At 55.2% G+C, this 57,671-nt stretch carries 37 protein-coding genes and 3 pseudogenes (2 of these 40 only partly in view); 11 read left to right on the forward strand and 29 right to left on the reverse strand.

The features are described from left to right. The 6 genes in view from SCARR_RS25185 to SCARR_RS25210 are tightly spaced (at most 37 nt apart) and all read right to left on the reverse strand, a layout consistent with a single transcriptional unit that may run on beyond the window. Positions 1-481, reverse strand: the beginning of a protein-coding gene (locus SCARR_RS25185) for an SDR family NAD(P)-dependent oxidoreductase (protein ID WP_136065049.1). 593 nt of this gene lie to the left of the window's left edge; 481 of the gene's 1,074 nt are visible here — the first part of the coding sequence; it begins with the start codon at positions 479-481; the stop codon falls past the left edge of the window. Further along, positions 478-1,776, reverse strand: coding sequence for a PHP domain-containing protein (locus SCARR_RS25190; RefSeq protein WP_136065051.1), 1,299 nt, complete (start codon positions 1,774-1,776; stop codon positions 478-480). Before SCARR_RS25190 ends, SCARR_RS25185 begins: the two co-directional genes overlap by 4 nt. A gap of 37 nt (positions 1,777-1,813) precedes the next feature. Beyond that, positions 1,814-4,267, reverse strand: coding sequence for an alpha-ketoacid dehydrogenase subunit alpha/beta (locus tag SCARR_RS25195; protein WP_136065053.1), 2,454 nt, complete (start codon positions 4,265-4,267; stop codon positions 1,814-1,816). A gap of 23 nt (positions 4,268-4,290) precedes the next feature. Then, positions 4,291-6,006: a dihydrolipoyl dehydrogenase gene (gene lpdA, locus SCARR_RS25200; protein ID WP_222846457.1), complete on the reverse strand. Its 1,716-nt coding sequence runs from the start codon at positions 6,004-6,006 to the stop codon at positions 4,291-4,293. 11 nt (positions 6,007-6,017) lie between these two features. Beyond that, complete coding sequence (locus SCARR_RS25205) at positions 6,018-7,352, reverse strand: dihydrolipoamide acetyltransferase family protein (RefSeq protein ID WP_136065055.1); 1,335 nt, start codon at positions 7,350-7,352, stop codon at positions 6,018-6,020. Between the two features lie 19 nt (positions 7,353-7,371). Further along, positions 7,372-8,127: a DeoR/GlpR family DNA-binding transcription regulator gene (locus SCARR_RS25210; protein WP_136065057.1), complete on the reverse strand. Its 756-nt coding sequence runs from the start codon at positions 8,125-8,127 to the stop codon at positions 7,372-7,374. A 118-nt stretch (positions 8,128-8,245) separates the two neighbouring features. Between SCARR_RS25210 and SCARR_RS25215 the strand changes: the two genes are divergently transcribed. Together SCARR_RS25215 and SCARR_RS25220 are read left to right on the forward strand one after the other, a co-directional pair. Next, a complete protein-coding gene (locus tag SCARR_RS25215; protein WP_168433610.1) occupies positions 8,246-8,950 on the forward strand; it encodes an SDR family oxidoreductase in 705 nt (234 codons plus the stop codon). A 36-nt stretch (positions 8,951-8,986) separates the two neighbouring features. Further along, positions 8,987-9,652: a transaldolase family protein gene (locus SCARR_RS25220; protein ID WP_136065060.1), complete on the forward strand. Its 666-nt coding sequence runs from the start codon at positions 8,987-8,989 to the stop codon at positions 9,650-9,652. 17 nt (positions 9,653-9,669) lie between these two features. On the opposite strand, the gene SCARR_RS25225 is transcribed toward SCARR_RS25220, so the two are convergent. The 4 genes and pseudogenes from SCARR_RS25225 to SCARR_RS25240 all read right to left on the reverse strand — a co-directional run bounded on the left by SCARR_RS25225 (position 9,670) and on the right by SCARR_RS25240 (position 15,179). Next, complete coding sequence (locus SCARR_RS25225; RefSeq protein ID WP_168433611.1) at positions 9,670-10,845, reverse strand: SpoIIE family protein phosphatase; 1,176 nt, start codon at positions 10,843-10,845, stop codon at positions 9,670-9,672. A gap of 71 nt (positions 10,846-10,916) precedes the next feature. Next, positions 10,917-11,342, reverse strand: coding sequence for a hypothetical protein (locus SCARR_RS25230; RefSeq protein ID WP_136065064.1), 426 nt, complete (start codon positions 11,340-11,342; stop codon positions 10,917-10,919). A gap of 1,430 nt (positions 11,343-12,772) precedes the next feature. Then, a pseudogene (locus tag SCARR_RS29410) lies at positions 12,773-13,288 on the reverse strand (MFS transporter); the annotation flags it as partial. Positions 13,289-13,379: 91 nt separating this feature from the next. Beyond that, positions 13,380-15,179, reverse strand: coding sequence for an L-fucose isomerase (locus tag SCARR_RS25240; RefSeq protein ID WP_136065066.1), 1,800 nt, complete (start codon positions 15,177-15,179; stop codon positions 13,380-13,382). Positions 15,180-15,287: 108 nt separating this feature from the next. Here SCARR_RS25240 and SCARR_RS25245 point away from each other — a divergent pair, with 108 nt between their 5' ends. The 6 genes from SCARR_RS25245 to SCARR_RS25270 all read left to right on the forward strand — a co-directional run bounded on the left by SCARR_RS25245 (position 15,288) and on the right by SCARR_RS25270 (position 21,614). Continuing rightward, a complete protein-coding gene (locus SCARR_RS25245; protein ID WP_136065068.1) occupies positions 15,288-16,220 on the forward strand; it encodes an AraC family transcriptional regulator in 933 nt (310 codons plus the stop codon). A gap of 131 nt (positions 16,221-16,351) precedes the next feature. After that, positions 16,352-17,017: a prepilin-type N-terminal cleavage/methylation domain-containing protein gene (locus SCARR_RS25250; protein WP_136065070.1), complete on the forward strand. Its 666-nt coding sequence runs from the start codon at positions 16,352-16,354 to the stop codon at positions 17,015-17,017. Beyond that, positions 17,017-17,463 (forward strand): type II secretion system protein, encoded by a 447-nt coding sequence (locus tag SCARR_RS25255; protein WP_136065072.1) that lies wholly within the window; start codon positions 17,017-17,019, stop codon positions 17,461-17,463. Before SCARR_RS25250 ends, SCARR_RS25255 begins: the two co-directional genes overlap by 1 nt. Continuing rightward, a complete protein-coding gene (locus SCARR_RS25260) occupies positions 17,463-18,380 on the forward strand; it encodes a PulJ/GspJ family protein (protein ID WP_168433612.1) in 918 nt (305 codons plus the stop codon). Before SCARR_RS25255 ends, SCARR_RS25260 begins: the two co-directional genes overlap by 1 nt. Then, positions 18,377-20,659 (forward strand): hypothetical protein, encoded by a 2,283-nt coding sequence (locus SCARR_RS25265; RefSeq protein WP_136065076.1) that lies wholly within the window; start codon positions 18,377-18,379, stop codon positions 20,657-20,659. Before SCARR_RS25260 ends, SCARR_RS25265 begins: the two co-directional genes overlap by 4 nt. Positions 20,660-20,747: 88 nt before the next feature. Beyond that, the gene (locus SCARR_RS25270) at positions 20,748-21,614 is read left to right on the forward strand and encodes a polyprenyl synthetase family protein (protein ID WP_136065078.1); all 867 of its coding nucleotides are present in this window, start codon (positions 20,748-20,750) and stop codon (positions 21,612-21,614) included. A 239-nt stretch (positions 21,615-21,853) separates the two neighbouring features. Here SCARR_RS25270 and SCARR_RS25275 read toward each other — a convergent pair whose 3' ends face one another. Both SCARR_RS25275 and SCARR_RS25280 read right to left on the reverse strand, forming a co-directional pair. Continuing rightward, positions 21,854-22,255 (reverse strand): tetratricopeptide repeat protein, encoded by a 402-nt coding sequence (locus tag SCARR_RS25275; protein ID WP_136065080.1) that lies wholly within the window; start codon positions 22,253-22,255, stop codon positions 21,854-21,856. 15 nt (positions 22,256-22,270) lie between these two features. Next, entirely contained in the window at positions 22,271-23,563 is a 1,293-nt protein-coding gene (locus SCARR_RS25280; protein ID WP_187356390.1) for a citrate synthase, read from the reverse strand. 213 nt (positions 23,564-23,776) lie between these two features. On the opposite strand from SCARR_RS25280, the gene rpsN reads away from it, so the two are divergent. Beyond that, on the forward strand, positions 23,777-24,082 hold the full coding sequence (gene rpsN / locus SCARR_RS25285; RefSeq protein ID WP_136065082.1) for a 30S ribosomal protein S14: 306 nt from the start codon (positions 23,777-23,779) through the stop codon (positions 24,080-24,082). A 313-nt stretch (positions 24,083-24,395) separates the two neighbouring features. On the opposite strand, the pseudogene tkt reads toward rpsN, so the two are convergent. The 8 genes and pseudogenes from tkt to SCARR_RS25325 form a co-directional block, all read right to left on the reverse strand. After that, positions 24,396-26,367, reverse strand: a pseudogene (gene tkt, locus SCARR_RS25290) (transketolase). Between the two features lie 217 nt (positions 26,368-26,584). Continuing rightward, positions 26,585-27,093: pseudogene (locus SCARR_RS25295) on the reverse strand (flavin reductase family protein). Then, entirely contained in the window at positions 27,090-27,788 is a 699-nt protein-coding gene (locus tag SCARR_RS25300; RefSeq protein WP_136065084.1) for a hypothetical protein, read from the reverse strand. Before SCARR_RS25300 ends, SCARR_RS25295 begins: the two are co-directional and overlap by 4 nt. An 82-nt stretch (positions 27,789-27,870) precedes the next feature. Beyond that, positions 27,871-28,269, reverse strand: coding sequence for an NUDIX hydrolase (locus SCARR_RS25305; RefSeq protein ID WP_136065086.1), 399 nt, complete (start codon positions 28,267-28,269; stop codon positions 27,871-27,873). Between the two features lie 15 nt (positions 28,270-28,284). After that, complete coding sequence (locus SCARR_RS25310; protein WP_136065088.1) at positions 28,285-29,025, reverse strand: ParA family protein; 741 nt, start codon at positions 29,023-29,025, stop codon at positions 28,285-28,287. Next, entirely contained in the window at positions 29,022-30,467 is a 1,446-nt protein-coding gene (locus SCARR_RS25315; RefSeq protein WP_168433613.1) for a CHAD domain-containing protein, read from the reverse strand. The genes SCARR_RS25310 and SCARR_RS25315 overlap by 4 nt, the downstream gene beginning before the upstream one ends. Positions 30,468-30,932: 465 nt before the next feature. Then, positions 30,933-32,090 (reverse strand): glycoside hydrolase family protein, encoded by a 1,158-nt coding sequence (locus SCARR_RS25320; RefSeq protein WP_136065092.1) that lies wholly within the window; start codon positions 32,088-32,090, stop codon positions 30,933-30,935. After that, positions 32,090-33,673, reverse strand: a complete 1,584-nt coding sequence (locus SCARR_RS25325) for a sulfatase (protein ID WP_168433614.1) — start codon at positions 33,671-33,673, stop codon at positions 32,090-32,092. The genes SCARR_RS25320 and SCARR_RS25325 overlap by 1 nt, the downstream gene beginning before the upstream one ends. A 240-nt stretch (positions 33,674-33,913) precedes the next feature. Between SCARR_RS25325 and SCARR_RS25330 the strand changes: the two genes are divergently transcribed. Next, a complete protein-coding gene (locus tag SCARR_RS25330; RefSeq protein ID WP_136065096.1) occupies positions 33,914-34,696 on the forward strand; it encodes an SGNH/GDSL hydrolase family protein in 783 nt (260 codons plus the stop codon). A gap of 29 nt (positions 34,697-34,725) precedes the next feature. Here SCARR_RS25330 and SCARR_RS25335 read toward each other — a convergent pair whose 3' ends face one another. The 7 genes from SCARR_RS25335 to SCARR_RS25365 form a co-directional block, all read right to left on the reverse strand. Beyond that, positions 34,726-35,742 carry a hypothetical protein gene (locus tag SCARR_RS25335; RefSeq protein ID WP_222846460.1) on the reverse strand — a complete coding sequence of 339 codons (1,017 nt, stop codon included), beginning with the start codon at positions 35,740-35,742 and terminating at the stop codon, positions 34,726-34,728. Positions 35,743-35,978: 236 nt separating this feature from the next. After that, the gene (locus SCARR_RS25340; protein ID WP_136065098.1) at positions 35,979-37,274 is read right to left on the reverse strand and encodes an ATP-binding protein; all 1,296 of its coding nucleotides are present in this window, start codon (positions 37,272-37,274) and stop codon (positions 35,979-35,981) included. A gap of 118 nt (positions 37,275-37,392) precedes the next feature. After that, positions 37,393-39,474, reverse strand: a complete 2,082-nt coding sequence (locus tag SCARR_RS25345) for an SEC-C metal-binding domain-containing protein (RefSeq protein WP_222846461.1) — start codon at positions 39,472-39,474, stop codon at positions 37,393-37,395. An 826-nt stretch (positions 39,475-40,300) separates the two neighbouring features. After that, entirely contained in the window at positions 40,301-43,222 is a 2,922-nt protein-coding gene (locus SCARR_RS25350) for a hypothetical protein (protein WP_136065100.1), read from the reverse strand. Between the two features lie 14 nt (positions 43,223-43,236). Beyond that, positions 43,237-47,112 (reverse strand): hypothetical protein, encoded by a 3,876-nt coding sequence (locus tag SCARR_RS25355; protein ID WP_136065102.1) that lies wholly within the window; start codon positions 47,110-47,112, stop codon positions 43,237-43,239. A 73-nt stretch (positions 47,113-47,185) separates the two neighbouring features. After that, positions 47,186-51,007 carry a hypothetical protein gene (locus SCARR_RS25360; RefSeq protein ID WP_136065104.1) on the reverse strand — a complete coding sequence of 1,274 codons (3,822 nt, stop codon included), beginning with the start codon at positions 51,005-51,007 and terminating at the stop codon, positions 47,186-47,188. A 156-nt stretch (positions 51,008-51,163) separates the two neighbouring features. Further along, positions 51,164-51,490, reverse strand: a complete 327-nt coding sequence (locus SCARR_RS25365; RefSeq protein WP_136065106.1) for a hypothetical protein — start codon at positions 51,488-51,490, stop codon at positions 51,164-51,166. A 187-nt stretch (positions 51,491-51,677) separates the two neighbouring features. Here SCARR_RS25365 and SCARR_RS25370 point away from each other — a divergent pair, with 187 nt between their 5' ends. Continuing rightward, the gene (locus SCARR_RS25370; protein WP_136065108.1) at positions 51,678-53,150 is read left to right on the forward strand and encodes a DDE-type integrase/transposase/recombinase; all 1,473 of its coding nucleotides are present in this window, start codon (positions 51,678-51,680) and stop codon (positions 53,148-53,150) included. A 292-nt stretch (positions 53,151-53,442) separates the two neighbouring features. Here the strand turns inward: SCARR_RS25370 and SCARR_RS25375 are convergent, their stop codons facing one another. Together SCARR_RS25375 and SCARR_RS25380 are read right to left on the reverse strand one after the other, a co-directional pair. Further along, positions 53,443-56,421, reverse strand: a complete 2,979-nt coding sequence (locus tag SCARR_RS25375; protein WP_136065110.1) for a hypothetical protein — start codon at positions 56,419-56,421, stop codon at positions 53,443-53,445. A 43-nt stretch (positions 56,422-56,464) separates the two neighbouring features. Continuing rightward, positions 56,465-57,671, reverse strand: the 3' end of a protein-coding gene (locus SCARR_RS25380; RefSeq protein WP_136065112.1) for a sulfatase-like hydrolase/transferase. The gene runs 1,730 nt beyond the window's last position; 1,207 of the gene's 2,937 nt are visible here — the last part of the coding sequence; the start codon falls outside the window, past its right edge — the gene reads right to left on this strand; its stop codon occupies positions 56,465-56,467.

A 57,671-nucleotide genomic window follows, 5' to 3' on the forward strand; every position in this document is an offset into this window, starting at 1 on the left:
TTTCATTCACCATGGCCTCAACCGAAATCTCATCCGTCACATTAACGGAAACGCCAAAGGCAACGGTCCGCCCTTCCTGCTCGTTGAGCTGTTGGGCCAGCGCTTTTGCGCCATCGACATTCATGTCGGCAATAAAGACGAGCGCTCCGTCCTTGATCAGCGCACGGACAATGCCTTCGCCAAAGCCCTGCGCGCCGCCGGTCACCACACAAACCTTGTTGTTGACCACGCCTGCTCGGCCAGCAACTTTTTCCGGGTTCGCAGTGCCTTTAGCGGCCGCGTCGTAATCTTCGCCCAGCAGAAATCCGCCAACGCCATCAACGTTGACCGAGCGCATGCCGGCTTTAAATTTGGAAGACAGGTCGTCGGCAGAACAGGTCAGTTCCGCCTCGGCCAGCATTTCTTTGGAGACCACAATGTCTCCCTTCTCTCCATCAAAAGAGAGGCCTCTGAGCAGAGGTGCAATTTCCAGTGTTTTCATAATAGTTCAATCGCCTTTTCGGGTTGTGAATGATCCATCCGTTTTCCAACGTCGGCATACTTCGCAATGCGCTCTTCCAAGGATTGGGAAGCCAGCGGGTTTTCAGGATTAAACAGCGCCAACTTCGGATCGGCCGCTGCCAGTTTTTCGTGTGCAATCAAAGCCCACGCCGCATCCGCCAAATGAGCAAACATGGGCTCCAGCAAAATCGGGCAGTTGAACGACTGGCGCGAGCTGTTAATGTCCACGCCGCTGATTTCCATCAGCCCGTTCGCTTTGCAAAGCTGCTGCAAACGCGCCATCTGTTCCTTGGTGTTGCGCGGCGGCATGTAGGTGATCGCCTTGAAGCCGATGGTCGCCAGTTCGGCAACCAACTCATCGAGAAAATCGTCCTCAAACTTTTCGGCCTTCTTGTCGCCCGTCGGCGATTCGCCGACATCACCCAAATAGGCGTAGGCCGGGATCGCGCCGATCTCGTTGGCAAACTTGACCGCATCGTACACCGAGACGCATTCGTCATATTCGGAGACGATGAAAAACTCGGGAACGAGCGATGCTTTGAACGCACCGAGCAGGTCGTAGGCATAATGCGGGTTGTCCACATCCAGCAAGAGGTCGCGCAGCGGCCCTGCCATTGGCACCTGCAAAGGCCCTTCAACAAAATCGACCAGAGGCCGCCCCTTTCCATGGGCCTCAATCAGCTTGAGCGACAGCGCATAAAGGATGTGCCGTTCCGTGATCGATCCGCCGTTGGCCGCTTCCGAAATCGCCAGCACATCGGCATCAAAGTCGAGCGTCGGTGCGCCGCGTTCGGCCAGCACGGCGTTCAGCTTGTCCACTTCCTTGCGGTCGCGGGCAATACGGGTTTCGTGCACCGGCTTAAGGAAATCCTCCAATGCCTGGAACTGCGTGGCCGGAATGCCGTGCAGTGCAATGTAGGTGATGTTCGGCTCGTCGGGGTTGTTGGTCTTGCGCCCTTCCATCGACGTGCCGTTCATATTCACGCGCATCTCAAAGCCGGCGGTCCCGGCAATGTTCACCGCCTTGCAGGCTTCGAGAAACTCGGCGCAGCCGGACACGGAATCGTGATCCATGATGCCCACCGTCCGCAGTCCGGCCTCCGCCGCTTTCACCGCAATCATCGTCGGCGAATACGGGCTGAACGAATAGATCGAGTGAACGTGGTTGTTCACCTCTTCGGTCTGCACCACGCCCTGCTTGCAGTCTTCGCCGAGGGCGCGAACGGCAGCGAGGCGTTCTTCAACCGACGCGGCATTTAGATTTTCATAGCTCATAGATTTTTCTCCCGTACGGGCGACATGCAGGTCGCCCTTACACGCCCAGACGCGCAATGCGCTGCATTTCGCCGTTGGTGTAGTTCTGCGTCACCACGTGGCCCGGCAGCGGAACGATGCGCTCGTGCACGGCATCGATGATCCAGCTGGCCTGCGGGAAGTAATCTGTTTCCATTTCAGCCGCAGGCGAGATCCAGTTTTTGGCACCGATAACCACCGGCGGTGCATCGAGGTAATCGAAGCAGAGGGTCGTCAGGTTGGCCGCAATGTTGTGCATTGCGGAACCGCGTTCGACGGAGTCGGAAGCCAGGACAACACGTCCGGTCTTCTTGATGGACTCGACCAGCTTGTCGTAGTTGAGCGGATTGACGAAACGCAGGTCGATCAGCTCGACTTCCATTCCATACTTTTCCTTCATCTCTTCCACCACTTTCATACCGCTGTAGAGCACCGGGCCGAGGGTGATCAACGTCAGATCTTTACCCTGTGTGCGCACAGCCGGTTCGCCTTCTTCGGTTTCGAAGTAGCCTTCCGGAACGCCGCCCTTTTCGAACAGCTCGCCCACACCGTAGGTCTTCTGCGATTCCAGGAAAATCACCGGATCCGTACCGGCCAGCGCCAGGTTCAGCATGCCCTTGGCATCATTGGTCGTTGCCGGATAGAAAACTTTCAGTCCAGGAATATGGTTAACCATCGCGGTCCAGTCCTGCGAATGCTGCGCACCGTATTTATTACCAACGGATACACGAAGAACCAGCGGCATTCTCAGGATTCCAGCCGACATGGACTGCCATTTTGAAATCTGGTTGAAGATTTCATCCCCGGCGCGCCCCATAAAGTCGCAGTACATCAGCTCAACACAAACGCGGCCGCCGCTGAGGGCATAGCCGCAGGCCGTACCGACAATCGCGCCTTCGGAGATCGGCGAGTTGAACAGGCGGTGATAGGGAAGCAATTCCGTCAGCCCGTTGTAGCAAGCAAACGCCCCGCCCCAGTCACGGTTTTCTTCACCGTAGGCAATCATGGTCGGGTCAACCGAGAACCGATGCGCCATGGCTTCGAAGATACCATCGCGGAAAGTGTAGAGCTGGTTGGCTTTGTAGGGCTGTCCGTTTTCATCGAATGCGTAACGCTGTTTGCGCTTCAGTTTCTTAACGCGGTCGTTGTCTTCGAGCTTCTGCAGCATTTCGGGTTCACGGTCGTCGAACTTTTCAACCTTGCCGTTGGAGTACATCACCTTCTCGATCAGGTTGATGTCGGAATACGGCGAAACCACCGGATCGATCGCCAGCTTCATCGCTTTGGAAACTTTACCCACGATCTTCGCTTTCATCGCTTCCGCATCGGCTTCGGTGATTGCACCGTTGCTGATGAGGTATTCACCGAACGCACGTACGCAATCGGCTTCTTCCCAAAGTTCCATTTCTTCTTTTGAACGGTAGGACGATGCATCAGACGGCGAGTGACCGGACATACGGTAGGTCACGATGTCCAGCAGAACCGGGCCTTTACCGTCGACAAGGATTTTCTTTTTACGCTCAGTCGCGTCAGCCACGGCCAACGGATTATACCCGTCAACCCGTTCCGCATGCATCTGATCCGGATTGACTCCGGCACCGATACGCGCAGCGAACTTGTAGCTCATGGTTTCACCCACCGTCTGGCCACCCATGCCATACTGGTTGTTCATGATGTTGATCAGGACCGGCGGATGTCCGAACTCTTTATCCCACAGCTCGACATACTGGTCCATCGCCGCCATCCAGATGCCTTCATACACCGGGCCGCAGCCCATAGAAGCATCACCGATATTGGCAATTACGATGCCCGGCTTGCGGTTGATCAGCTTGTTCATGGCCGATCCAACGGAGATATCGGCCGAGCCGCCAACCAACGCGTTGTTGGGCATGGAGCCGAACGGAATGAAGAAGGCATGCATGGAGCCGCCGAGGCCCTTGTTGATGCCGGTTTCGCGAGCAAAGATTTCCGCGAGAGTTCCATAGAGGATGAAATCTTCCGCAAGATCTTTCACATTTTCCTGCGAGCCGTCTTTGACAACGTTCAGCGTGGCACCGTCGAAAAAGTCTTCCATAATCGTGGAGAGCTTATCATCGTCCAACTTGCTGATGGCCGAAAGGCACTTAGCCATGATTTCACCGTGCGAGCGATGCGAGCCAAAGATGTAGTCGTCGGTATCGAGGTGCACGGATTGTCCTACCGCAGCGGCTTCCTGTCCGATGGACAAGTGAGCGGGGCCGGGGTGATTGTATTCCATGCCCTGATAGGTTCCCTGAACCTTGATCTGGTTCAGCATGGTTTCGAATTCACGGATTACGAGCATGTCGTAATACATTTTGACCAGACGGTCTTTTCCGTATTTTTTCTCTTCCTTCTTGTAGTCCGATTTATACTGGTTGACCGGAATCGGCTTGAATGTAACCTCACCGGACTTGAAGGTTTCCTTTGGGCATATCACTTGATCTTTAGGCATTGGTTTTCTCCTGAATTAATTGATTAAAACTGAAACATGGTTGAGCGGATCACTTCACCGACGGTCGGGTGCGGGAAGACGATTTCTTGAATGTCCTGCACACGAAGCTCGGCTTCGATCATCGCGGCGGCGCCCCAAATCATTTCGGAGCAGAGGCCGCCAAACATATGGACGCCCAGCAGGGCCTTCGTATCGGCATCCACCACTACCTTGACCGAACCGGCGCCTTTCTTGCCGTTCTCGGCGAGGAAGCGACCGCTCATGATCAGCGGCAGCGACGCGGTTTCGACGTTGTGACCGGCCTCCTTGGCCTGGTCTTCCGTCATGCCGCACCCGGCGATTTCGGGCATGGAATAAACCGCCCATGGAATTGCGTTCGTGCGGAACCGGTCCTTTTTTCCGAGAATGGTATTCAGCGCCACCTCGCCCATGCGAGTGGCAGAGTGCGCGAGCTGCGACTTGCCGGTCACATCGCCAATTGCGAATACGTTCGGCAGGTTGGTGCGCTGCTGGTCGTCGGTCTTGATGCCGCGGCGATCAAAGTCGAGTCCGGCTTCTTCAAGGCCCATTCCAGACAGGTTCGGCGCGCGGCCAACGGACATCAGTACGATATCGGCATTGATCGATTTTTCTTCGCCGGCCTTCGTCGTGTATTTTACGTCATGGCCATCGATTGCGGTAACGCGGCAACCAAGGTTGAAATCAACCTTGCCCTTGAGCGCCTTGCGGAAAGCGACCGCCTGGCCGTTGTCCATAAAGGGGATAATTTCGTCGAGCATTTCAATCACGTCGACTTTAACACCGAGACTGCTGAAGAAACTGGCGAACTCGACGCCAATTACGCCGCCGCCAATTACGACGAGCGACTTCGGCATGGTTTCCACACTCAGGATTTCCTTGCTGGTCATCACGTGCGGCTGGTCAGCACCGGGAATCGGCGGAACAAACGGCGAACCGCCAGTGGCGATGACGACGTTGTCGGCTTCGTAGACCGTGCCGGCCACTTCGACCTTGCGGGAGCCGAGCAGCTTGGCTTCGCCGAACAGGACTTCCACCTTGTTCTTTTTCATCATGCCGGCAATGCCACCGCGAAGCGTTTTGATGACGTCCTCTTTCCAGGCCATGGCCACGGACAAATCGAACTTCACTTCGCCCGTAGTCACGCCGAATTCCGGCGCTTCCTTGGCATGCACATAATGCTTGGCCGAGTTGAGCAGGGTTTTAGTCGGAATGCAGCCCCAGTTCAGGCAGACGCCGCCAAGATATTTTTTCTCGATCAGCAGAACCTTCTGGCCCTTATGCGCGGCGCGCTCGGCCATCTCGTATCCGCCCGGTCCAGCTCCAATTATGATTACATCATAATCGGCGCCAGTGAGACTTGAAACTTGAGACTTGAAACTTGAAACAGGCGCTTCTTGTTTTTCTTCAGGTTTCACATTTCCAGTTTCAGGTTCCACATCGGCAATCGCGTCCGCAGGACGAAGTGCGCTGATATCTTCGCCCGGAGCGCCGATGGCCGCAATGACCTTCAGCACTTCCACGTCGGCCTCGGCCGGATAAAAAATACCCAGCATGGTGCCGTCGGCGGTTGCCTCCACTTCGAAGGTTGCTTTGTCGGTCTCGACTTCGCAAAGGGCCTGCCCCTGTTTAACAGCGTCGCCTTCTGCGACCTTCCACTCGATAATGATGCAGGACTCTACAGACTGTCCCTGCCTCGGCATTAATACTTCAGTAGCCATAAATCTTCTCCTTATCCTGCGAGGGTGAGTTCGAATGCGGCCAGCTTGATACGCATACTGGCAAGGAAGCGGGCGGCGGGCGCACCGTCTGCTGCGGCGTGGTCAAACGTCAGCGAGAGGCCCATGTGCGGGACGAACTCGACGTCGGAACCTTTCATAACCGGCTTCGGTTGAATGGAGCAGACGCCCAGGATTCCAACCTCTGGAGCATTCAACACCGGCGTGAAGCTTTCGATGCCCATCGCGCCGAGGTTGGTGACCGTGAAGGTACCGCCGCTCAGTGCGTCAGGATCAATCGTGCCTTCGATGCAGGCCATGGCCAAACGCTTGGTTTCAGCGGAAAGCTGCTTGAGTGTCATCAGGTTGGCGTAGCGAATCACCGGAACCATCAGGCCGCGCGGCGTATCGACCGCAAAACCGAGGTGAACGTTGTCGAACTCGACGATCTTGTCGCCCAGCATGTGGGCATTGAGTTCGGGGAACTCGCCAAGGGTCTTGATGGTGGCGTAGAGCACCACATCGTTGATGCTGATGCCGCCCACGCCGGCTTCTTCCGGAGCGGCTTTGCATTTGGAGCGGTAGCCCAGCACGGAACGTGCATCAGCTGAAGTGTTGAGCGTAAGCTGTGCGGTGTTCTGCAGCGAAGCCAACATGCGGCCAGCCACCACTTTACGAACGCCCTTAACCGGGATCTCCTTAGTGGCGCCTGGGAAGTCCATCGTAGGGGCGACATGCATGTCGCCCGTACTGCCCAGATCGGCAGCAACAACGCGGCCGCCCAGTCCGGTTCCAGTGGCTGGAATGTCCAGTCCTTCAGCAGCCGCTTTGGCCTGCGCGGCCGGAGTAACGGCCTGGGCTGCGGCAACGTCGCGTTCAATCACGCGGCCGTTCGGGCCTGTGCCGGCAAGTGTGGTTGCATCAACGCCCTTCTTTTCTGCCAGGTTTTTAGCGCGGGGAGAAACGCCTCCACTGAAATTTGAAACCTGAGACGTGAAACTTGAAGCAGGGGCTTCCTGAACAACCGGCTCTTCTTCAGGTTTCACATTTCCAGTTTCAGGTTTCTCTTCAGCGCTTTCGTCTGAAGGACGCAAAGCGCTGATATCTTCTCCGGGCTCGCCGATGGCGGCGATGACCTTGAGGACCTCGACGTCGGCTTCGGCAGGATAAAAGATGCCGAGCATGGTGCCGGCAGCGGTCGCTTCAACCTCAAACGTGGCCTTATCGGTCTCGACCTCGCAAAGGGTCTGCCCCTCGGTAACGACGTCGCCTTCGTTAACTTTCCATTCGATAATGATGCAGGACTCAACAGATTGTCCCTGTCTCGGCATTAGCACTTCTGTAGCCATGGTAATTCTCCTTGGAACGTTATGATTTGACGATGCGCACGTTGGCGCCGGTCAATTCGGTTTCAAACTCTTTGGTTAATTGGTTGTCTGTCACGAGCGCATCAACCCCATCAAACGGAAGAATGCGCGCAAAGCCGGGCTTTCCGAACTTTTTGGAATCGGAAATGGCGATGACTTGATCGGCCTGTTCGGCCATCTTGCGGACTAGGTCGGCGCTTTCGACCGAGTTTGCCGTGAAGCCCTGCTTGATGGATGCGCCATCAATGCCGATGAACGCCGTGGAAACATGAAATTGGTCAATCGCCGTCAATGCCATTGGCCCAACAACGCCTTCTTCCGAAGGGCGGAATTCGCCACCGATGAGGGTAACGCGCAGTTGCGGATTAGCGCGGGCATAGGTCAGCAACAAGGTGTTGTTCGTAACAATGTGGACATCGCGCTTACCCAGCAGATATTTTGCAATCAGCGCAGTCGTGGTTCCGGCGGTGATGATGACCGTGTCGCCATCCTTAATCATCGACGCCGCCACCTTGGCAACGGCTCCCTTGATTTCTTTATTCGCCTGCGAACGCTCCATGATCTTGGGATGCCGAGCCGGAACCGCTCCACCATGAGTGCGAACCAGCAATCCTTCTTCTTCCAAAGCGACCAGATCGGCGCGGGCCGTAACGACAGTAACCTTCAAGCGCTTAGCCAGTTCAGACACACTAACGGAGCTCTCCTCCATCAGCAGTTCCAATATGATCGCTTTACGCTCTGAAAAGTTGTTACTCATAACTCACTCGCTTCCTTTTTTCTATCTGATGCCTTTCTTTTTACCTTCTTTTTGCCTTGCTTCAAGCTGTTTTTTACTTTTATTTACACCAGCTCCAACTATTGGAAAGGATTATAACATGAAAAAGAAAGGCCTTATAACCGGTGCCAGCCGAGGAATCGGCAACGCTATTGCCCTAAAGTTGGCAGAAAATGGCTATGATCTGATTCTAACGGGCCGGGACGTTCCAATGCTTGGAAGCGTCAAGGACGCGTGTGAAAAGCGGGGCGCGGAGGTCGGAGTCCATACCGCCGACCTTTCCGACGAAAAGGAAATCACCGATCTATTCAAAAAATCGGGGGCAATTGACCTGTTGGTAAACAATGCCGGTTTCGGGATTTTTGATGCCATTGAAGACATAAAACTCGACGATTGGCAGGCGATTCAGAAAATCAATGTGGAAGGTGCGCTCCTTTGCATGCGCGAAGCCATGAGATCCATGAAGAAATCCGGCGGAGGCCGGATCATTAATATTTCATCGGTCGTCGGCGTGAAGGGCTACCCCAATCAGGTGGCCTACGGTGCAAGCAAACATGCCCTGCTCGGCTTAACCAAAACCGCCATTGAAGAGGGCCGGGACCACAATATACGCGTTCATGCGATCTGCCCCGGCGGAGTGGCCACGGAAATGGTAAAACAGGCGCGGCCGGATCTGACTGACTTTTCCGCCATGATTCAACCGGAAGATGTGGCCGATGCGGTCGCCTACCTCTGCTCTCTCCCGCACACTATTACGATTGACTGTATACACCTACGCCGCGCGGCCAGCCCACAAACCTGGTAATCGCGCTAATTACAAAATTAAACAAGGAGACCTGTTATGATCTACATGGCTGACACTGCGAACATTGAAGAATTAAAGAAACTCTATTATTATTTTCCACTGGCCGGAGCAACGACCAACCCCAGCATTCTGGCCGTTGAGAAAAAGCCGATTTCAGAGATTATCCCTGCCATTGCTGAAGTGGTCGGAAACGGAATGATGCACATTCAGGTTTCCAGTCTTACTGCTGACGACATGCTTAAGGAGTCGCTGAAATACAGGGAACACTTCGGACTAGGGGACAACTACTATTCCAAAATCCCAGTGACCCTGGAGGGTCTAAAAGCCATCCGAATGGTAAAGGATGCCGGAATTAATGTAACCGCCACGGCCATTTTCACCCACCAGCAGGCACTGGTTGCGGCACGGGCCGGTGCGGATTATGTGGCTCCTTATGTCAGTCGGCTGGATAATATTTCCTCCCACGGCATTGAAGTGGTTGAACATATTACCAAAACGCTGAATCATTTTCAGCTCAACTGCAAGGTGCTGGCGGCCAGCTTTAAAACGGTCGACCAAGTTCACCGCATTGTCAAACGCGGTTGCCATTCGGCCACCATTAATTATGCGCTGCTGGAGGCCCTTCGCAGCCATCCGATGACCGACATGGCCGTCGATACATTCACCATAGACAGCAAGGGCATTTACGATATCGAATTTTAAGAGCTGATAAGCCTGAATCAGGATGCATGCTTCAGGCGGAATCCAACCAGACAGACATCGTCTTCCAGCGCAGCGCCTGCAGCAAAACTGCAGGCGTCTTCATATAACGCGTCAAACAATCCAGACATTGGAAGGTTTATCTTTCCCCGAGCGGAGGCCACAAGCCGATTTTCACCGTACTCCTCCTCATTTCGGTTCACAACTTCGGTAATTCCGTCAGTATACATAAAAACGCCATCTTCGGGCCGGAGACGACATTCAATGGTTTTGTAACGAGCCTCTTCCGTGACCGCAAGCGCAGGACCGGAAAAGCATGAATCCTCAACTAAACCGGATACGCTATGGACCGATGCATTCAACAGGATCGGCAGCGGATGTCCGGCAGCGGCAACTTTCAGCACTCCCGTTGATACATCCAGCACCATATAGCAGGCGGTGGCGAAAAGAAACAGATCGTCCTGCCGAAAGAGCGGCATCAGCGTTTGATTCATGTGTTCTAGAAACTGGCCGGGATCTTTTTTCTGATGCGAAATTTCTTCGACCATTGCACGCACGATGCTTGTTCCCAGTGCAGCACGAACTCCATGCCCCATTACATCGCACAGAAAAATTCCGGCCTCCGTATCGGACAGCTTGCGGATCGAGCAAAGATCGCCGCCGATAAGTCCTCCGGCATGATGGAGGTGGCAAAACTGAACCAGGTCCCCTTTGCCGTCTGATGCAGACGGAAAGGATGGGTAGGACGCCGGGAAAAAGGTTTTCTGCAGCTGCGAGGCCATAAGCAGGTCATCCTCCAGCTCCTCCCGAAACCGCCGGTTTTCCTCGGCATATTTCGCCGCCCGGATTTCGGCGTTCTTATGCTCGGTGATGTCGCGCGAGATTCCAAAAATGCCAATGATATCGCCCACTTCATTGCGCAACGGCATTTTCGTGGTCGACACCCATGCCTGAGATCCATTCTTCCACGTTTCGCTTTCCTCCACCCCGAAAAGCGGCTCTCCCGTCTGCATGATATGCAGCTCTTCATCACGCATGCGCCGAGCATCTTCTTCAGAGTAGGAATCGAAATCGGATTTACCGACCATCTCTTCGGGCGTAAAAGCGCCCTGCCATTCGGCCGCCGCCTTGTTGACCATGATGAATTTCGAGCCCCGATCCTTGAAGTAGATCATGTCGGACATATTATCCATCATGCATTTCAACAGATACGCAGTTTTCTGATGATCCTCGAACATGTTTCCCTCGTTTCCCGAGGAAGGTACAATCATTTCCCGTTTTCAGCAACCGCAACCTGCCCGGAAGAGGTTGCTGGTTTAACAGAATCTACCTGTTGCGAAATCCCCACCAGCATGACCCCAAAAACGGCGCAGCCATACCCTACGGTTTCCAGCAAGGGAATGGTTTTCAACGAAACCACCGTAAGACGGCCACTCTCCTCGTCCACCCCCATGATCGCCGCCCCGATCATGACGAAAGCGATAATGAATGAAACGGCCAGCCCCAGCGATGCTCCTTTGATGTCCGCCCGCAACACAAGGAACTGGGTCGCCAAAATCGTGATGGCAATACCCAGCATCCAAACAACCATCGGCTGACTGTTGGCAACAGCATGCTTGCATTTCTTGATGCAGGCAATCGTGCCGACGTTGCAAACGGCCGCGATGAGCGTGAGCAGGATATTATTATTCATCAAGACCTCGGGTTCCTCTATTTTTCGGCATGGTGAACCTTAAAGGTGCGCCAGCCGTAGAGCATAATGACAATGAAACAAATTAATGGAAGGGCAAAGGATGCTCTCACGCTGGCTAATTCCATGAAGCCCAGATCGAAGGCCGGCAAATCGATAATTCGACCCTGCAGGGGGGTCATAATGCACCCTCCTCCAATCGCCAGAATGAGCCCGGCCGAACCCAGCTTGGCGTCATCGCCCAGACCTTCCAGCGCAATGCCGTAAATCGTCGGGAACATCAGAGACATACAGGCAGACACGCCGATCAAGCAATAGAGTCCGGCATAGCCTTCAACAAAAATGGCTCCGGTGGTCAGGAGAATGGCTCCCGATGCCAACAACGACAACAAAGCGCCCGAGCTGATGTAATGCATCAGGAAGGTACATACAAATCGGCTGGAAACGAAAATAATCATCGCCAGAATATTACAGTTCTGCGCGGTGGATTTTGATAGCCCGAGTTGTGATTCGCCGTACTGAACAATAAATGTCCAGCACATGATCTGCGCGCCCACATAGAAGGTTTGCGCAACAACCCCTTCGAGATAGGCCTTGTTATGGAACAACCGGCGCAAGGTGCCGCCAAGATCCAAGCCTCCGCCATCGCCTGCATGTTCGCCCTTGGTGGTTTTCGGCAGCTTCCACGCAAACAGCCCCAGCACCAGGATAAGGAATCCGCCCATGAGAGCGTAGGGCATCGAAACAATGTTCAAGTCCGACTTTTGAATCTTGGCGAGGTTGCCAACCGCAGCCTGCTGGTGCGCTTGCAGGCTCGCGGAAGGAATCGCTTCGAGTGCCGTCTTCGCCGCTTCAAGCTCGGTTTTTACGCCCGCTAGCAAGCCAGGGATCGCCGCCATTGCAGCAGCGTTTTCCGAATTCATTGCGACGTTGATTTCCGCTGCCGGAGCAGTCGCTTGAGCCAATGATTTTTCAGCGGCGTTCCATTTTGCATCATTCGCTTTGGCCAGCAATGGCGCTTCTTCGTTCAGCGCGAGTGTGAGTTCAAGACCGCGGCCGTCAACAAACAGGGCATTGCGTTGTGCTTCGGCTTCGGTGGGCGCCGGCTGCTCGCGCACCTGCATGACCACCGCAACGGCCTCAATGGCCGCCTTGAATTTGTTTCCTTTGGGTTGGGCGGCAACAGCGGTTTGGATGGCATCGGCTTCGGAAGCATTCTTATTGTCCAGCAGGAAGGTTCCGCTCTGAACGGCCCCGGCAAGGGCGCTGGCCTTTTTAAGCAGCTTCTTGCTGTCCTGCCATCCCGGCTCGCTGGTCACTGCGGTCAAATCCGCAACAGCCGAGAGCTGGGCGTTTACTTCCTGCAGGTGGACCGGGGTTCCATTGTCCGCCAATTCCTTCATCTGGCGCCGGCCGGATTCGGACGTGCCGTCCAGCGCTGCCAGAATGAACATGCTCGCAACAAACATCCCCGTAATCGACCCCATTGGGTTGAAGGCCTGCGAGAGGTTTAGGCGGCGGGTTGCCGTGCGCTCGTCGCCCATGGAGAGAATGTATGGATTGGCCGTCGTTTCAAGGAACGACAGCCCGCTCGTCATAACCAGATAAGACAACAAAAAGAGCGGATAAGACATGGCCATACCGCTTGGAATGAACATTAGGCACGCCAGCGAATAGAGCGCCAAACCGATCAGCACGCCCTTTTTATACGAGTATTTTTTAATGAAGATTGCAGCAGGAATCGCCATCAGGGCATAGCCGCCATAGAACGCGGCCTGCACCAGCGAGCTTTCAAAGTTGCTGATGAGCAAGATGTTTTTAAACGCCGCCACCATCGGATTCGTGATGTCGTTGGCGAATCCCCACAACGGGAACAATATTGTTACGAGAACAAAGGTCAGCACCAACCCCTTGGGCACTACCGGAATGTTTTTTTCTGATTCTTTCATAGACTCCCCTATATAAAAACTTGCTGCCCCGGCAACATGGCCGGGACAACAAATCGTCTTGTTTTACGTCAACGGCGGCATTGCTGCCCTATTATCCGTAGATCGGCCCGTAGGTTTCGCAGGCGCGGAAATCCGCTCCTTCCAGACCTTCCGTACCGAATGAACTCCATGCACTTGGACGGTAGACGTCGGCCTCTTCCACGTTATGCATGAAGACCGGGATGCGCAGCATGGCCGCCAGCGAAATCAGGTCGGCTCCGATATGCCCATAGCTGAACGCACCGTGGTTGGCGCCCCATTTGGCCATCACTTCGTATACGTCGATGAAGGCGCCCTTGCCCGTGATGCGCGGCGCGAACCACGTGGTCGGCCAGGTGTTGTTGGTGCGGTCGTCGAGTTTCGCATGGACTTCGTCCGGAAGCTCAACCGTCCAGCCTTCTGCGAGTTGCAGAACCGGGCCAAGCCCCTTGACAATGTTGACGCGGCTCATGGTGATCGGCATGCCCGCCTTGGTGGTGAACTTGGAGGACCAGCCGCCGCCCGGGAAGTATTCCGTTACCGCCGGATGCCAAGTGGTCGCCTTGAGGCAGGCTTCTTTGTCCGCTTCGGTGATGTCCCAGAAGGGTTTCATGGCCGGTTTGCCGTCAACGCTCTGCTGACCGCTGCCGTCGAGGGAAGCGGAACCAGAGTTGATCAGGTGGATGAGTCCGCCTGCGGCAACGCCGTCGACCTTATGACCGGTGACGCGCTCGATGGAGTCGGGGCTCCAGTAGGTGCGAACGTCGGCGAAGACCTGCGGGGTATTGGTGAGCAGATACGAGAACAACATGGCCACGCCGTTGAGCGCATCATTCTCCGTCGCCATCAGGCGCGGCATGCGAATGCCGCTCCAGTCGAACGAGCTGTTGGAGATGGCTTCCATAAAGTCGCCGTTGGCGCAGTAGTCGGTCCAGTTGCGCTGGCCTTGGAAACCGGACAAGATGGCGTTGTGGCCGCGTGATTCCTCGATGCGTCCCATTTCAGCCAGTTTGTCGTTTCCGTACATCAGGTCGCGGGCGATCATGGCCATTTTGACGGAGGTTTCCCACTCTTTATCGAGCTGTTCACGCGAACGTGTGGTTTCCGGTCCGTTCGGGTCATGACCTTCCGGGCAGTTTTCTTTCACCCAGGCCAGCGCCTGCGCATACTCGTCTTTGTCGTAGACCTCATCGCGAAGACGGCGAGAGAACTCGGACAGATCGATGGCTTCGACGCGCATGCCAAGGAAGTCTTCGAAGAAATTCTGGTCGACGATCGATCCCGCGATGCCCATGGATACGCCGCCCATGGAGAGGTAGGATTTGCCTTTCATCATGGCAACAGCCAAACCAGCCTTGGCGAAGCGGAGCACTTTTTCTTTCACATCGTCCGGAATGGTGTCGTCGCCGCCGTCTTGAACGTCGCGGCCATAGATTCCGAATGCCGGGAGACCCTTCTGGGAGTGGCCAGCGAGTACGGCGGCGAGGTAGACTGCGCCGGGACGCTCGGTGCCGTTGAAGCCCCAAACGGCCTTCGGACGAAGCGGATCCATGTCCATGGTTTCAGAACCATAGCACCAGCAATTGGTCACGGTCAGGGAAACGCCCACGTTTTCGGCATCAAACTTTTCTGCACAGGCGGCGGACTCGGCCACGTTGCCGATGCAGGTGTCGGCGACCACGCATTCAACCGGTTCGCCATTCGGGTATTTCAGGTTTTCGCTGATGAGTTTAGCGGCATTTTTAGCCATCGTCATAACGGGCCCTTCAAGGGATTCGCGCACACCGCCGTAGCGGCCATCGATGGTCGGGCGGATGCCAACCTTTGGAAGGTTCGTGATCCAGGTTTTGTCAGATGTATTCACAGTAGCCATATCGTATCTCCTTGGTTATCGATTGATGGCAGATTGAACCATTATAAGGGCAAGCTTGTCGGTCGAATCCGGCGGTGGTATATTTTACACATTCATAGGGGCTAGATAATGAAAGAAATCATCAGCTACGGCCGCTTTCACTGCGCGGAGCTTTTGCCGCACAAGAACCAGGGGATGGAAATCACCTACATCGACAAGGGTATGATGGAGTGGATGGTCGAGGGAAAACCGGAAAAAGTGGAGGGAGGGACGGTTTTCTTCACCCTGCCCTGGCAGGTGCACGGAAGCCTGCACCCAAACGAACCCGACAACACCCTTTGGCATGTGTTGTTCCACTTGGAAAACGACTACCCCACTCCGCGGGACACCTTCCGCTTTCCCAAAACCTTCGGCTTCAGCCCTGCCGAAATGAAGATTCTCAGCACCGCTTTCGCCTCGAGCAACCGTCATTGCCTCCGAGCAACGCCCGCCATGCGCGAACTGATGCCCTCCCTCGTTGGAGAACTGCAAAGCACCCACGAACTGCGCGACGCCCAAGCCATCACCCTGCTGCGCGCCGTGATCGTGGAGCTCAAACGAATCATCTCGGGAGACGCCGTCGATGCGGAAACACACACAACTTCAGAACGGAGAGTACAGTCTTTGATCGACTCGCTATCGTCGAGCATCGACCAGCAGTGGACGCTCGAATCCATGGCGGGGCAGTGCGGCATCAAGCGCACGCAGCTGAACAAGGTGTTTCAAAAACTGACCGGAGGCACGCCGATGGAATACCTATGGCGCATCCGGATGGAACGCGCAAAAACCCTGCTGCGCGAAACCGATGTAAAGATCATCGACATTGCCTTTGAGTGCGGCTACGGGAGCAGCCAATACTTTTCCAACTCCTTCAAGCAAGCCACCGGCGCAACGCCGTCGGCATACCGCAAGCGCTGCAGCGGGCTCTCCCCCGCCGAATCCAGAAATTGGAAAAACATCCAGTTTCGTTCCGAAGAGGAAGAACGGCTGCGAGCCAAAGTCTTCAGCATCGAGAAAAAATAGATGGGCTTAAAAACGAGGGGGATTGCCGTTCTTCCATAACGCGGGCCTTCCATCACAAAAAAAGCCGGCCCCGCCAAATAAAGCAAAAAAAACATATCCGCCCCAAAGCCATTTTAGATAGGTTCCATTCCATGCTGAACAAACGCATTCATCCCCTTCGTAACGGATTCACCCTGGCCGAGCTGCTGGTGGTGATTGCGATCATCGGGATCATGTTTGCAATTGCACTGCCGGCGCTGCTCAACCTTGCCGGTTCCTCCAAGCTCGACGGTGCGGCCAATGCGGTGCATGCCGCGGCCAAACTGGCCCGCCAGCATGCGATTGCAAACAATCAGCCCGCCTACTTGGTCCTCAACGAAGGGCAGACCGGAAACAATCTCGCCTACCGCGCCTACGCCGTCTTTTCCATCAATATCCACACCAATGCCGTCACCCAAGAAGCCGGCTATTTCCTGACCGGTTGGGAACCGCTGCCCGTCGGGGTGGTGTTTGACGATCAGGCCGGCGACGCCTACAATGCTTTTTCTTATTCCCCCCAAGACGATTGGAGCGGAGGCGTCAGCAAAAAAAACCGGCTGAAGATTCAAGGGAAAGAATACACCGTGCTGGGATTCAAGCCCAACGGCGAAGCCGGCGCACGGACCCACTGGATCTACCTTGCGGAGGGAACCCTCTCCGGCGGAGCGCCCCTCGTTACCGGACGGCAAGGGAAGCAAATACGTTTTGACTTAACCGGCAAAAGCAAGATTATCGACTACACCTACGACGACGGCGAAGCACAGGAGCTGGGCGATTGATGAAAAAACTAATCCAATGCACTCGAAAGCGGGGCTTCACGCTGATTGAGATCATGCTGGCGCTGCTGGTGATCACCGTCGGCATTGTGGCGGCAAGCGGCCTGCTCGGCACATCGCTGGATTCAGCGGCAAAATCCCACGACGACCTCAACATCGTCAGCTTTTCCGACATGGTGCTCAACTACTGCCACGCCGTCACCAACTGGAGCGAGCTTCCGCCCGACGGCACCCTCGCAGTTCCCGACTACGACGGAGGCACGTTCAACCTCCAGCAGGGATCTTTGGAACGGTTCGAATGCCCCGCCTATACCGTTTCGTACAAACTGGAAGCCCAAACACACGGCCCCAGCATAAAGGCGCTAACACTGCAGCTGTGGCCCGGCTACACCTCGAACGGCACCGCCCGTGTATTCTACACCGAAATCTACAACTGGGCGGACAAGTAATGAAAAGCGCCAAAACCAAAAGCGGCTTCACCCTGCTCGAAATTGTGGTGTCCATCAGCATTCTGGCCGTGATGGCGCTGATGATTTCGCGCATTTTCTCCGAAAGCACCCGCGCCGTCGAACGCGGCCAAGACCAGACCCTGCTCGACGAAACCGCACGGCTGCTGCTCGACGTCATCGAGCAAGATGTCAGCCAAGCCCTGATCCGCACCAACGTCGCCTTCCGGGTGCATCCGCTCGACGGCAACGATGCGCTGTATTTCATCTCCACCGGCATGCGCCGCCAGCTAAGCACAATTCCGCGCGACACCGCCCCGATGCGCCTGCAGGCCGAGCTTTCCCCCTCACAGCCCAGTGATCTGCACAAGGACTGGAACCGGTATATCCGCATCCAAACACCCGCAGGTTCGGCCGTAGGCGCACCAGGCGGAAACTGGATCCAACGCTTGATTGCGCACTCCGACTACTATTGCGAAGCCGGCGAGCCCTCCGCCGACTTTGCAGCCATCTGCGCGGGAACCGAAATGCCGGCCACCAGCGAAGAGCGGTTCCACTACACCCAGGCTCTCCGGCGGGAACGGGTGGACAGCAACATCACCTACAAAAATGCGGGAGAAATGAGCCATGCCTCGCTCTCCTTCATGGACATCACCGTGAACGGCCGCATCGCCAGCAACTATGTCGAGGCCGAAGACGGCGCAGGCCCCCTGCCCGACGCCACCGACCGGCCGCACTTCGTGGACGTGGCCATCGGGCTGATTTCCTCCACCGACCTCGAGCAGGCCATGCGCCTGCGGAGCGGTGGCGAGCAAGCGCGCGGACAGGAGCACATCCAAAACAACGAGCGCATCTACACGCGCCGCATCTTCATGCGCAACCAAGGAGCCGAACAACTTTCGTTCGATGAATCGCCATGAACCACATTCACAAAAACAAAACCGGCGCTGCGCTCGTTATTGCCTTGGGCTTTCTGGCCGTGCTGATCATCCTAGTCATCGCCTTCTCGGCAACAACCCGCACCGAACGGCTGGCCGGACGCGCCTATCTTTCCACGGCCCAAACACGCCAGCTGCTTCACACCGCCCTCGCCCGTGCGCTAGAGGAGATCGACGCCCAATCAGGCACAAACTATCCCGCGTTCTTCGCCTTCAGCTCGCAAGGCGATGAAGTCGCCGATCTGGACTTCAGCATGGAAAAGGACTATCTGCCCTTGGGCAGCGCGTCCATTGCCGAGCCATACTTCAGCGCGCTCGACACCGCCGAATGGCAAACGATCAACGCAGACGGAGAACCGGTCGGGCGCGTCGGTTACATGGTCGTCAACACCTCCGGCCTGCTCGATGCCAACGAGGCCGGAGGCGCAAACAGCGCGACCACCCTCATTGAACGCCGGGCTGGATTGACGCCCGCGGAAATCCGGCTATCCCCGGAACTGATTCCTGAATTAAGCAACGGCCTCGAGTTTGCCTACAAACGGGACACGGCCTGGCGGCGCTTCGAAACCTTGCGCGACCTATCCGTGTTGAATGCGCCCCCGGTCAGCACCCCGGCCGTCATCAACGGCCCCATAAGCTCGTTCAGCACCTATTCCTTCGCACCCACCAACAACGATACCCGCGTCTACATGGGCAGCAGCCTCGCCACGCTCAACCAAAAAACCATCCGCAGCGAACTCGATAAAATCAGCGCCGTCGATACCGATTTTGTCATGAACCAGCTTCTCGACTATCTCGACACCGACACCCGGCCGGAGAATGCTTCCGGAAACTATACCGACTTCTCAGTCGAGCCCGTCCCGCTGATCAACGAACTGGTGCTCAGCTGCATCTTTTCCTTCGCTCCGGTGTTAGGCGAGGATGATGACGGCGCCCCGACTGTCGACTCGGTCAGCGTCTCGAACAGTTATTCGCTGGAGATGGAAGCCTGGTATCCGTTCATCGGCTATGAAAACGCGGATGCCTTTGCGGTGGTCATCAATAATACGCCGATCATTGACGGCGCGGAACCGGCCACGCTTCTTGGGGATACTTCCGAATGGATTGATGAGTATGACCTTCCCAGACTGGGCCCCGGATCAGATCCATATAACTATACGGTCCATGCAGGCGGAAGCGAAAGCGAGGCCGATGATGAGTCCGATCTGGTCAGCCTCTTCGAGGAGCTGGAGAACGACATTATGTTCCCCTCCATTTACTGCGTCAACGCAACAGAAAAAAGCATGGTAGACCGCGTGCTCAATCTTGAATTTCCCATGAACAATTCGGTTTCCACTTATCTGACACCGCAAATTAAAGCGATTGCAGAGGATCTGTTCAACCCCCTCACCGCAACTGCAACCAACTTGGATTTCGTCATCGGCATGGCGGCGATCGACCCCCGCCTGAACTGGGATGGCAACTCCAACGAGCAGTGGGTAGAAGTGGGCAGCGAGGGTTCGGGAGATACGCTTGGCGCCGTCAACGATCTGGGGATTGCCGCCGGCCCCGACCGCACCGACATCCTCTACGTGCGCAACGCCGACCGCATCGACACGCCTTACGAATTCACCTATTTGCTCTATAACGATGCCATGCCGTGGAACACCTTCCAGTTTCTGGAACGCAACGATCCCGACAACACGCGCTTTATCCTCGACCACCTCTCCCCGCACCCTCACGGCGCAACGCGCCACGGGCGCATCAATCCCTATTCGCCGCACACCAACGTAATTGCTTCAGCCTTCATGGGTATGCCGCTCGATGAATTCAACGAACCGGCCAACCGGCGCCTGACCGCAACGGAAGCCAGAGAAGCCACTCGGTTGCTTATGGAGCATTTCGAAAAGCACGGCTGGCCAGCCAAAGCATCAGCCTATGGGAGCGGCATGGATCTGGATGCGCTGTCAGCCGCCATCGGCGCCAGCAATCCGTGGGAGCTCGAGGGCTTCTTTCGCAATTCCTACGAACTGTTTTCTCCGCGCGGCACCGTCTACGCCGTTTTACTCGCCGCCCAATCCGGCAAAGACAGCGACGGCGACGGGTTGATTTCCACCGACGAGGTGCAGGGCACCCAGCAGGCGGTGGTTTATGTCTGGCGCGATGCCGTCACGCAAAAGGCCGCCTGCGTTTTCTTCGGCCTGAGCGACACGCTGCAAAGCTCCATCGGCAGCGGCCGCACGTGGAACGGCGTCCTCAACGCCTTTAAGCCCGACTCATAATTTCCAACGAATGGGAAACAGCGCTGTTCGGGATTTCCAAGCCCCGGAAATTTCCCTATACACACCGGACGCAAACAAGGACGAATGAATGACCGAACTTTCCCGATATTTGAATGAGAAGCAGGCGCTGATGGACACGGCCCTGAAAGACTGCCTGCCCGCCGAAGGCACCCGCCCCGCCGTTCTGCACCAGGCGATGCGCTACTGCGTGCTCAACGGAGGCAAGCGCATCCGCCCCATTCTGTGCATTGCCGTGGCCGAAACCTTCGGCACCCGTCCCAAGGCCGCACTCGCCGCCGCCGTGGCGGTGGAGTTGTTCCACTGCTCGACGCTCGTCCATGACGACCTGCCCTGCATGGACGACGACGACCTGCGCCGGGGCATGCCGACCTGCCACGTTAAATACGGCGAAGCCAACGCCGTGCTCACCGGCGATGCGCTCATGATCCACGCCTTTCATATTCTGGCCGAAAGCGGGAGTGCACGCTTATCGCTCGAATTGGCCAAGGCGGCCGGATCAATGGGCGTAATTGCCGGACAAGTGGAGGATCTTGACGCCGAAGGGAAAAAACCCAACGCCGGCCTGATCGAATTCATTCATATGAACAAAACCGCCATCCTGATCCGCGCAGCAGTGCGCATGGGCGCCCTGGTTGGCGGCGCCGCCGAAGACGAACTCGAAACGCTCAGTCTGTTCAGCGAAAAGATCGGCCTCGCCTTTCAGATTGAAGACGACATTCTCGATGAAACCTCCACTGACGAAGTGCTTGGAAAACCCGCCGGTTCCGACGCCGAGCAGCATAAAATGACCTATCCTGCCGTCCATGGCATGGATGTGGCGGCTGAAAAAGTACGGAGCCTGACGAGCGAAGCGGTCGGCCTGCTCAATATGATGCCCCGCAACACCCACATCTTGCGATCCATTGCGGAATATTTGGTTTCCCGTAGAAGCTAGAATGAAGAAAAACCATAGCCGCTCTGACGCGGCTGATTGGACAGGACGATTGAATGACGATTTTTCATTCAGGAATGCCATCATCCTGTCCGGATTCCCGGCAGAATGATCAAGGTATAGGCTAAAGCCGAACTCAACACGGCATGAGACGGCCACATCGCCTCTGGAGGGGCGCCGGCCTCGGCGATCGTAGACAGAGAGGACTCTGCCCCTCCACGGATCTGTGCTCGTCGCCGAGCCTACATCTCTTCTTCGTTGCAGGCCGTGTAGAGCCAGCTGAGCAACGATTCAAAGCGTGGATCGTTATGCAGGCCGTTGAGGTCGGAATCGGTTTTCATCCAATCATAATCGCCGTAGCCCAGCTCGACCGCATTGGTGAGCGCTTCGAACGCCTCGTCCGGATGGTTGGTGAGGGCGTAGGAGCAACCCAGATTGTACCAAACCAAATCATCGTTCGGCAGCAGGTGGCTCAGCTTTTCATCGACCGCCAAGCCTTCTTCATACTTTCCGGTTTTGGTGTATAAATCCGCGAGCGCCTGAAGGATTTCCAAGTCCTCCGGCAAACGCTTTGAAATTTTCTGAAGAAAACTGAGTTCAACCGCGTCGTGCCCGGCGCGGCCGTTTGTTCTGTCTTTGCTCATTGCCAGAAACCTTACTTAGTTGACCGAACGCTGCGTCGGGCCGGTGTAGATCTGGCGCGGACGGCCAATGCGGCCGTGCGGATCGTCGCGCATTTCCAGCCACTGGGCAATCCAGCCCGGCATACGGCCGATGGCGAACATGACGGTGAACATGTCGGTCGGGATGCCCATCGCGCGGTAGGTCAGGCCGGTGTAGAAGTCAATATTGGGATAGAGGCTGCGGCTGGCGAAATAATCATCGGCCAGCACGGCTTCTTCCAGCTCCTGGGCCAGCTCAACCAGTGGATCGTCGACCCCCATCTTGGCGAGCACGTCTTTGCACATCCGCTTGGCCACCTTGGCGCGCGGGTCGTACGATTTGTAAACGCGGTGCCCGACACCCATCAAGCGGAACGGATCGTTCTTGTCTTTTGCACGCTCGATGACGCGTTTCACATCGCCGTCATCCTCAACGATGATGCGTTCGAGCATCTCGATCACGTGCTGGTTGGCGCCGCCGTGCAACGGCCCCCACAGCGCGCAGATGCCGGCCGAAATTGAGGCATACAGGTTGGCCCCTGCGCTGCCCACCATCTTCACCACGGACGCGGAGCAGTTTTGCTCGTGGTCGGCGTGGAGAATCAGCAGCTTGTTGAGCGCCGTTGCAACCACCGGATCAACCTGATAGTCGTTCACCGGAGTCCGGAACATCATGTTCAGGAAGTTTTCGCAATATTTCAGGTTGTGGTGCGGATAAACAATCGGGTGGCCGATCGACTTCTTATAGGCGAAGGCCGCCGCCGTGCGCATCTTGGAAAGCAGACGGGTAACCTTGAAGTCGATGTTTTCCTGAATGCTGCTATCCTCAAGCTCTGGGTAGAAGGTGGAAAGCGAAACCGCCATGGCCGAAAGCGTGGCCATCGGATGGGCGTGGTCCGGATAGGCATCGAAGAAATGGCGCATGTCTTCGTGCAGCAGCGAGTGGGAGTTTAGGTTCTCGGAAAATTCTGTGTGTTGCTGCTTGTTCGGCAAAGAGCCGTGAACCAACAGATAAGCCACATCAACAAATTCGCAATTTTCGGCCAGCTCATTAATGTCGTACCCACGGTAACGCAGAATACCCACCTCGCCGTCAATATAGGTAATATCGCTCTTGCAGCAACCGGTGTTCATGAACCCCGGATCATAAGTAATCATTCCGGTTTCTTTCCGCAGAGCGCGGATATCGACCGCCTTTTCCTTTTCTGAACCTTCAAAAACAGGCAAAATGATGGTTTTCCCGTCGAAGGTAAGCTCCGCTGTTCCCAAATCTTTTATTGTATCCGACATAATCAAATTTCCTTTTGCACTTATTTTTCCGGTTGGAATCGGACTAGAAAATACGGTTCCCCCCGTTGCATTCAAGACTAAAAGACATAACGAATCGAATCCCGACCCCAGACCACCGGCCAAATCAGCTTATTTTTTAATCATTTTATATTGCGCGCCCCCGCCCATTTATGTTTTATCCACGGGTCTTTCAACAAAAGGAACTACTTATTTATGGCCAAAAAAAGCTCAGTCGTTAAGAACCAGAAGCGCATCGCGTGCGCATCGAAATATTTTGCCCGTCGCATGGAGCTGAAAAAAATCATCAGCAACCCAGACTCCGACCCGGTTGACCGCATGGCTGCTGTACGCAAGCTGCGTTCGCTCCCGCTGGACGCCAATCCCAACCGCATCATGAACCGCTGCTCGGTAACCGGCCGCCCACACGCCGTATACCGCAAGTTCGGCCTTTCCCGCATCACCCTGCGTGAAATGGCTTCCCAGGGATTGATCCCCGGCATGACCAAGGCCAGCTGGTAACCACAGACTCCTTTGTTGGAAAAGACAAACACCTCGCAACTGCGGGGTGTTTTTTTTTGTTCATGCCCCGAATGGCACTTAAGGACCGTTTGTATGGATTTCTGAACAACGAATCTCCGCGGGAGTAGGCGAGGCACTTCCCTCATCGCCCGGATGATGGCGATCCGGGCGGCATCGCGGGCCTCTGGCCTTGTTTATAATATTTATCCCTCGTTCGTTCCTCGTTTTTTGAACCTGAAGTTAAAGGAGTACAGGGGAAAAAGAGCAAACTCCCTTAAACCATGCGCCCCTTTCACCCTCCAACTTTCAAGCGTTAGCCGAGCAGAGCTTTCGCCTGTTCGTATACATTGTCGGCATGGATGCCGAATTTTTCAGCCAATACACCGCCCGGAGCCGATGCGCCGAAGTGGTCGATGCCGATAATCTTGCCGTCGAGGCCCACATATTTTTCCCAGCCGGTCGGCCAGCCGGCTTCAACGGCCAGGCGCTTTCGGCATTCCGGCGGGAAGACGGAGGCTTTGTATGCAACGCTCTGCTGCTCGAACAGCTCCCAACACGGGAAGCTGACGACGCGGACTTTCCGGCCTTCTTCGGCCAGCTTCTTGCCGGCTTCGATCGAAAGCCATACTTCCGATCCGCTGGCGACGATGAGAATGTCGTGGCCGCTTTCAGCGTTTTCCCAGATGGTGTAGGCGCCCTTCTTAAGGCCGGAGGCTTTGGCCAGCTCCGTGCGGTCGAAGATCGGCAGGTTCTGGCGGGTGAGCAGCAAGGCGGTCGGGCCGGTCTTGTTTTCGAGCGCGGCCACCCAGGCGCATTTGGTTTCGATCGCGTCGGATGGACGGATGACCGTAACGTTCGGCGTGATGCGCAGGCTCATCAGCGTTTCAATCGGCTGGTGGGTCGGGCCGTCTTCGCCGACGTAGAAGCTGTCGTGCGTGTAGACGTAGATAACCGGCAGGTTCATCAGCGCGGCCACGCGGGTGGTCGGGCGGACATAGTCGGCGAAAACGAGGAAGGTGGCGCCGAACACGCGAAACCCGCCGTGCACCTGCATCCCGTTCATGATGGCGCCCATGCCGATCTCGCGCACGCCGTAATGGAGGTTGCGGCCTTCGAAAGCATTCGCGCCGACATCGCCGAGCCCCTTGAGGCCGGTGTTGTTCGACGGCGCCAGGTCGGCGGATCCGCCGACGAGGTAGGGAACGGCCTTGGCGAGGTCCTGCAGGATTTTGCCGGATGCGGAGCGGGTGGCAATGGAACCGCCGGCTTCGAAGTCTTCAATCTTCTCGCTAAGGCATTCGGGCAGTTCGCCCTTGATGCATATATCCCATTCGGCGGCCTTTTCCGGATTGGCTTTCGCAAATGCAGCAAAGCTCTCGTTCCACATCGCTTCGCGCTTGGCGTTCTCCGAAGCGGCTTCGGCAAACCCGGCGTAGACCTCTGCCGGCACGTGGAATTTTTCCGGCGAAATGCCGAGCGCTTTCTTGGTCAGCGCAACTTCGTCGTCGCCGAGCGGCGCGCCGTGGCAGTCGTGCGAACCGGCCTTGTTCGGAGAGCCAAAGCCGATGGTGGTGTTGCAGATGATGACCGACGGCCTGCCGGTTTCCTTCTGCGCAACCCGAGTGGCGGAGGTGATATCGTCATAGTCGTGGCCGTTGATGCGCTGCACATGCCAGCCGTAGGCTTCCATGCGCTTTTCGACATCGTCGGTGTAGGTGATGTGCGTGTCGCCTTCGATGGAAATAAAGTTTTCGTCGTAGAAAACAATCAGGTCGCCGAGGCCGTGGTTGCCGGCCAGCGAGAAGACCTCGTGGGAGATGCCTTCCATAAACTCGCCTTCGGAGGCGATGACGTAAGTGAAGTGGTCGACGATCTTCTGATCTTTGGAGTTGAAGCGCGCAGCGAGCATTTTTTCGGCGAGTGCCATGCCGACGGCGTTGCCGATGCCCTGGCCGAGCGGGCCGGTGGTGGTCTCGACGCCCGGCGTGTGGCCGTATTCCGGATGGCCGGCGGTCTTGCTGCCCCACTGGCGGAAGTTCTTGAGCTCTTCAAGCGGCAGGTCGTAGCCAGCGAGGTGGAGCAGGCTGTAGATCAGCATCGAGCCGTGGCCGGCGGAAAGCACGAAACGGTCGCGATCGGCCCACTGCGGGTTGGCCGGATTGTGCTTGAGGAACTGCGGCAACGTCGGCCATGCCGAGCGGCAGGCCGGGATGCCCCGAATTGGCGGCCTGCACGCCGTCCATTGAAAGCCCGCGGATTGTGTTTGCTGCAAGTTTAAGATCCATTGCTCGTATTCCTCCTGATTTTACGCTCGGTGTTAAAAAAGATCGTGCAGAATTCCAGATTCAGCCAATCCCCGCCATAAAATCATTCTCTAAAACCAGCACGACATAACCAACACCACCATGCCCGGCGGTATTTCAGCCGTTTATTCGAGAAACAGATGCCACCCTGCTGAGGCGTTCTAAAGATGGCGATTAAGGCCTTGCGCCGGAAAAGTGTTCAAGCCTCAATGAGCGCGCGGGTGATTTCGCCGATGTACATACGGTGGAAATCCTGTTGCGGATAGTTCTTCATGAGGGAGTCATCAACAAAGTTGGCGGGATCCAGATCCTGGAAATAGAGCTTCCGGCATTCGAGCACCAAACGTGCTTCATCGAAAAAGACCGAACCGTTTTCAGCCGCCCTAACGGTAAAGCCGCATTCATCGACCTTGTCGGTTTCGCGTCCGGACCGGCTGCCGCAAAAGTTAAGCTGCGGCTTGTATCGCTCAGCGAAGAACGAAAGCGTGAAAGCCTCGCTCTTTTCCATAAATTCATAGGTATACCGCTGAGGACGGACAAAAAAAAGCAGACGGGCTTGAACCACAACTCGCCCATGCTTCCCCAGCTCGCGGTCATGGTGTTGAAATGCTCCGGCGTTCCAGCCGTGACCAGCATCCATTCCTGACCGATCAGATGGATCGGATTCCCAGGAATTTCGATGGGCTTGATTTCCTTGAATGTTTTCATTTTTGACCTCCCCTGGCTTCTTTGAGCGTTAGGACGAGCTTCGGGGCACTCCCCGACTCCTTCGAACTGATGCTGTACAGGCCGTATCCGGCCGTTCCCCATAAACCAAACGTTGCCGTCTTGAATTCCGATTGCCGGATGGTTTCCAACAAGGAAACTTCAACGACCGGAACCGCGACCCACTGGCCTTCCTGCCAAGGCAAGCCGTCCAACCGGGCCACCGGTGCATTCCAAAGGCCGGAATCATTAAGACCAACCAGCGCAGCCCCGGAAGCCGATTCCCACGGCACATCCCGAAAACTGCTCCAGGCATAGGAGGCTTCCCCCAGCTTTGAGTTCTGTCCCTTGGCTCCGAGATTTCCGGCCCCCTCGCCCCAAGCGGCGTTGTTTTTGGTCTGAACCATTGGTGCAACCACCAAGCTGATGGGCTTCGCCATCGTATTGTTCTTCCGGAACTGGAATTCGGCGGAACCAATCTCATTGGTTACAGCCGAGAGATCGAATGCAATGATCGTCCAGGCGGAAGCGTTATGCGCCACCAGCAGCGCTGAGCTGCCCCCATTGTTACGGTTGCGGTTGTTGCTGCGGCCGAACGTATCCTTCGTAGCCTCCAGCGTGACTTCAACGGCAAATCCGGAGACCGCACATCCCAGCGCCAACGCACAACCGACAACCAGCTTGATATATAATTTCATAAACGCCTCTGTTTCATACGGGAAAGACTACATTTCAACCGGCCTTCAGACAAGCAGGATCAAGGCCATGCTCCAGTCATTCTCACGCGAGCATATCGCGGAAAAAGTGCCGCAAACAGCCTTTCAGCGCGTCGGAGTCCATTAACTCCTCGGCCTTGGCCAGCGAGACGATCTTGCGCTTGCGGCGGCCGGCCTCCGGCCATTTGTTCAACACCGTTTTCACTTCCAGCGCATAGAGCGTCAAATGCACCCGCTCACCGCTTTTGATCACCACCTTGGTTCGGTATGTATTGTTCTTGCGGATTTTGCCCTTAACGCCGGCCTCTTCATAGGCTTCCTCTTCGGCCGTGCCCTGTTTGCCGAGGTCTTCCTCGAACCGGCCCTTAGGGAAAATCCAATAGCCGCTGGCGCTGGTAATCAGCACCACCTTGATTCCGTCATCCTCGCGCACATACGGTATTGCGCCATATTGTTTCATCATAAACTCGATCCTTTCCTACATTAGTTCGTCCAACTCGCTCCATACCTCTTCATAGGCGCGGGCGGCGGATTTTCGTCCGGCATAGGCCAATGCAGGAGCACGGTGAATGCCCATTTTCTCAATGTCGCTAGAAAACGGAATGCTGTTTTTCAAAAACCGCTTATGGTTTGCCCGCATGCGCTTCATCGATTCAATGTGCAGCTTTTTGCTTTTCTGCACCATCGAGAACACCGGAATAATCTTTTTGCGCTTATGGCCGTTTTCGTCGAAGAAGGCATAAAGCTGTTCGAGCGTCCGCTCGGATAGCGTCGTCGGGATGACCGGCACGACCACCCGATCGGCCACAGAAAACACGTTTTCCGACAGGCGCGAAATATTCGGCGGGCAGTCGAGCAGCATTAGATCATAGTCGTTGTCGACCGCCTTGAGCGCCTTTTTCAACCGCGAGCGACTGTGCTTCATGCGCGAGAGAAAAATATCAAAATCGCGAAAGTCTGGGTTGGCCGGGAGCAGGTCGAGGTTTTCAAAATCGCTGGCCTTGATGGCATTGGTAAAGCGTACGACGTCTTTGAAGAATCGCTCCTCCTTGAGCTTTTTCGACGGCTTGACGCGGAAATAAAACCCCGACGCGCCCTGCGGATCGAGATCGCACAGCAGCGTGCGCCTCCCGTTGGCCGCGCAGGCATAGGCCAGATTCACCGCCGCCGCGGTTTTTCCAACACCGCCCTTGTTGCTGTAGCATGCAATAATCTTCATTCAGAATCCTTGTTCGACAACATTTGTTCAAAACTGCGCTGCGTCTCCGCACCGGCAAATCCATCGAGACAGGCCACCACTTCGCCCCGCGCCTTCAGCTGCAGCTGATACAGCGTCGCCACCAGCGCGCCGACGCATTCGGCCAGCTTGATGCCTTTCCGGCCCCGCATTGGATGCGCCTCCGCAAAAGCGGCCAATGCTTCGCGTTGCACCGAATAGTCGTTGAAACGCCCCAGCACATCCTGCAGGCTTTTCAGCGACTTCACCAAAGGCTTGATCTTTTTCTGCGGAAACAACGGCAGGAAAAACTCCATCAAATACCTCATCTTTTTGCACTCAATGCGCAGTTCGTGAACCCGCGCATCGGGCGTGCCGTCATCGATGGATCGCGCCAGGCTTGCCGCCTTTTTATAGCGCTTCAAAATCAACCGACGCGCAAAGCGCCCCGTCGGCTCCATTCCGCAACGGCCCATTTCCAAATCCTGCAGCCGGGCCAGAACCGCCTCTATTTGCCGCTGGTATTCCTTCCCTCGGAGGAACTCGGCAACCTGTTCAAAAACATCCTGCCGTTCCTGGACAAAGACATCGAACATAATATCGAGCCCGCCATGCATCGACTCCGGCACCAGCTTGTAGTAGCCGGCCCGGCCCAGCAGATAAACATCCAAATCCCGAAGCCGGTTGGTCTGCTTCATAATGCCGGCCAGCGCGCTCTTCAGCCAGCAACTATCCTCGCCATCCACCACATTGCGGAAAAGGCTCAGCAGCGAACGGGTCCGGCGCAGGCTAACGCGGTAATCGTGCAAAAACTCGGTATCCAAATCGGTGGCCATACCCGCCTCATTGCAACGGGCGACCTCGATAAACGTGCGCGCAATCAAAACCGCACTCTCAAACACCGGCGCATTCCGATCCAACGGCACCGCCGGCTTCGCCTCGTACATCGGCCGTTTTATGCCCAGCGCCGGGAAATAGTCTCCGCCGGAATAGGCATCGAATCCGGCATGAACCAACGCCTGCACAAAGCGCTCATACTCCTTCGCATAGCCGCGCATCGCCATCACCGCCAGCCAGATGGCGGAGGCCTCGCCGCAGCGCACCGTGGTTGCACGCGCCCGCACCACGGTCTTTTCCAGCTCATCGAGCACCGCAACACGGCATTGCTCCACAACAACCTCGGCGACAGGAAGGAAGGCGCGCAGCGCCGATATTCTCATCAACTGACGCCCCACCGCTCCGTCCGGCAGTGTTCCCGCAAACGTCCAACCCCGGGCGACGGCTTGTTTTTGGAAGCTTCCCGATGAAAGGTCGAACAGCGCCACATAGCCGGCGCACTGCAGCAATGCTTTACCGGCCCGGCGCAAATGGCCGTCGAACGTGTCCAGCAGCGTTCCTGCATATGCTTGGCTTTCCCCCGATTCGAGCTTTTCGGAGCGGGGCATCTTCAACGCGCCTGCAGTCCAGGCACCAATCCGGCAAAGGGGTTTATCTTCCGGCAACATGCGAAGGAGTATAACCAAGCCGCAGAATGGATCAAGCAAACCAGTTGACCGCTTTGATTCCATTACTTAGCCTCTATTGAACCAAGGAGGCTGTTCATGAAGACCACCCTGTTCGAACATGCAGATGAATGAATATTCCACCATCCGCCGACAGCACTGCTCGGCGGTCATCACCGGCAAGCCCGTCAGAGGGATGGCCGGACACCGATGCCGTTCTGACACCTGATCCGTTCCAAGGTCTGGAAAAATTCCACCCATTGGAAGCAGCGTTGCAGCATCGGAACCGATCGCCGAAATTGGGTTGACGATGCGTAGCCGCACGAAGCGTGCAGAAAAACATCAACACCATTGCTGCCTAGAATCTATCCATAATCAGACACCACTCCTTCTCCCCATTCTCCGGATTCAATCCCTGTCACTGTGCCCACACCATTTCAAAAATGACTCAACCGATGTCACGGCCAATCCGGTCTGCGAGCGGCCGCCTCGGAAATAGGGCTTGTCGCGGTCAAATCCTTTTCTGCCGCTACCCCACCCTTCGTAATACATATACAGCATATCCTTATGAGTGAACACCTCGCCGCACCAGATAGCGCCCTCGTCCCAGCTGCCGGCGGGCCCTCTGGTGAAAAACAGTTCCGGGCTCTCAATTTTCTTCCACTGAAGCAGGTCATCAGACCAGGCCACATGGAAACGGTCCGGATAATCCATGTATTCTGAACTACACTGATAAACCATGTACCAGCGGTTGTTCAGTTTAAAAATGCGGCCGCCATGTACGGACTGGCTGTCAAAACTGCCTCGCACGCCTGTGTCCAGAACCAGTCGTTTTGGTGCAGATGTAAATTCGGCAGGATCGTTGACAACCGCCAAATAGGTCTTGAGCCGGGCGGTCGCCTTTTTTTTCGCAGGATCATACTTCGCATCGCCATAGAAAATGTAGTAGCGGTTGTCGTGATAGACCACATCGCACGGGCCGATGCGCCGCTGGAGCGGATTGGTCTCAAACTTGGCGAAGGAAATGCCTCCGTCTGAAGAAACGGCCACGGCCAGACATCCGCCGGCTTTATACGAAACCCCTTTATAAAACATATGGAGCAGATCCTTTTTCCCAGTTGCGTCCCTGCCGACGACCGGGGTGCAGTCGAGCAGGTGCTTGCCGTCGAAGGCCTCTTCCGGGCCATGGATTAGAACCGGGTTCCCTGAATATTCCTCCCAGGGGCCGAGCGGCGAAAAAGAGTCCGCTTCCTGGGTAAACAGCCCGATGCTGTCATGGTAGACGGCCTTGCCGTTTGGTTCAGGGAGGTAGCCTGAACCGCGGATATAGAGCAGCCACCGTCCATCCGGCGACTCCGCCGGGCTGAGCACGGCGGCATTGGCCACATGCACCGAACGCCACGGGTGGGCGGGATCGATGGCAAAGACCGGATCGTCGGACATCCGCTGCATCAGCGCCCCCTCGGCCACGCAGGCCCCCACAAAACCCAACACCAAAGCAACCGGGGCCGCACGGAGAACGCGCAGCATTTTACGGTCATAATATTTCATCGCTTCTTTAACCACTATCCATTCCGCTTCGGCAAGTGAGGTAGTACAATATCAAACTGCTCCGTCATATCAGTCAGCACGGGGCTGTATTCAGGCATTCCTGCAACATTCCGGGTTTCATTCGGATCCGCTTCATAATCATACAGTTCACGCCCAACCACTTCGCCGGAATGGGTGTATTGCAGGTTTTCCACCGAGGTCTTCCGCCACTCCACATACCGGTAGCGCGGTGTACGGATCGCCCAACCCATCACTAGGCCCTCATCATCCATATTCCGCAAATACTGGCTCACCGCCGGCTTGTTCTCTAAGGGACGCTCGCTACGCATCAGATTGATCAGACTTTTTCCTTCCAGTCCAGACGGCGGCTCCAATCCGGTTAGTTCGCATAGGGTTGGAAAAACATCAACAAACTCGGTCATGATTTTATCTTCGACAACTCTGCCGGGAATGGACGGCGATGCAATGATTAGGGGCGCGCGCGTGGCTTCCTCAAAATTGGTGTGTTTGCCCCAGACTTGCTTATCGCCCAGATGAAAGCCGTGATCGCCCCAAAGGCAGATCACTGTATTGTCCTGCAGCCCTGCTTCTTCCAACGCCTGGAGTAGTTTTCCGACCTGCGCATCGACATAGGAAACGCAGGCCGCATAGCCGTGCAGCATGTGGCGTTGCAGGTCTTCTGGAATCGCCCCCTCGCCGGGAACCGGATGGAAGCCACGCGCTTCAACATATTCTGTTTCGGCGTAGCGGACGCCATCTTCGGGGTAGTGCTGGACCGCTGCCAACTTAAAATCGTCAGGCGAATACAGATCCCAATATTTTTTCGGAGCCACGAACGGCAGATGCGGTTTATAGAACCCGACCGCCAGAAAGAACGGTTCTTTGTTTTTTCCGAAGCGGCGGATTGCCTTGATCGCCGGCGCGGCCATCACATTGCCTTCCGCGTAGGCTTCGTCGGGGAGATCCATCGACTCGCAAACCGGACGCGCGCCTTCTACCGTCGAGAGAAACGCCATGCGGTCTGATTTTTTCTTTATGCCGCGCCGTGTTATTTCAGCGGCAGCAGATTCAAGAATTTTACGGGTGACCGGATCCTGATAACCACCACCGACGGGCTTAACGGGATAAAGGGATTCGTCCCAATCCCACCGGACGCCTTTCGGCCCGCTCCAGCTTCGCGTATCCTGCCCCTTGTCGGTATTGCGGCTGTCCATGACCTTGCCGAAACCCAACGTGATGTATCCATTGGCCTTGAAATGTTCCGGAATCGTCCTGAGCTGCGGCGCTCGTTTGCGGGCCGTGTCGATATGCCAGAGCTCGCCGCCCATATTGTAGACCTGCGTGGTGTCCGGCCGAAGACCGGTCATGATGCTCATGCGGGTCGGACCGCAGAGCGCCACCTGACAATAGTTGTTCCGAAAAACCGTACCCTTTTCAGCAAGCCGGTCCATATTCGGGGTCTTCACCACGGGATGGTCATAACAGCCCAGCCACGGTTTCAGGTCGTCGATCGCGATAAACAGCACGTTCTTCGGTTGCCCGGAAAAACTTGTACTGCCCGTAACCATCAGCAATCCGATGCCTATATATTTCAGCATATTTCTCATGTATTCCCTCAAATCCCCCCACCCGCAGAACGATGTGTTCATTCTTCCAGACGGAATGAATAGGGAAGATACCGTATATCACACCGCATTGGCTACTGGTGGAATCTCTAGGCAGGGACGGACCGCCGGGCTGTCCGCCGTATGCATTAATCCCTCCCGAAAAACAGATGGTAAACCTCGCTCATTGAGGTAGGTTAGCTGGAGCTGTAAAAACCCCAAAGAGAACCAACCATGAAGAGACTGTTTCTATTTCTGACAACACTGATCGTATTGACGAGCGCGCAGGCAAAGAGCCTGAAGGTGCTGTTTGTTGGCAACAGCTATACCTACGTCGGCGCAATGCCGGAAATTCTACGGACCATGGCCGAGGCCAAAGGCCACGAACTGATCTATGAGCAACAGACTCCCGGAGGCCGCAGCTTTCAGCAGCACTGGGAAGAGAAAAAAGCGGTCGAAAAAATGAAAGCGGGCAACTTTGATGTGATTGTACTGCAAAACCAGAGCTTCGAACCGGTCGGCGATCCGGAAAAAATGATGAAATACGGCAAGTTGCTGGCGGCCGAAGTCGACAAATCGGGAGCGGAAAAGCTCTATTATCTGACCATGGCCTACAATGCACCGGTAAAATGGATGCAGGGTGATTCGGAGGAAGCCCGCAAAGGGATCGCCCTACTGCCTCAAATGCACGAACGGCTGGTTGAGTCCTATACCCGTCTCGCCAACGAAACGGAAGGAAGGATTGCACCGGTCGGTATTGCATGGAAGCTGGCCTATGAATCGAATCCCGATCTGCAGCTTCATTCCGCCGACCACTCGCACCCCACCACCACCGGCGCCTACCTGACCTCCCTGGTTTTCTACTCTACCCTCTTCGACGAGGAGGCCTCCGATATGCCAGGGGAACTGACCGTCGAGATGCGCAAAAAGGACAAAATAAAATTCATCAAAATCAAGCTCGACGCCCAAACCCGCAAAACCCTCGAAGCCGCCGCAAAGGCGGCCTGCAAGGAATAAGGGGCAGACTGCCCCCCTGCCCCAAAACATTAATTTACAGGGTTGGCACCTTCATCCATCTTGATTTCCTGAATAAGCCACTTCGTGAATCCCAGAACGGAGTGGGGATCCGTTTCCGGACCGACAGGGCGACCACGTCCATCTGCGTGGGGGAACGTATTCAGATAGTAGTGCATCTTGGGGTGATGCTTTGGAAGACCAGCCTCCCAGAACTTCTGAAGCCAGTCCCGTTCCATAAACTCGTAGTACACCTTTCCTTTCCAGCGAATTGGACCGTAATAGAAGATATATTCCTTGTTCTGGCCGAGCGTCCATTTTGCGCCCTCGACGACCTTTTCGGGCTTTCCCCATCCTGTTTCCAACGGCCAGTGGCGGTTGAATTGGTGGCACTCGTAGGCGATCCCGTCGCACTTGTCCATAATAGGCTGAAAGCGCTTGTCCGTCGCAAAGAACGACGGTTCCTGGACCATCTGGATGAGCTTATAGTTGTCGTGCTTCAGGAGGCTCTGCTTGTGGGCCTTCTTGAACAGGACGCGTATATCATCAAAATCCTTCTCATAGAGAATCCGGGTGTCTTCCTTAAAGGGCCCCGGTTTGGCGTCTTTGTGCCCTCGGTGTATGGCAAGGTCGTACTCGCGACAGATCAGTATGTGCTCCACCACGCCGCCTTGGGATTCCCATTGGCGAATCACACGCACCAGAAGGTTCTTCTTCGGATCGAGATCATCACGGGCCTCGCTAAGCCCCCAGTAATGCTCAAAGAATACCCGCTTGGTTTTAAAATCGCCGTCCAGCCATCCCTTGACTACATCCAGGTTTTCGGCCACGTAGGGGTAATTCCCCTTCTGCTCCGCGAAGGTCGGGGTGCCCGCCCAGGACCCGCCATGGTTATGACCGTGGTCCATTGCTGCTGTCCGGGGCAAGGGACGAAGCCCGACGAGGCCGTGCGTCCGGCTTGGCTCCCCTGATGCTGCATGGGCAATAACGCCGATCAGCACAATACCGGGGAGTATTGCCATCGTTTTCAGTCTCGGAATAATGTGCATTCTTTCTCTCTCCTATATTTGCCGGGCCGTTCAGCAAGTCGAAGGGGCCGTCTCGCTCGACGAGAACAACGGCTGGGCCGAATCCTTATTCCCTCATCTTTCATAATTCATAGCTTATCGTCCTGCCCCCTGCCCCTTATCATTGTTGAATACCGGCAATCATTTTTCGACAGAATAACAAGACGGTGCGGAACAGGGTTTGCCCAGGCCGACCCCTGCCCCGAAAAACAATGAAATTATAACTCTGCTAAACAATCCAAGGCAAACAGAGGAAGATCTATCAGTTTCCCGCTTGAACTGAAATTACCAAGACTGCATCGAAGAAGCTGTTTCGGGTTGAATTTTTCATCATAGGTTTTCAGGCTTTTGGCTTTCAGGTTAATGCCCGCCTTGATCTCGAGCGGGAAGACATCATCCTTCGTTTGAATAACCAAATCCACCTCGGCTCTGCCGCTACTGGCCCAATAATAAAGTTCAAATGCAGGGTTGAGCTGCTGCATGGAATAATTTTCAACCAATGCACCCTTAAAATGAGTAAACAGCTCATTTGAAAAAACAATCGCTTCCGGCTTCAACCGGGTCATTGCACCCAGCAGACCGACATCAAACAGGTAAACCTTAAACGCTTTCTCCGTATATGCACGAAGAGGCAAAAGCGGCTTCGATACACTCTGAGCCTTTAGAATAAGCCCCGCATCCTGTAGCCACAGCAACGCCGTCTCATACTCGCGGGCTCTTGCGGAGTGCTTAACCGCTGAAAAAACAAAACGCCGGTTCTCTTTTGACAGGTGCAATGGGATCGAATCCCAAATCTGCTTTATTTTGAGTGCCTCTGCCGGAGAGGAATGCTTCGCGAAGTCGTTGGCATAGGATCTCAACAACTCCATCTGTATATCCCGAACCCGCTGAACATCCCTATGCTCAACATAGTCAGCAACGACCTCCGGCAACCCTCCAGTAAAAAAATATTTTTTCAACAGCTCAACCAATTCGGCGTGAAACACTTCGGGAATCGCTTTCACCCCGAGATGAATGTCCGGAAGAACTGCCAACAAACTCTCTTTCTTCAACGCCGTCAAAAATTCCGAAAAATTCAGAGGATACAGATCCAGAAAATTCACCTTCCCGACCGGAAAGGATTTAGCCCCCGCCAATGCAACACCCAGCAAAGAGCCGGCAGCGACAATATGATATTCATTCAGTTTTTCATTGAAGTACTTGAGTGCCTTAAGCGTTTGCGGAGAAGATTGAATTTCATCAAAAATAATCAGTGTTTCTCCCGGAACAATGGCCTGCCCCGATAGAATTCCAAGATACTCAACGATGCGCTCAACGCCGAGATCCTCCTTGAGGGCATCACTCATCCCGGATTGTTCCTCAAAATTCACATACACATGATTTTGATACTCGTTTATTGCGAATTCCTTGAGCAAATAGGTTTTCCCCGTCTGTCGCGCACCCCGTAATATCAGGGGTTTGCGGCGGTCGGAATGCTTCCATGCAACAAGGGATTGATATAAATCTCTCTTCATAAATCACGTTTTACCAACAAAAACCGTGCATGTCATCACGTTTAATCAATGTATTTTAGACAAACTACCACAAATATCGAACGAATATAACCCCACCGCCCTGACACCTTTTCCTGAATCAGGCGTGGCGTCTGATCCAGGATTCGAGGTCTTGGCGAGGGATGAGATCCAGGACGGTGAGGCTCTGGCCTGGAACCCAGCGCAGGAGCAGGCGATAGTTCCGTCCAATGCGGACGCGGTAAATGTTGGCGAGTTGTTTGATGCTGCGTGCGTTGCGCCATACAGCCGGGTCGTATACCGCAAAAGATGCAATCGCCTTCACGGCACTGGCGACAGCCGATCCAGGAACACTCCGGCATGCATCCCTGAAGTTGCCGTGATAATCGGGAACGACGATGGTTCGGGCATTTTCGCCGGGCATCGCGGGCGCTGCGGCATCTTCGTTTTCGGTGTTCTCACTTGTGGGTTTCTGTGTGGCTGAGGCGCGTTGCGCGTGCTGCCGTTCCCGATCCAGTTCGTGTCTGAGTTGCTGCCACTTTTCCTGCTGGTTGCCAATTTCGGCCTTCAGACTGTCAATCTGGCGACGCAGGCGGTTCACGGTATCTTGGGCGGCCTCCTGGGTTTCTTTCTTCGGTTTTTCAGGAATGGTCTGGCAGATTTTTTGCTGGCCGGCGGTGGCGTCCAATTCATTCTTCAACTCCGCGAGCAGGGCCTCTTTTGAGGACAATCCTGTCTCTGCTTCTCTGATCTTTTCGCGAGACTCCGCAAGCTGTTTGCGCAAGGCTTCGGTTTCCCGCGCCAGTTCCTTGTCCAGAGTCCGGTCGGCTTGTTCATTATCATAGTCGTCCAACCACGTATCAACAGGATCGTCCCAAGGGGAGAGCCCAAGATCAATACGAGCCTGATGAACACACTCCACCAGCAGTTCGTTATCGAGCACGCGGTCTGGACATTCGAGGAGGGCCGCGCGTGCAAAAAGTATGCTGAGCGCGGGGAATTTGTTGAAGAAAAGATGGGCCAGGTTACAGAACTCGTGGTCGCGGAATCCGCCCGTCTCATCGGGAAGGCAGCAGAACGCCTTCTGACAGCGTGCCTCAATGGTTTCAAGATGTCCCGGGTTGGTGCATAGGTCGAATTGAAAATCGATCTCATCCCAGTTGACAAGTTCGCTGTCTTGCGGAACCAGCACGCGTGCACGTTGTGCCATCTCAATATCGTTATGCGCGAGCGCGTATTCCATGAAATCTACAAAGTTCCCTTTGTCAAAGGGCCAGGTGCTGTCAGATCGCTTTGACCGCTCGACCAGCATGGCAAAAGCAACCTCCGAAAGGCCAAAGGTGCACGCCTTGTGATAAGCGGGCAGAAGCTGATTTGTCGTCAGGCGCTCCGGGGTCAACTTCTTGATTTCGTAGGCGCGAAGGCCATAGATGACCTCCTCGTCGTCCACAACACCTGGATTTTCAGCAAGCTGGCTCTGAGTAACACCTTCATAGGAAGAGGCATCCGCCAAAATGGCTTGATCCTTCTCAAGGCAACAGCGCTTATACTTCTTGCCGCTGCCACAGTGACATGGTTCATTGCGGCCAAGCTTGGGTATAGGGCGGCGTATGGTTTCCCCGTTCCCGATAACTCTCGGCGGTGGACGTTCAGGGAGGCTTTCATGAATGTCAAATTCCGTCATAAGCGGAAAGGCACCTTCCTTAAGCTCTCCGAGCTCCAGCATATGAATTGAATCGTAAACCATCATGGAGACCGGAGGGGTGCGGATCTCCTCTTGCAGATATTGCAGGAGTCGGGCGACCTCGTCATGGCGGGATTGGTGACGTAGCGCAAGCTCTGTGGCTAGGCGCCCGAGCAGAGCTTGGCGTTCATGCGAGAGCATTTCGGCGCGTGCATTTTTGATGAGCGGCTCTATAGCTTCCGCTCCCTGATTTGCATAGGAGTAAGGCAGGTGTGTCAGGTCGTAGATCACCGCGGCGCTTTCTGCAAGAATCGTGGGATCGAGCTGGATGTCACAGAAGGCACAGGTAGTCAGCAGGCGATCCAATGCCACATCCTCGCCCTGCTCGGTCAGTTGAAACGCGAGAGCGTTAACCTCTTCGGTTGTCGTATTCTCAAACAGCTCAGCCAGTTCTGCGATGGCCGGGCGGCAGAACGTGGTTTGGGCCAATTTCTGGATTAGTTCCGGGGTAAGTTTCACAGCGCTCTCCACATGTAAATATCATCTTGTTGTACATGGATTTCCAAACATTGGAAAATATAAATTAAGTCACTACAGCTTCACCGCCCCCACCCGGCGCAATGCGGATCAAAATTTCACCACAGAATACACTGAACACACGGATGATAAAGGCAGGACTGGCTCAAGCCTCGCCTGCGGTCAGAAAGACGAGGGGGAAAAAGGCTCTGGTCTTTAGGGCTTGGGGCTTAAGGAAAATCGGCCTGTCTGTTAAAAAACCTCAGCCGCACCGTCTTTTGAGTTCTCTCGTGGCAAATTTTTTGCAGTTGTACCGTCCAAGATCCTGTCAATTCTGTTCATCCTGTCAAAAAACTCCACTGGTTGGAACCAACGCATTATTGAACGTCGAGTTGTAGGCCCGATGCCCCATCGGGCGGAGTGCGGCGGTGCGGGATGCAGTGCGGATGCGCACCGTGTGAGGCACCTATCTAGTATACGCATTTGAACAGAGAGGTTCTGTCCGCGGCCCTACGAAATACAGAATACTTATTGGCTGCTCTTCAAAGTGCGATTGCATAGCAGGAGAGAAAATTGCCACGAAGAGGCACAAGAATCACAAGACAACAGGAGTTTAGGTCTTCGTGCATTTTGTGCCTCTTTGTGGCCATCCCATTATTGTAGAGATGGTTAATGAATATGTGCTGAAGAATCAGTTACGGCTCAAGCATGAATATTATGCGTATACTGGATAGGTGGGGCACACGGCCTACAGCGTTCCAAAGCATGGGACTTTCGTATTTGGAAGCTGCAGCCCGGCGATCGAGCCCCGCCTTACGCCTTGATCCTTTTACCCCTCGATCCGTAGGCGCAAAAATGCATTCGTTCCTGAGAGTGAAACAGTATTGCTAACCGCTTCAAAACCTGGAGAGTGCTCATCCGTTGCGGGCAATTCGCCGTACGTAGCCGCCGTCCAATTGTTCGACCGCAGATTGTCGGTGGTTTCGAGTGAATAGGTCAGATCGGAGTTGAGACGGCGCGGATACACATAGTTAAACCCATTTGACACGACTGAAAAGATCGGCGCGAATCCCTGGGTCGCCGGATTGGTTGGGTTGCCCCCTAAAGCAAACTCCGCAAGGTTATCGAGCCCATCTCCATCGGAATCCGCCAATGCACCCGCAACTTTGTGATCGACCATCCATTGATCAAGCATGGTTATTGCACCGCTGACTTCAAGAGAGACGTTGTCGATGTAGTACACGTCGTTTTTCAGTACGTTCGAATCGTCGTAAAGATCGCCGCCATCGTCGTGATGCAGAAAGAGGCCGATCAAATTTCCGGGCGTTGTTCCAGCCGCGACAAGTTCTGCGGATTCAAGCATCACCTCGAAGGTTCCGGTTTCGCCGGCCACGGGTGCGTTCGTATTGCCGAACACCAGCGAATCGGGCGTCAGCCGTTGGATCAGCGAACCGTCTTCCGCCGAAAACTCGGCGAATCCAGCAATGAAACCACGCGGCGAATCGACCACACTTCCGATCTCCCACCTGCCGCGGAACGTATAGGTCTGGCTCGTGTGGATCGGGACCGCAGTTGAATAGAGCGTGACCACTTCATCGTATCCCCAGCCAATTCTTAACTCATTGCCTGAAATTCCGTTAAACTCGCTAATATCAACGGACGTTCCCGAGCCTTCGACCATCCAGTCCGCTGATCCCTGGTGATGCCAGCTGCCAACCGGATAGGGTGCGGAAGCCACGTTGCCTACATCGACCGAGGATTCAAAATCATCGGCAAAGAGTTCGTAGCTCGTGGGGCTGCCCGAAATTCTGTAGCGAATATGCGTGAAACTGGTATCCGCCAGCGAGAACTGCAGCGGAGCGCTGTCTCCTGCATAACGCTGTTCGCTCACGTTGACGTCATTGCTGCCGGCTCCTTGTGCAAAGTTCATTAGCACGGTCTCGACGATGGGCACGGGCAGTTCGATGGCCAGGTCGATGGCCTCGGTGGATTTGTTTAAAAAATAGCAATCAATGAAGGCCTCGTCTGCCGATTTAACGGCAAGGCTTCGCAACAACCCGCCGGTGTCGGGTTCGCTCAAGTTCAGCCGCGTCCCTCCAGCCGCCTTCGAAAGCGCCCGGTGAATATACAACGTGGGCGATACGGTGTGATCAGGGCCGTCAATTAGGTTGCGGAAGTTGTCATCCCACGTTAAGGGCCAAATGCTCGCCATATGAACATCGAAGCGAATCATGTGCATCAGTATGTCGGCCTGCACCAGTCCCTGATAAAATACGGTACCCGGCGTGGAGCCATCCGCGCCTGTCGATGGCCCTATGTTCCACTCTAGAAAACCCATCTTCAGGTGCGGCTTGTTATACGTATCGATCCAGCCGTTGAACTGGTTAAGTCGGCTTGTGTAAACGCCCATATTCACATCCCCGCGCCAATCATCGGGCCAGAACTGTCCCCATACCCTGTTACTGTAATACCAGTGCTGATCGTAAAGGTCCACATAGTCGCCATAGTCGCGTACAATTTCCTCCACTCTGCTCCACGTCATGATGTTTACGGCAATCTTGCCTTGCGGGTCGGCGGCCTTGATAGCGGTCGAGTAATCCGGGATGAGCGGCAGATAGGCATCGATGGGAACGTGGTTATTCTCCGTGGGTTGGTGCCCTACCTCGTTGTCTAGATAGTAGTACCGTGGGCCGGTAATTTTGTTTTTGCAGTAGTTGACCAGGCGAACCGCTTTGTCGATTGAGTCTTGATCCCGGTTGAATTTGTACCCCTGGAACATATTGATGCCGATCAGAGGCGCCGCTCCGGTTTCCCGGCAAAGATCCAGATGCTCATCGAGCGACAGGCGATTTTGGTTTGCCTGGAACAGGGCATTACTTTCAGATGGCGTTAAGCTGTAGCTCGGGTCCCAGAAGTTTTGATAGGCACCATGGTAGGGAAACTCCCAGTCCCAGTATGAAACAACATGCCCGCCGGGATAGCGCAGGTTATTCATTCCGGCGCGATTAAGCACATCGACCCGATGTTCCTCTTCCCAAATACGACCCTCATCCTTGGAGTAGACGATGTTCGCGCCAACCAGATAGGGACTGACCGTTTTCGGCGCATCCGGCGAATCCGATTCAATTAATACCGCATTATCGACAAAGATGCGGTGGGTCGTCTTTTCATTGGCCTTGATGATCCGAATCTGAATGTACTCACCGGCATAGGCGCTGAGAGAAGTCCCCGTGAGCGTCCCTTCCATCTTTTCCCAGGCTCCGTCCGCGCTTGTGGTCCGGCTCCAGAAGAATCCTGCCCGGTAGGAATAGGCGCCGTCGAGGGAGGAACTCGTATAGATCGTTGCATTGATCGCCGGGGTATTGGTGTGCGCCGAAGAGATACTGGGGTCGTCTGTCAGCATCCAGACCGACACATGGTAATATTTTCCAGCATCGACCTGTAGATCCAGATTCTGAACCATGGCGCCTTTATCGCCATAATCAGCAAACACGGCAGACTGACTGCCCGCATACGCCCTGTTGGTGGAACCCTTGAAGTTCGAACTGGCCTCTTCCCCGGTCGTGAACCAAGGGGCGGACCCTGCATTCGGTTCCGTTCCGATCAGCGCTTCGAATCCCGGATCGGCCAGAGCATTCTGAACGTCATGCGTATTGATCGTTACCGTATGCACCGCACCATGGGTCGCAGCCATCAGTGCAAAAACGGCACCCATTGTCAGATTTCTCGACCATATAATTTTATCAAACATGCTTCTTTCTCGCCTTATGGATTTTGTCTCATGCGCAACCGAATGAACTGTTCAGGAAACTCATCGGTGGAGACTCGGTTGGTGACGGAATTCATCTCGGCATCGATGGGTCCAGAACCAACATCAAATACACCGTTGGTGTTCCAAGCATGGGAAACCAGGTTGGTGGTGGCTTCAACCGTATAGTTCAGTTCGCGAGCCTGATAATCGCCGCGGCGGCGGTAGACATATTCCAGCCAGTTCCCGTTGATGCCGGATATCGGCAGGACCGAATGGGCATCGGTATTAGTCGGGTTGCCTCCCAAGGCGTATTCCGTAAAGTTATCCAAACCGTCCGGTTCCAGGTCGGCATAGTTCCAGGCATTGGAACCGAACAAACCATAAGCCGCCGCCCATGCATCGTAGTTGGCGAGGCCGGATATCGCGATGGCCACGTTGTCGATACCGCCCCCTGTGTACTGGCCAATAGCATCGGAGGCCTCCAATTGGAATACGGCATGCTCTGTATCCGCCAGGCTGAAGTCGGCCAGGTTGGTCATCGAAACCGCAAAGTCGTCGTAGTCGGATGCCCAGCCCAAAATATTGGTACTGGTGAAGAATGCCAATAGCGTGCCGTCCGGAATGGCAAGATCGCCTGAAAGATAACTGGCAGAAATGTTGGTTGGGGAGTCGTTGTACCACCGGCAATAATCGAACATGAGCGATTCGAGCTGAATGGCCGCTCCGGTTTTGTTGGTGATGGACACGCTGATGCGGCTCTTTCCGGCACTATGCTCCACGCCGCGCACCTCATACGCGCCGTTCACGGAAATGGCTGCCCCGCCATATTCATCGCCAAACGTTCCATCGGTCGATGTTGCCGCCGCGCGAATGCCTTGACCACTGGGCGAAATGATTCCGTCGACACCATTCATGGCCAAGGCCGGAGTTGTTTCTCCATCCCACGCAATACCCATGGCGGCGGAAGTGATCGGTTGCAGCTTCCTGAGCACCAAGAACCGGGCAGCGCCTGCCGGAATCGATAGATCTATCGTATCGGCTGCTTCTGAGGATAGCGTGCCGAGCGGAACGGATGAGGAGCCCAGTTGATCATAAACCTCCCACACCCCATCGGCCCGGCCTTTCTTCAGCTCCACCACACGGACGGTCGGCGAGAGCAGGTTCGAATCCATGGCCACCGCGAACAGCGTATCCGGATTGTTCCTATTTTCGGTTACCTGCCAGAAACACTCGCCATCCACGTAAAACGGCATATTGGTTCGTTGAGCAACCAGTTCGGCGGCGATGGTATCGCGGGCGGTCGCCAGATTACCGAACTCATTCCAGCTGTCGCCATCGGTCTGGTAAGCGCGGTTGCACCAGACATTCGATTCGAGCTCGGCGCGGTCGGCATAGGGAATGGCCGGAACGAAGCCGCTCGGCGAAGTGGGCAGCAGGTTGTCCCAGCGGCGCTTTGTGTTCAACATGATCGCGGTCAAGTCGGTATCGGGCACGTCCGTGTAAGCAGACCAACAGGCCAGGTTATTGATCACGTTGTTCGTGGTCGGAGGCGTGTAATCCTTGTAGTTATGGTTATACGTCAGTTCCCGCAGCCGGGTATAATTGGGCTGATACAACGCGGCCGCCACGGGAGAGACCCCCTTGAGTTGATTGCGGTCGGGGGTATTGGGATAGATGCCCGCTTCAACCAGCTTCAGGAAGTTAAAGATTCCCTGCCGGAACGCACTGCTGTATTCAGGGCCGGTTCCATCGCGCAGGAACAACGGATTCTCTTTGCCCTGAATTGAAGTGATTCGGTAGACGTCCGCCCCTAGCGCATATTGGGAAAGCAGATGCCGCAGCACCACATGCCCGTTCCGCATGCCTCCGAATTCCACCACGCGATTGGGCGTCAGGTTGTCGCCAATCGAGTTGCACCCCCAGCTTTCCACATCGCCGTTGAGCCAAAGTCCGGCCCGTTCGGCGAAACTCCAGTCTAGATCGCTTACGTTCGAGTTTTCAACCCCCGGAACAAACACGTCTTTGTAAGCCGGGAAATAGGTCGTGGCCTGCGTCGGCGTCATGACCGAAAAGATGGCGCCCTTGGTGCAGATCATGATTTTCGGCGGAGCGACACCCAAGCTGGAAGCCCGCGCAATCACCGCGTCCATATGCGGTTTATAGGCATCGATATCGTGCGCTTCGGAGAGTTCCTTCGTGCGCGCCATCATATAGCAATGGCCGTCAATAATAGAGGCTTCGAAAATATCGGCCAGATGATCGGGATCGATATAGAGATTATCCCCCTTCCCGATAATCAGGCAAAAGTGTGCGCCGCGCTCAGCCAAAGCGGCCGCGACATTTTCCAGACCGTTGGTGGCGACGGGCTCAACCGTGGTGCCGTTCGACGCCGGACTGAGACTTGCGGCGAAATGAATACGCTGCGGCTCATAGCCGCTTCCGAACAGCTCGTCGTTCCACTCATCGATCGCTGTTACAACGTCATCCGCGCGGTCCGCGACCAACGCGAGATCGGTTTTATCCCAAGTTCCCAGATAGCCTGCGAAATAATCGATATACCAAATTGGATCTCCGGCATCCGCAACCGATCCGGAGAAGCTATCGATATCGGCACCGAAATCATCGAGCGAATCCCGCACCGCTCCCAATACGCCGTTTCCATCGATGGTCTTGGCATCTGCTTTCCAGGTGTTGGCATTCAGGCCGACCACGTAGAAATGGTCATCCCCGTTTGCCGGCCCCGCGAGCACAAGCTTATCAACCCCACCATCGCGATTCTCCAACCGGGCGCCGTCGGTAAAGTGGTAGAGCGTGTGGGCATAGCCATAGTCCTTCACCCGGAAACGCTGATTGGCCGTCTCATTTACCGTGTCATAATCCACCAGATAGAGATCATCGCCATAGATCGTGACCATCTCCGGCCCCGGATAAGCCGCCCAGTTTCTGAAATTTCCGGGTATGCCCTGCTGAAGCAGATACTTGCCGGTATCTGTATCATCGTACACATCCGTGTATTCCTCCCGAAACCGCAACCGCTCGCCCCAGCTGAGCATGGAGGAAAGCAACTGACTGCCCGCGCCGTTTTCGGGATGAAGCACCCCCCAGTGTCCAACGAGTTCATCATCGCCATCGCCATCCATATCGTAGGCATGCGGCAATTGCTTATCGGTCCACCCCAGCGTCTGCTGCACATCGTTGGTGTTCAGTCCCGTCGCACCCCAGTAGGCTGGCCGGGAAAGCGTGTCGAGGTCAGTGATTTCAAAATAATTTCCGCCGGAGAACGCGTTGTTGTCATAAAATGAAATAACCTCGTCGCCCCCCGCTCCATCGTAATTGCCCGCCACAACGCGGCGGACCACGCCCCATGATTGCGGGCGCGTATTTAAGAGGACCAGTCCATTTTCATCCAGAATATAGATCCGTCCGTCCACCCCGCTGGTCACAATGCGGATTGCGCCGCTACTGGTAACACCGACATCTACGCAGTAAAGCGCACCCGCACTGACGGCCCAATCCGCGAGCAGCGAACCCGAGGAGGAAAGAATCCGTAAATGGCCATCCGTTCCCGGAACCAGTACTTCATCGCCGGGGCTGTTCGTGATGGCGTCACCCGCATCGATCATGATATTGAACGAACAAGGCGTCTGGTATTCCCACAGCCGATTGGTTGCGGAGGCCGGATCAACAATCTGGTCCGTCCGCTGAAACGCCATCACCTTGCCTTCAATGCTCATACCGACCACAAAGTCCTTCGCACCGACTCCATCGAAGTCCGCCGTGGTGACATGGATCAGGTTGTCGCCCTGTGTATTGAAGGGTTGGAATGCGGTCTGTGCGGCTTCGCAAGAAACCGCGGTCAAAACACCCGCTAAGAATATTGTCCGCATCATGATTATTACTAAAACACCTGCCTTGCAGAGAAGATCGCAAGGCAGGTGACTCATTTTTACCGCTATGCAGGCTTTAGTTTTGTTCCACCTTTAGGCGGATGTACTCGACCGTGCCCATGTCCGTGCGGTTGGTTACGGTCTTCCAGACGCCGGGTCCGGAGGTTTCGCCGACCATTTCCAGATTGGCGTTAGTCCAAGATGGCGCATAGAGAAGGTTGTCCCTTGCGCCCACATCATAGGTCAGGCTGTCGTCATCCTGACGTTCGGCATGGACATAGTAGAACCAGTTGGTTCCGCTTTCTTCGGACTGCCACATCTCAGCAGCTGCACCGTCAGCTACCATCGGATCACCGCCGGTAGCGTATTCCATGAAGTTGTTCTTACCGTCTCCATCCGGATTGTCATACAAGCCGTCATTCACACCTGGGGTCAGACCTTCGCTGGCTCCCCATCCACCATACAGGTCGAAGGATCCCATCAACGCGATGTTATCGAGCCAGATGTTGTAGAACTCGGCCCCCGCTTTAGGAGTCAGGGTAAAGGTGAATACGAGTGATTCACCGACCGACAGGGTATGGTCTGCGAGTCCGGTCAGGTCTACATCAACATCCTGGAAGTTGAGGGATGGCCAGCCCATGTCATTGATAGCGCTCACCAGCAGTGCCGGGGCATCGGTCACATCGCCGGAAACCGACAGTGTGAATTCTTCCGAATTGGAGTCCCACCAGCGGCCGATATCAAAGTTCAGGGTCGACAGTTCAACATCCCCCATCGTGCCGTTTGTAACTGTCAGGGTGGCCACATTGTTCTCGCCACTGATTCTCCAGCGTGAAGTACCGGTCGGTGCAGCAGGTGCTGCGAGCGAACCATAGGTTCCATCATCGGAGCCGTCTTCAGCATACTGGAGAGAGCCCGAGCCGCCCATGCGGGCCAGCACACCGTTCACCGCGGCATCGGCCATCAGGAACTCGGTATCCAGCAGGGCAATCACGCCGCTAGCCGGAACATCGGCCGAGCGGGCGGCAGACACAGCGAGCTCAAAGGTCCGCGCCCCCGCTCCGAGTTCGTTCCATGCGATTTCCATGACTGCAGAAGCGGTTTCGCCTGCAGCCAGATCGGCCACGGTGTTATCGAACAGAACCGTGAGGATTTCGTTGGTTGAATCGGGCGCAGTCAGTGAGGTCGGGAATGAACCGGAATAGCTGAATGCACCGGCATGCGTTTCTTCCGACACCGTTACACCGGTGATGACCACATTGGTGGCGGCATCCCCTTCCGTGTAGCCCATTTCAATGAGTTCACTCGCGCCTAGACTCAGGCCGCTGACGCCGAAGACGACTTCGCCACCGGGCACCTTCGTCAGTACAGCACCGTTCACGCCGGATCCGAGCAATGCAATGTTATCCAGAATACTGATCGCGTTGGTGGTGGACAAATCGCCGTTGCTCCAGGTGAACTCGATCAACGCAACTTCGCCGTGCGCCAGCGTGCGGTCGGCCAGACCGGTCAGCGGGACATCAAAGTCATCATAGTCCGCAAGCTGACCACCGGTCTCAATAAGATCCGTTGGGTTTGTAAAGAGTGAAGCGTTCGCCGTCACATCGCCGGAAATGGACACCGTCACCGTTTTCGGCCCTTTGGCCCAACCTCTCGCTGCATCGAAGTGAAGCGAATCGAAGGTGCAGGGGTATCCCGTGTTGTTGGTGATTGCCATCGAGATGACCGGATAGCTAAGCGCTCCCTGAACGCAGCCTTTATCCGTCCGCGCGTCGCCGGCGAGCGTCCCGTAGGTGCCGTCGTTGGAGCCGCGGTCGGAGCTGATACTCTGGTACCCGGAGAGCGTGGCCACGAGTCCTCCCAGTCTGGGACTGGCATTTTCGCTGCGGTGATCAAAGATCGCGATGGTGTTGCCCGGATTCACTTCCAGGTACATCGCACTGACCGAAACCGTGGAAGTACTACTGGAAGCCGAACCGACTTCGTTCCAAATAATTTCCATGGTACCCGTAGCGGTCTGTCCGGCGGTCAGGGCGGCTGTTGCGTTGTCGAATTCGACCAGAACATCTTCGCTGGCCGCAGGGTCGCTCAAGGTAAACGGCAAGTTCGTTGTTGCGTTTGCAAAGGAACCCGGATGGGACTGACTCACAATCGAAACCGCTGTAACGGTTACGTTGGTCGGCAGCGAACTGGCTTCAAGATAAGAAACCGCAACGGTGCCGATAACCATGCCCAGCGGATCGTTCACATTGAGTGCCAGTTCGTCGGCCGGATCGGTGACCAGCAGCGTATCCGAGATGACACTTCCGAGCAGCGCGATATTATCCAGCGCGAGGACTGAATCCGGATTCGTAACATCGATTGGATCAGAAACGGTGATGGTGAACTCAGCGGATTCCCCGTAGGTAAGGATGCGGTCGGACAAACCGGTCAGATCAATGTCAAAATCATCATAATCATCCAAATAGGGGCTTGCTACGGTTAACTCAGTAAACCCGGTATGGCTGGCGAATGACGCATTATTGTCGATATCTCCGGCAATCCCGACCGTGAAGGTGTTGGGCGCCTTGGACCAGCGACGGCCGACATCGAAATTAAGCGAATCAAAAACAACCGTAGTGTCAGGCGTGGTGTTGGTGATCGACACGACCACGGTCGGGTTATTCACTGTTGCTCCCATTGCGTTCTTAGCCGTTGGAGCATCCCCGAAAATCGATCCATAGGATGTATCGGTGGAGCCATAATTTGCATTCAGCCCCTGGCCGCCGGACATCACAGCGTCTACGCCGAAGAACTTCGTATCGGCCGTGGTGAATGTGCTGTTGAACGCCGCAATGATGTCATCAGCGGCCGCCTTAACCGCCGCACTGACCGGAACCGTGGACGTCGTGCTGGAAGCCGAACCGACTTCGTTCCAAACGATTTCAACCATGCCGGTGGCCGTTTGACCAATCGTGAGGCCCGGTGTTGCATTATCAAATTTAACCAGTACTGAATCACTGTACGGTCCAGGACTGGTCAGGGTGAGAGGAAGTGATGTTGCATTCGCAAATCCACCTGCAGGAGACTGATCCACCACGGAAACCGAGGTGACCTCTACATGGGCAGCAGGATTGCCTTCAATATAGGAAACCGCCACGGAGCCGGTTACCACGCCGGAAGCCTCATCCACAAGCATCGCCAGCTCATCCGCAGGATCCAGAGCCACCGTGGCGGGGAACGAGACGCTGTCGTCGGTCGTCACCACAACGTCATCGATGGTCGCTATTTTATGGGCTGTACCGAATCCAATCGAACTGAATCCAAGCACGATATCGTCGGTGCCGTTGTATGCAAACGGAATCGTGTAGCCGCCCTCGATGGGATCATTATTGGCCAGTCCGCCTATGTTGGTACTAAGCAACATGCTCACGGAAGCAGAACCGACAGCCTGAAGGCCCACGCCGGTTCCATCGGTAACAAAGGGGGAATTGGCACCGCCGAGCGTATCGTACTCGACCGCATTACCCGCTGTGCCGGGATTCTGGATGCTGAAGATCGCAACCTCTAACGTGCCGTTATTTTCAAGGTTCTGCAGGGTGAATGCGAGCTGGGCATTGGGGTTCGGTCCACTGAACTGATCGGCCGTAATGGTGTAGAGAGCCGCGCGGCTCTTCGTTTGACTACTCTTAATAAGCAGCTTTCCCCACACGTTGGTGTAAACCGCAGCCTCTAAGGCAGTCATCCAGCGATTTTCACCCAATCCCTCGAGAATTTCATCGGCATTCTGGGGATCCCCGCTGTTCCATAGAAGCTCCGTTCGGTCGAACGTGCTGAAATCCTGCACCAGATTGGTCGTTATTGCCGCCTGAGCGGTTCCGACACCGGCCAGAAAAACGGCCATTAACAATGCGATCATGCCTCTTCTCATCTCATTTCTCCTATTTGCTTCTAGTTCACGATCCGCCACCCGGCGGAAACTCAAATCAGCTCGGCACCTACCGAACCAGACCTACCTCGCAGTTACTTTTTTCAGCAATTACTCAAATAAGATAACGCAACCCAATCAGATCTGTCACCTAGAGGAATCTCTAGGTCGCGAAAGAGAGGCAAGATCGCCGCCGGTGACGTTGGGACTTCCTGTGCCGCCATCGGTGCCCATTGAAAACCGATCAAACGTAGCGAAATCGGACGACATCGTCATGGTGCGGTTGCCGGCGACAAAGTCGCTTGCATCATCGGTCGAGGTTCCGGCCGCCGGGTTTTCAGTGTTATCAAAAACACCTTTGCTCCAATTATTGGAATCAGTCAATGAACCCACTGAATTCACGAAGTCCGACCAACTGTTCATCACGACTCCTGCCAAAACGATCGACAGGCCAACGATTAGTTTCTTTTTCATCACAGCCTCCTTAGGGTTGTTGAGTTTCTGTCAAATCTTCTGTTCGTTTTCTGCTCTAAACTACTTCTCTTACGGGAGTTGATGCATCCGGCATCTTCTCCCCCATTTTATTCCGAGTTTTGATTGGGTAAGATGGGGTCGTTCCAAAGCCCTTTTGCCACACGCAAAAAATGCATCGGAGGACCCCATGAAAAATGATCTATGGAAACTGCTTCGCTGGGTATGCCGCAGGCTCACGTACAACGATCTGGCTTCGGTGGTGCCAGTACTGCTTGAAGTACTCAACGGATCAAGGCAAGACATCGAACTCAAACCACAGGAGGTGCGGCCTCCGCACTACCGGCAGTTCCGGGTCGATCCGACCCCTCCGCTATGCGATCCCCGGCCAGCGCCCGAACCACAAAAGGACTGGGAAGAAATACGGGGCGATCACCTCCGGGCAACGGGAAAAACAATCGCCATTGTGAAACGGAAAAAGGGAGCGCCAACACCGCCTGAGAAATGCCGTTGCCAGCACTGCCATGCCCCCGTGCGATATCTCTACCTCAACAACGGAAAACTAGGGTCGCAGGTGAAATGTAAAATCTGCAAAGGAACCTCGCCAACCGACAAGCCCCGACGCGAAAGCAAGGCGCGCTACTGGTGTCCGCACTGCGGCTACGCTCTCTTCAAATGGAAAGAGGATGGCCTGTGCACCGCCTTCAAGTGCCCGAACGACCATTGCCCTGTCTACGAGCGCAACCTCGCCGAACTCACGCCCGAAGAGCGCGCCATGCGCAAGGCCGGAAGCACCAGCCAGTTCAAACTGCGATACCTCTTCAGGGAACATCACTTCGCGTCGGAAAAGCTTCCGCTCAAGCGCCCCGAAGACGCCCCGGTCGACCTCAACCGCATCCACCACAGCCTGCATACCCTCGGGCTCTGCCTCACCTTCTCCATTAGTCTCGGACTCAGTGCCCGGCTCACCGCCCAGGCACTCGAGCGCGTCTTCGGCATCTGCATCTCACACCAAACCGTCATCAACTATATCAAAGCCGCGGCCTGCCAGCTCGCCGACTTCACCGATGAACACAGCCCCGTTCCCGAAGGAACCTGCGCGGCGGACGAAACCTATATCAAGGTCGGCGGAAAGACCCGCTACACCTGGCTCGTCATCACCGAAACGCGCCGCGCCATCTGCGGCTACAACCTCTCTGAAACACGAGGGGCCGAACCTGCGCTCGGACTGATCCAAAGCATGTGCGGCCCGCCGGACGCGCCCAGAGCAAAAGCCTTCGAACTCGTCACCGACGGCCTGCCCTCCTACGACAGCGCCACCATCGCCTACAACACCGCCGCCATCAAAGAAGGCGGAGAAGCGATCTTGAACAAACGCACCGTCATCGGACTCAAGAACCTCGATCCCGAAAGCGAAGCCTACCGCGTCTACAAGCAACTCATCGAACGGCTCAACCGCACTTACAAATACCACACACGACCACGGGCCGGGGTCAAGGAGTTCGATGGAGCCGCGGCACTAACCACGCTCTTCGTCACCTACTACAACTTCATGCGACCGCACGGCAGCCTCGGCGGGCATGCGCCCGTCGCGCTCGCCTGCCTCAAAGGCAAACGGCTCTACCCCGACATGTGGGTCGAGCTGCTTCGGCAAGCCGCATAAACAATCAAAACTCGGATGTCAAAGAACACGAGGCCTTCGCCTCAGCTACCCACAGCCCCGCTGTGCGCCGCCGCCCTCATCAGGGCTAAAAAACAACAATCAAATCATCGCCGACACAGAAACCATCCCCATCAAAAGCCCTCTTTCGGCCCGTTCCGGGAACCCATCTCACCTTGCTTCTCTGCCATCGGCTCTTTCATAGAAAATTTTACAGTTCCGTTGTTGATTTCATCGACTGATGGCACCCCACCAACAATGGCTTTACGGTTGCCGGTTCTTTTCTTTCAATCTGCTAAAGCGCATCGACTCCCACCTCCACTTTCCAAAAGCCCTTGGCACCGGACACGCTGATAGCGACGGGCGGTGTGGCATTGCTTTCCACCAGGCTCCAGGCATCCTGGAGATCCAGGGCTTCGAACACATGGTAGAGCCGATCCGGCCGCTCATCCCAATCCAGCTCGCTGGTTGCAACAAGAACCTGCGCTACAAAATAAGATAACCCATCGTCCGGACCGGTGTTGGCTGCATATTCATCCAGGTTGCTCCGATTATCCGTGTCGCCGTCCAAGGCGGCATCGTCGACTCCGGGATCCAGCCCGTAGCCGGACTCCCAAAGGTCGGGCATCAGGTCGGAATCGGAATCGATGGTTTTGTCGGTCTGGTATTCGTGGAAGCCGATGGTCGGCGCGGTGTTGGCGAGCGCATTGTTGAAATAATCGCGATCCCCATTATTTGCTATGACCATCCCCTGCCCGATAGCGGCGGAACCGTAGAGCACCTTGAAATCAGCCGCATTATTACCGGCACTGTTTGCAAATAACGGATTGCCGGAAACCGGGCTGGCATCGGCGGAACACACAGCAACGGTTCCGGTATAGAGGTTATGAGTCACGAGGTTGTCGCGAATGACCATTTTGGATTCATTGGCATAGGTCGACGAACTGCCTGCAGAGAAAAACAGATTGTTGGCGATCAGGGAATTGGTCGGCCATGCCCCGCCCCAGTTCGCAAACGAGATTGCCTTGTACGCGGGATGCAGGTCGGTGGTGATTAAGGTGTTGTTATAAATTTTCGAGCCGGTCGCATCGCCGGTAATCATAATTCCCGCAGAATTGTCGTTGTTTCGCCAACCGCAGTCGATTCCTAGATTATAACGTGCCACGGCATTGATCTGGAAATTGGTGCCGTTGGAATTATTGAGCACTTGGATCAGGCTGCCCTGCACATTGATGCCCACGTTGTACTGCATCAGACTGTCGATGCAGTTGAAATCGAAATGGCAAGCCGAGGCATCGGCACCGGCCTTGAATATATTTTTAAAGATATTGAACTGCACCAGTGTGCCCTCGCAGGAAAACGGCCAGAATGCACTGCCCTCCTGCGTTCCGTCATGCGTGTTGAACTGGATTACGGCATTGGAAGTGCCGTTAATCTGAAACAGGTTCCGATAGCAATCCTTACCGGTGTTGTATTGGAAAACCACCCCGACAGACGGGTAGTAATCGCAACCGCGAATCACTTTATCCGAAAGGTTATTACAGTTATCCCTGACTTGTGCGCCACGCCCATCGATATTTTCAAAATGGCAATCCTCGATTAGGAATCCATTCCATCGTGACAAGACATCGGCATTATCCGTCGCATCCGTAGTGGCCACAATGCCCCGACTCTCATGATCCTTGTCAGGGTTGGAGTCGCCCGCACCCTGGATATCAACAAAGTCTATGTTCACAAACTGGATGTGCTCCAGGTCGCCGGCATTGATCGGCGGATCGAGCATAACACCATAGCGGTTGCTGTAAACGCCGCCCGGATAGTTGTTGCTGATCTTCAGGTTGCGGATTTCAAAGCCACGGCTGTTTTCAGCAAAGATAACCGCTTCGTTGCTGACGCCCCCTGAAAGCAAGGGCTTGTTTCCGGGCCCGTAGGCATCGATCACCAAAGGCGTTTCCGGCGTACCGCTTCCCTTCAGTTCAAAGCCACCCGTGAACGTTTGTCCGCGCTTGAACAAAATACGGTCTCCTGTTCCAAATGTTTCCTCATCAAGCCGCTCCATGGACTGCCACGCCGTCACGGTACTCAGGCCATTATTGGAATCGCTGCCGCTCACTGCGTCGAGATAGTACGTTGCCGGCGCGTGAGTGGCAGAACCCAGATAAGCATCATCAACCCACATGCGGTGGCTGGCGTTGCCGTTTTCCTTTTCAAAACGGATCTGGATGTATTCGCCTTCGCGACCGGCCAGGGTTCCGCCCGGCACGATGCTGCTGAACTGCTCCCACACGTTGGTGCTGCTGTTCAGATTGCCGGAGGTAAAGGTTCCCGCATAGGCATAGCCCGATCCTAGGGTGGAGCTCGCATACAGCTCAATGGCCAACGAGGGCGGGTTGGTGTGACTGGCTTCGGTGCTTGCTTCATCCGTCAGCATCCAGACCGAGGCGGTGTAGTCCATCGTAGAATCAATCTGGTTGGTCAGGTTTTGCACAATCGATCCATCATCAAAATAGAATGTGAATTTTGCGGACTGCGAATCACTCTTAAAGCGATCAGTTCCGGTCACAAAACTGCCGTCCTGGCCTTCCCCGACAGTACCCCACGGCGAGGTGCCGGCATTCGACTCGTTACCGGCAATGCCTTCGAACCCCGGATCTTCTAATTGATTGGGAGGCGGCGGGTCAGGCTCTTTTTCACCGAAAACGACATCGTCGATATACATCCGGTAGAGCGTATTCGCTGTGGGTTTGTTGAAACGGATTTGAATATCTTCTCCGTCGTGGCCGGACAACGACGCCCCGTCCACCACCGCGGCAAACTTTTCCCACACATCCGCCGCACTGTTTTGCGCTGCGGAATAGAGGGTTGAGGCATAGTTATAGGAGGTGCCGCCGTTGGTGCTTGTATAGAGTCCGACATTGATGATCGAGGCGTTGGTGTTTGCTCCGGTTCCGGGATCCGAACTCAACATCCATATGGAAAACTCATAGGTTTTGGCGGAATCCCATTGCACGTCCAGATTTTGAACAATGGCGCCGACATCGTAGTAGTATGCAAATTTTTCGGATTGAACTCCGGAATGGGCGACATCCGTGGAGGAAACAAAACTGCCGTCCGCATTTTCGCCGGTGGTGAACCAGGGATCCGTTCCGGCATTCGGTTCATTACCGGAAATCAACTCGAATCCCGGATCGTCAAACCAATTCGTGACTATCGCCGCATTGCAATTTGAAAAAAGACCCCACAGCACCGCACCCACCATCATTCGTGTTTTCATTACGGGACTCCTCCTCTTCTGCTTTCGGCACAGACCGACCATCCTACTCCCCAACCATCAGGCGGATGAAGACCTGGCTGTTGGTGGTTGGCACTTCATTGGTTACGGCTTCGAAATCGGCATCGATGTTTCCGGCCACCGGCAGTTCTGTGTACCCGCTGTTTACCCAATCGTTGGAAGTTAGATTGGAGCTGGTTTCGACCGCATAAACCAACCCCGAATGCCTGCGACGTGGATAGATGTATTCCAAAATTTCCCGCTCCTCCGCCAAGGCTCCTGTGGGAAAGAAGGCTGGAAGATGGCCGATCACGCCCGGATTGGTTGGATTTCCGCCGAAAGCAAACTCGTGCAGATTGTCCATACCGTCACCATCCGGATCGACGGTTTTACCGGCCACCTCATAGTTGATCATCCACTGGCCAAACATCCCGTCAATGTCGGTAGAGAGCAACACATCGTCCACCAGATAGACATCGCCCTTTTCCGAATCGTGCTCGCTATATAAAACGCCATCATCGTCGTGATGGAAAAAGACGCCGATGCGGTTCCCCGAAGTGATGCCCGCCGCAGCCATATCAGCAGGAGAAAGCGTCAGGCTAAAGGTGCCCGTATCGCCTTGCGCCGGCGCGTTGGTGTCGCCGAAAACCAGACTATCAGGGGTTAAACGCTGCACAATGGAACCATCCACGGCATCGATTTCAGCCAGCCCGGCAATGAAGCCCAAAGACAGGAATGGTGTACTGTCCATTTCCCAGTTGCCCGACAACGTATAGATTCGGTTGGTATCGATCGATGTTGTGGTTGAACAAACAGTTACCACCTCATCGTAGCCCCATCCAATGCGTAGCTCCTTTCCCTGAAGCTCTCCATAGTCCCCGATGTGGACTGACGTATCATTAGCCGACTCGTCTCTGGCCCAGTTTATGGTGGCCTGATGGTGCCAAACCCCGAAGGCATACGGAGCATTTTCAATATCTCCAGCATCGATTGATGTTTCAAAATCATCAAACAACAAAGCATTATTGGTTCCCGTGGCGGCATCTAGAACGGAACTGACCATCCCCGTATAACCGAGTGCATCACGCATTTGCACGGAATAGGAATAGGTCAGGCCGGGCAACAGCTTGTCATCGATAAAAACCGGCGACAGTTGCCAATCCGACGACGAGCCGCCTTCATGACCGCTGTATTCCGCGAACCGATACTCCACCGGCTCGCTGAAATCTGCTCCAGAATGGGAGGTCATGGAA

This window comes from Pontiella sulfatireligans, assembly GCF_900890705.1.
Taxonomy (GTDB): Bacteria; Verrucomicrobiota; Kiritimatiellia; order Kiritimatiellales; family Pontiellaceae; genus Pontiella; species Pontiella sulfatireligans.

Coding starts and splice junctions, on each gene's coding strand:
- SCARR_RS25190 (WP_136065051.1), bottom strand. CDS start 1,776: ATGAGCTATGAAAATCTAAATGCCGCGTCGGTTGAAGAACGCCTCGCT.
- SCARR_RS25195 (WP_136065053.1), bottom strand. CDS start 4,267: ATGCCTAAAGATCAAGTGATATGCCCAAAGGAAACCTTCAAGTCCGGT.
- lpdA (WP_222846457.1), bottom strand. CDS start 6,006: ATGGCTACTGAAGTATTAATGCCGAGGCAGGGACAGTCTGTAGAGTCC.
- SCARR_RS25205 (WP_136065055.1), bottom strand. CDS start 7,352: ATGGCTACAGAAGTGCTAATGCCGAGACAGGGACAATCTGTTGAGTCC.
- SCARR_RS25210 (WP_136065057.1), bottom strand. CDS start 8,127: ATGAGTAACAACTTTTCAGAGCGTAAAGCGATCATATTGGAACTGCTG.
- SCARR_RS25215 (WP_168433610.1), top strand. CDS start 8,246: ATGAAAAAGAAAGGCCTTATAACCGGTGCCAGCCGAGGAATCGGCAAC.
- SCARR_RS25220 (WP_136065060.1), top strand. CDS start 8,987: ATGATCTACATGGCTGACACTGCGAACATTGAAGAATTAAAGAAACTC.
- SCARR_RS25225 (WP_168433611.1), bottom strand. CDS start 10,845: ATGATGGATAATATGTCCGACATGATCTACTTCAAGGATCGGGGCTCG.
- SCARR_RS25230 (WP_136065064.1), bottom strand. CDS start 11,342: ATGAATAATAATATCCTGCTCACGCTCATCGCGGCCGTTTGCAACGTC.
- SCARR_RS25240 (WP_136065066.1), bottom strand. CDS start 15,179: ATGGCTACTGTGAATACATCTGACAAAACCTGGATCACGAACCTTCCA.
- SCARR_RS25245 (WP_136065068.1), top strand. CDS start 15,288: ATGAAAGAAATCATCAGCTACGGCCGCTTTCACTGCGCGGAGCTTTTG.
- SCARR_RS25250 (WP_136065070.1), top strand. CDS start 16,352: ATGCTGAACAAACGCATTCATCCCCTTCGTAACGGATTCACCCTGGCC.
- SCARR_RS25255 (WP_136065072.1), top strand. CDS start 17,017: ATGAAAAAACTAATCCAATGCACTCGAAAGCGGGGCTTCACGCTGATT.
- SCARR_RS25260 (WP_168433612.1), top strand. CDS start 17,463: ATGAAAAGCGCCAAAACCAAAAGCGGCTTCACCCTGCTCGAAATTGTG.
- SCARR_RS25265 (WP_136065076.1), top strand. CDS start 18,377: ATGAACCACATTCACAAAAACAAAACCGGCGCTGCGCTCGTTATTGCC.
- SCARR_RS25270 (WP_136065078.1), top strand. CDS start 20,748: ATGACCGAACTTTCCCGATATTTGAATGAGAAGCAGGCGCTGATGGAC.
- SCARR_RS25275 (WP_136065080.1), bottom strand. CDS start 22,255: ATGAGCAAAGACAGAACAAACGGCCGCGCCGGGCACGACGCGGTTGAA.
- SCARR_RS25280 (WP_187356390.1), bottom strand. CDS start 23,563: ATGTCGGATACAATAAAAGATTTGGGAACAGCGGAGCTTACCTTCGAC.
- rpsN (WP_136065082.1), top strand. CDS start 23,777: ATGGCCAAAAAAAGCTCAGTCGTTAAGAACCAGAAGCGCATCGCGTGC.
- SCARR_RS25300 (WP_136065084.1), bottom strand. CDS start 27,788: ATGAAATTATATATCAAGCTGGTTGTCGGTTGTGCGTTGGCGCTGGGA.
- SCARR_RS25305 (WP_136065086.1), bottom strand. CDS start 28,269: ATGATGAAACAATATGGCGCAATACCGTATGTGCGCGAGGATGACGGA.
- SCARR_RS25310 (WP_136065088.1), bottom strand. CDS start 29,025: ATGAAGATTATTGCATGCTACAGCAACAAGGGCGGTGTTGGAAAAACC.
- SCARR_RS25315 (WP_168433613.1), bottom strand. CDS start 30,467: ATGCCCCGCTCCGAAAAGCTCGAATCGGGGGAAAGCCAAGCATATGCA.
- SCARR_RS25325 (WP_168433614.1), bottom strand. CDS start 33,673: ATGCTGAAATATATAGGCATCGGATTGCTGATGGTTACGGGCAGTACA.
- SCARR_RS25330 (WP_136065096.1), top strand. CDS start 33,914: ATGAAGAGACTGTTTCTATTTCTGACAACACTGATCGTATTGACGAGC.
- SCARR_RS25335 (WP_222846460.1), bottom strand. CDS start 35,742: ATGCACATTATTCCGAGACTGAAAACGATGGCAATACTCCCCGGTATT.
- SCARR_RS25340 (WP_136065098.1), bottom strand. CDS start 37,274: ATGAAGAGAGATTTATATCAATCCCTTGTTGCATGGAAGCATTCCGAC.
- SCARR_RS25350 (WP_136065100.1), bottom strand. CDS start 43,222: ATGTTTGATAAAATTATATGGTCGAGAAATCTGACAATGGGTGCCGTT.
- SCARR_RS25355 (WP_136065102.1), bottom strand. CDS start 47,112: ATGATGCGGACAATATTCTTAGCGGGTGTTTTGACCGCGGTTTCTTGC.
- SCARR_RS25360 (WP_136065104.1), bottom strand. CDS start 51,007: ATGATCGCATTGTTAATGGCCGTTTTTCTGGCCGGTGTCGGAACCGCT.
- SCARR_RS25365 (WP_136065106.1), bottom strand. CDS start 51,490: ATGAAAAAGAAACTAATCGTTGGCCTGTCGATCGTTTTGGCAGGAGTC.
- SCARR_RS25370 (WP_136065108.1), top strand. CDS start 51,678: ATGAAAAATGATCTATGGAAACTGCTTCGCTGGGTATGCCGCAGGCTC.
- SCARR_RS25375 (WP_136065110.1), bottom strand. CDS start 56,421: ATGAAAACACGAATGATGGTGGGTGCGGTGCTGTGGGGTCTTTTTTCA.